Raw genomic sequence first — 57,671 nt, 5'->3', positions numbered from 1 at the left:
CGCCGGCCAGGAGTGCCGCGCAGCTCGCCACGGCGCAACCGGTACCGGCCGGCGCCGATGCGCTGGCGCGGGCGCTCGCCGCCGAGGATCGTCGCGATGTGGCGGCTGCCAGCGCGGCGTATCGGGAGGCGTTGCAGGGGGCGCTGACGCTCGGGTCCGCCGACGGCGATCGGGTGGCGCTCGCGCTGCTCGGCCTGGAGCGGGTGTGGGCCGACGCCGGCATGCTCGACTCCATCGTGCCGGTCGCGGCGCGGGTGCTGCAACTGCGCCCCACCGACCCCACGGCGCGTTCCGTGCAGCTGCGCACGCTGGTGACCATGGGGCGCGATGCCGAGGCGCGCGAGGCGTTCACCGCGTGGCGACGGGTCACCGGCAGCGAGGCCACGCCGTACCGCGAGTACGCCCGCCTGCTGCTGCAGCAGGGACGTGCCCGCGCTGCCGACAGCGTGCTCGCCGACGCAACGCGGCTCATGGGCGCTGCCGGGGCGCTCTCGGGGGAAACAGCACAATTGCACATCGCGCTGCAGCGCTGGGTGCCGGCGGCGCAGGCATTTCGCGATGCGCTCGCCGAGCAGCCCTGGCTGGAAACGGCGGCGCTGTTCGGGTTGCAGCGGGTCCCCGCAGCCACGCGTGACTCGGTCCGCACCGTGCTGCTGGCGCCGCCGGTCACGCTGCCGCCACGCCGGTTGCTTTCGTCGCTGGAGTTTGCGTGGGGCGAGCCGCGCCAGGCGTGGAGTGCCATAGCCACGCTGCCGGCCACCGACTCCACCACGGCGTCGTGGCGCAGCTTTGCCGAGCGGGCCGAGCTCAACGAGTCGTGGCTGATAGCGCGTGATGCCTGGCTGGCCGTGTTCGATCGCCTCGGCGACCTGGAATCGCAGCAGCGGGCCGCCGACGCGGCGTTGCGCGCCGGTGATGCCACGGGTGCCCTGGCGGTCGTTCGCCGCCGGTCGGTGGCGAATGGCAAGGCGGCCGACTCCGCACGGGTACACGCCCTGCTGGGACTCGAGATCGCGGCCCTGGGAGAATTGGGGCGCGGCGCCGAAGCCCAGCAGAAGCTGGCCGATGCCGCGAAGTCACTCGACCCCGATACGCGCGCGGCCCTCACACGCCCTCTCGTGGCCGCGTGGTTGCGCTCAGGCGATGTGGCGCGGGCGCGCACCGCCATGCAGGGCAGTGACCTGGCAGACGACGACGAAATGGCCGGTTGGCTCGCCCTCTACGACGGCGATGTGGTGAATGCCCGCAAGCGGCTCCTGCGCGCGGCGTCGAACCGACCGGAGCTGGTGGATGCCCTCGGCATTCTCGCGCGTACGCGGGTCGAGCAGCTCCCCGGGCTGGGCGAGGCCTTTGTGTTGCTCGCCCGGCGCGACTCGGCCGCCGCGGCCGCGCGGTTCGTGCGACTGGCCGATTCCGTGGGCGCCGCGGCGCCGGCGTTTCTGGCGCAGGGGGCGCGACTGAGCGCGCGCCCCGCCGCCCTCGCGTTGCACGAGCGCATCGTGCGGGACTTTCCCCGCAGTCCCGAAGCCCCCGAATCGCTGCTCGCCTGGGCACGCGCGTTGCGAGAGGGTGGAGACATGCCAGGTGCCGTGGCCCGGCTCGAACAGCTGCTGGTGGAGTACCCTACCAGTGCCCTGGCCCCGCAGGGGCGCCGGGAGCTGGAGCGGCTGCGCGGCACCATACCCCCGGCCTAGTCGGCGCCGCGCTCCCTGCCGCCTGCTCCCCGCCTCCTGCTACCTTCCGGAATGCCCGTCTGCCCCTTGGTCACTCGCGCCGTGCGCGCCACGCTGCTTCTCGTCGGGGCCGTGATCTCACTCGCGCGTCCCGTGGCCGCGCAGCATCTGCTGCTGCCCATGGACGACGCGCAGCGCAATCACCTCAAGGCGTACGGTGTCACGTACCAGGCGCTCAAGGCCGGGCAGAAGGCCGAGTGGTTGCTCAACTATCGGGGCGGTGCCTTCCTGCTTCCCGACGTGCCCGACCTGCGCAAGCGGGCCGCGCTGGAAGGGGTCAGTGTGGAGCCCATGACCGATGGAGCCGTCGCCGCGGTGCGGGCGGAGATCGCCGGCGGCAACATGGACGCCGTCGTGCTCGAACGGTCGCCCAAGATTGCCATCTACCGTCCCGTCGATCAGCCACCCTGGGACGACGCGGTCACCCTCGCCCTCACCTACGCCGGCATCGACTTCGCGTCCGTGTGGGACAACGAGGTGCTCAAGGGCGATCTGTCCAAGTACGACTGGGTGCATCTGCACCACGAGGACTTCACCGGGCAGTACAACAAGCTGTATCTCGCCTACCGTGACGCGCCCTGGTTCGTGGCGCAGCGCGAGCGCGACCTCAGCACCGGGCGGCTCTTCGGCAAGGACAACGTACCGGCGCTCAAGAAGGCCGTGGCCGACAACATCCGCGGCTTCGTCGATCGCGGGGGGTTCCTCTTCGCCATGTGCGGGGCCACCGAATCGCTCGACCTGTCCATTGCCTCGCTGGTGGTGGACATTGCCGGGCCGTTTTCCGATGGCACGCCGCCCGACCCGAACGCCGATGCGAAGCTCGACTGGACGCGCGCTCTGGCCTTCCAGGGCGCGCACGTGGAGCCGTCGCCCTATGTGAACGCGCTCAGCGACATTGATGGCCATCAGGTCAACGTGCCGTCGCGGCGGCAGCCGCTGGGCACCTTTTCGCTCTTCGGCTTCAGTGCCAAGCTCGATCCCGTGGCCACCATGCTGGTGCAGAATCATCGCACCGTAGTCGCCGACTTTTACGGGGTGACCACGAGCTTCAACAAGGCGGTGGTGAAGCGCAACGTGACCGTGCTGGCGCAGGAGGAAGGGGCGCCATGGTCCAAGTATCTGCACGGCGACTACGGCAAGGGCTCGTGGACCTTCCTCGGCGGACACGATCCCGAGGATCCGCAGCACGCGATCGGCAGTGCCCCCACCGATCTGTCGTTGCACCCCAATTCTCCGGGGTACCGTCTCATCCTCAACAACGTGCTGTTCCCGGCCGCCAAGAAGAAGCCGCGGAAGACGTGACGGGACCGTGATGGCGCAGGTGGCAGGAGAAGCGCGGCTGCTGCCCAAGGCGGCGGCCGCCATTCGTACGCAGATCCGGTTGCACGGCGGCAACGAAGTGTGCTTCGTGTGCACCGTGGACGACCAGGGCCAGGTGGCCACCGCGCGCAAGGTCGCGGCGGGCGACGTGCAGAGTGTGCTGGCCCTGCCCGGCGTGGCCGATCGCGGCGAACTGCTGGTGCACAACCACCCCTCGGGCGAACTCACCCCGAGCGACGCCGACATGGAGGTGGCGTACCGCCTCCACATGAACGGGGTGGGCTTCGCCATCGTGGACAACGACGCCACGCGCATCTACTTCGTGACGGAGATTCCCGAGGGGCGCACGCTGGTGCCCGTCGATCCGGACGACGTGGATGTGCAGCTTGGCCCCCACGGCCTCATTGCGCAGGCCATGCGCCGCGTGCACGGGGCGCGCGACTACGAAGACCGTCCGAGTCAGCGCGCCATGGCGGCCGAGGTGGTGACGGCGTTCAACGAAGGGGGCGTGGCGCTGCTCGAGGCCGGCACGGGCGTGGGCAAGTCGCTGGGGTACCTGGTGCCGGCACTGCGCTGGGCGGCTGCCAATGGCGAGCGCACCGTGGTGAGCACCAATACCATCACGCTGCAGGAGCAGCTGGTAGCCAAGGACCTCCCGTTCCTGCAGCGCGCGCTCACCGATCAACCGGTGCGCTTCGCACTGCTCAAGGGGTGGCGCAACTACCTGTGTCTGTACCGGCTGCAGCAGGCGCAGGGGGCGGGGGCGGCGCTCTTCGAGGACAATGCGTCCGGCGAAGTGGCGAAGATTGCCGAGTGGGCGCAGCGCACCAAGGATGGCTCGCTGAGCGATCTGGGGACGGCGCCGCGGGCGGACATCTGGGACGAGGTCTCGGCAGAGCCCGACCTGTGCGGACGGCTCAAGTGCGAGTTCTACGCCGACTGTTTCCTCTTCAAGGCGCGCAAGGAAGCGGCGAACGCCGACATCGTGGTGGTGAACCACCACCTGCTGTTGTCCGACGTGGCGGTGCGGCGGCAGGCACAGAACTGGGATGAGGCCGCCGTGCTGCCGGCATACAAGCGTCTGGTGATCGACGAGGGACATCATCTCGAGGATGCGGCGGCCTCGCATCTGGGCAGTTCCATCACCCGGCGCGCACTGGCGCGCATGTTCAACCGGCTCGAACGGCGTGGCAAGGGGCTGTTGCCCGCATTGGCCGCGCGCTTGGCCGGCGCCAAGGACCTGCTCAGCGTGGCGAGCCTCGATCTCGTGCAGGAGCGGCTGCTCTCCAGCACCCTCACGGCGCGCGACCGCGTGCAGCTGCTCTTCGAGCTGCTCGCTGCCGTGCTGGAAATGCAGGGTACGGCGGTCATGCGACTCACCGGGGAGTTCCAGCAGCATGATCTGTGGCGCAACGGCATCGAAGGCACGCTCAAGGAACTGCTCACGGAAATCGACGCGCTGGCCACCGGACTCAAGGTGGTGCGTGACCGTCTCGAGAGCGACCAGAAGCGCGCGGAGGAGCTCGCCCCGCTGCTCAACGAAGTGCGGGCGGTGCTGCGCCGACTGCAGAGTGCCGGCGACGCCTTGGCCAAGGGGCTCATGCCACCCGCCGACGGGCCGCCGGTGGTGCGCTGGATGGAGTTCCAGGGCAAGCCGACACCCAACGAGCGCAACGTGGCCGTGCATTGCGTACCGCTCGATCTGGCGCCGGTGCTGCGCGAGGATCTGTTCGAGCGCGTGGAAACGGCCGTGATCACCAGCGCCACGCTGGCCACGCACGGCGGGTTTGCGTTCCTCGAGGAACGGTTGGGCATTGCCGACGCGCGGCGAACGAAACGGGCGGCGATGTTCCCCTCACCCTTCGACTATCCCCGTCAGGCGGTGCTGGTGGTGCCCACCGATCTGCCGGCGCCCAACGAACAGCCGCGCGAGCATTTCGCCGCGGTGTGCCGTCAGCTGCGTGACCTCATGACGGCCAGCGATGGTGGACTGTTTGCGCTGTTCACGAGCCACCGCGATGTCCGTGAGGCGGCGGAATGGCTGCGCGGGCCGGGGCAGGGGGGCGCGTGGCCGCTGCTGGTGCATGGTGAGGAACCACGGGACGTGCTGTTGCAGCGTTTCCGCGACAGCGGGCGCGCGGTGCTGCTGGGGACCGCCACCTTCTGGGAAGGAGTGGACGTGCCGGGGGACGCCCTGCGCGGGCTGCTCATTGCCAAGCTGCCGTTTCGCGTGCCCACCGAACCCATGGTGGCCGCGCAATGCGAGGCCATCGAGGCGCGCGGCGGCAACAGCTTTGGCGAGTTCATGCTGCCGCACGCCTCGTTGCGGCTCAAGCAGGGATTCGGCCGACTCATTCGCACCGCCACCGACGCCGGCGTGGTGGTGCTCAGCGACCCGCGGGTGATCAGCAAACGCTATGGCCGCGAGTTGCTCGACGCGCTGCCGCCGGCCAGGCGACTGGTGGGCGCGTGGGGAGAGGTGCGCGGGGAAATGGCGAGGTTCTACCGGGGGGAACGGCAGCAGCGTAAAGAGTCATGAGTTGCCTCCCAACAGCACGTCGCGAACCGGGGCTTCTGCTGGCGCAGTGCGGTCAGGAGGTAACACTTTACCCTGTACGCTTCTGCTGTTCGCCCCCACCCCGATCTCCCCGATGACCATGCATCGCCCCTCCAAGATCGTCTGCGTCGGTCGCAATTATCTCCTGCACGCCAAGGAAATGGGCAACGACCTGCCGGCGGAACCGTTGCTGTTCCTCAAGCCGCCCTCGTCCATCATTCGCGAAGGCGAGGCCATCGTGCTTCACCCGGTGTCCACGCACATCGAGTACGAGGGGGAGATCGCCATCGTGATGGGCGCACGGCTCAGCCGGGCGGCCAGTGAAGCCGAGGCGGTGGCCGCCATGGGCGGCGTGGTGGCACTCAACGACGTGACCGCGCGTGACCTGCAGAAGAACGACGGGCAGTGGGCGCGGGCGAAGGGACTCGACACCTTCTGCCCCATTGGCGAACCGGTGCCGGCGCCGGCCGACCTCGACGCCATCGAGCTGGTCACGCGCCTCAACGGGGTGGAAGTGCAGCGGGCCCGGGGTGGGGACATGGCGTTCCGCATCCCGTTCCTGCTGCACTACATCTCGCAGTACCTCACCCTCGAACCCGGCGATGTGGTGGCCACGGGCACCCCGCACGGGGTGGGGCGGTTGTCCCCGGGTGACGTCGTCGAGGTGGAACTGGTTGGCTTGAGCCGGGTGTCAAATCCGGTAGTAGCCGCCAGCTGACCGCCCGCCCCCCTCCCACCGAGAAATCCGAGTATCTTTCTCGTATGACCCGTCCTCCCGCCCAGACGCCGCCGCCAGACGGCCGTCCTTCCGGCCCTGCCGAGCGGGGGGATGGCGTAGGTGCGGGAAGGCGCCGTGGTACAAAGGGGTCGCTGGGGGAGCGTCTGGCCGGGCTGCCGCGTGGCGAGCAGCGTTCCCCGCGGGCCGTGGCCGTGGCCGTGGCGCTGCACGTGCTGGTGGGTGCCGCGCTCATTCAGTCGCTGTCCCTGGGGTATGGCCTGCCGCAGTGGCTGCAGTTCGATGGGCGTGAGGCAAGCCGCGAGGAGCGCCTCACGTACATCGCCCCTGCGCCGCCCAAGACGGAGCCCCAGGCCGAGGTGCGTCGGCCGGTGACCGAACCGCCTGTGGTGCAGCGTCCGTCGGCACTCCCGTTCAATCAGCAGGCCGACAGCCGTCCCGCTGGCCCACCGCCCCCTGCGGCCCCGACGCCGCGCGACACCGGCAGTGGCGGGACCGTGGGCAACGGCATTGGCGCGCTCGACCCCAATGTGCGAGGCGTACGCCCCGGCTACACCGATGAGCGCGTCTGGCGTGGTCCCGTGGGGCAGGGCGGGGCTGGGGGCACCGGCATTGCGTCGGGTGACCGGGCCGACAAGCTGGATAGCATCATGGCCGGCATGCTCACCGCTGCGCGCGATTCGCTCGACTCGCTCAACCGGGCGCAGGGGCGCGGACAGTACGGGCGCGCCCCCGGCGACTGGACCAAGACCGACAAGAGCGGCAACAAGTGGGGATGGGACCAGCAGGGCATTCGCCTGGGGAAGGTCATGATTCCCAATGCGCTGCTCGCGTTGCTCCCCCTCAATGCCGCCACCGCCGCCGGGATGTCGGCCAATCCTGCGGGGATGGCCAATGCCGCGCGCATCAACGCGGGACGTGCGGACATTCAGCGCATGTCCGAACGCGGCATGGGCGAGGCCGAGTTCAAGCGCATCGTGAAGGAAATGGACAAGCGCCGCGACGCCGAACGACGCGAGCGACTGCGCGCGCCCAGCGCGAGTCTGGCGGCGCCCCTCAAGGCCGAGCCGAAGAGCGTCGACAAGCAGTAGCGCTGTGCTACTGCCGCAGGTACGCCACCGCCTCGGCGATGCGCGCCAGTGAGCGCTCGCGGCCCACATACAGCAGCACGTCGAAGATGCCGGGGCTCACCGTCAGGCCGGTAAGCGCCACACGCAGCGGCTGGAAGATCTTGCCACCCGAAATCCCACGCTCCTCGGCGAGCTTGCGCAGCCCTTCCTCCATGGCCGCCGGCTCCCACGTCTCGAGAGAAGCGAGCCGTTCCCGCGTGGCATCGAGAATGTCGGCGGTTGCCGCCGCATCGCGCCACTGCTTGCTCACCGCCTCGGGGTCGTACTCCACCGACTCCACGAAGAACGGGCGTGACTGGGCCACGATTTCGTCGGTCAGTCGCGCGCGAATGCGCAGCAGCTCCAGCACGCCGCAGAACCAGTCATGACGCGCCTGCAGGTCGGCCACCGAGCTCAATCCCGCGCGCTCCACGAGGGGGGCAACGATGGCGGCCAGCTGGTCGATGGGGATCTGCGCGAGATGCTGGCCGTTCATCCACTCCAGCTTCTTCGTGTCGAACACCGCCGCCTTGGCGTGCAGGCCATGCACGCTGAAGCGCTCGATGAGTTCAGGCACGGTCATCACTTCGGTGTCGTCGCCGGGCGACCAGCCAAGCAGCGCCAGGAAGTTGAGCATGGCCTGCGGCAACAGCCCCTGGTGCTGGTAGTCGCCCACCGCCGTGGCCCCGTGACGCTTCGACAGCTTCTTGCCATCGGTACCGTGAATCATGGGCACGTGGCCGAACTGCGGCACCTCGGCCCCGAGCGCCCGATAGAGCAGGATCTGCTTGGGGGTGTTGGAGATGTGGTCGTCGCCGCGCATGACCAGCGTGATGCCCATGGCGATGTCGTCGGACACGACCGCCATGTTGTACACGGGTGTGCCGTCGGACCGGAGGATGATGAAGTCCTCGATGTCCTTGTTGGGGAAGGCAATGCGGCCGTGCACCAGATCGGGCCACTCCGTCGTGCCCTCGGGGACGCGGAAGCGGATGGCATAGGGCTCGTTGTTGGCGAGCTTCTCGGCCAACGCCTCCGGGCTCAACTCCGCCATCGTGCGATCGAACTTGAACGCATCACCACGGGCCTCCGCCTCGGCGCGCAGTCGCTCGAGCTCGCTGGCTGGTGTGAAGTCGCGGTACGCGGCCCCCGCGTCGAGCAGGCGGTGCGCGTCGGCGTAGTGCCGGGCCACGTTGGCCCCCTGATAGACGACCTCCTCATCCCAGGAGAGGCCAAGCCACTCCAGGCCTTCGAAGATGGCGCGCGTGCTTTCGTCGGTGCTGCGCTGGCGGTCGGTATCCTCGATGCGCAGCAGGAAGTCGCCGTCGTACTTCCGGGCGTACAGCCAGTTGAAGAGCGCCGTACGCGCACCGCCCACGTGCAGGAAGCCCGTGGGCGAGGGGGCAAAGCGCACGCGCGGGCGCTTACCGGAAGACGCAGCCGTCATGAAGGATACAGACCGAAGAGGGTCGGAATTCGCCGAGAAGTCGGAACAAAAAAAGCGCGGGCCCGCCGGATACCCGGCGGACCCGCGGCACGGAGAGAGCGGGATTCGAACCCGCGATAGGGGTTGACCCCCTATGCCGGTTTAGCAAACCGGTGCCTTCAGCCTCTCGGCCATCTCTCCTCACCCCTCGAGGACGCCCTGAATCCGTTGCCGGACAACAGGTTGGGCGCCCTACGCCACCTTGGCTCCGAAGAACCACGACGGAGCGGAAATGTAGTCGGGGGCGCGTTGCAGAAGCAATGGCAACGGCGCGTGTCCTGTGGACCCGATGATGGCGGGTACGTGTGCCATGCGCCGCCATGACGGCTACGCGCGCTAGAAGTCTACGCGCCAGAGCTTGCCGTTGGCGCCACCGATCCACACCTGCCGTCCCACGGCGGACACCCCGGTGGTCACGTCGGTGGTAATCGTGGTCCAGCTGCGCCCTTCGTCGAGCGTGTAGAAGGCGCCGCCAAATCCCACCGCCACGGCTGCACCAGGCCCCGCGCCGGGCACCCAGGTCACGCCGGCGAGCGCTCCGGGGCGGGGCGGGCGTGATCGCATGGACCAGGTCCGACCGCTGTCCGTGGTGATGCCCACGACACTCTGTGCCGAATCGGTGCGCAGGCGGCTCATGTCGCCGGCCACCGCGATGCCGCGTTGTGCGTCGGCAAACGACAGCCCCGAGAGTCCGGCGGAGATGCCGCGGGCAAAGGGCGTGTTCTCGGTCGTCCATCGACGGCCGCCGTCACGGCTGCGGAAGATGCGCGCGCCGGGCGACCCCGTGGCGATGTACACCGTGTTGGCATCCCCGTGCACCACGCAGAGGCCACTGGCGGCGAACGCCCCTTCACCGGGGAGCGGCGCCGGGACGGCCGTGGGGGCAAGCAGTTTCCAGGTGCGTCCGGCGTCTTCGGTGCGCAGGATGTTGGTGCGCTGCGGCGACGCGTCGCCGTACGCCACTCCCGTGGTGGACGATCCGAACGAGAAGCAGTCGTAGAACGCCGCCGTGTCGGCGTTGAGGAATTGCAGGCGCCAGGTGGCACCACCGTTGGTCGTGCGATAGATGCGCGACTTGGGCCCGCTGCCGGCAGAGAGGATCCAGGCGGTGTCGGCATGCACGGCGTGAATGTCGCGAAACTCGAGCGAGTCACCGGCCGGCGTTTCGAGCCGTTCCCAGCTGCGTCCGCCGTCGCGCGAGCGCACGACGGTGCCCTTGTGTCCCGACGCCCACACCACCTGTGCGTTCACGGCATGCACGGCCTGCAGGAGCGCCGAGGCCGCGCTGGGCAACTCGGTGACCCGCGGAGCCGGTGGCTGCGCCCTGCCCACGGCGGCGACCGCGCACAGCACCAGCAACGAACCACGCGAGGGAGTGCTCATAACGGGGGGAGTGGGATTCGAACCCACGGTACCGTTGCCGGTACGCCGGTTTTCAAGACCGGAGCCATAAACCACTCGACCATCCCCCCTGTCCGGCCGGCGCGCGAACGCCACCGCCGTCTCGGCAAAATGGCCTGTCGTCAGCGCCCGGGCAACGCCGGCAAGGCATCCACGAACCGGATCATCTGTTCGCGATGGGCCGGGGTAGGCAGGCGCCCAATGCCGCCGCCAATGTTGTCGATCATGTTCTTCGCCTGGCTCGTGGCCGGCGTCACCGCCGTAATGGCCGGGTGAGACAGGCAGAACTTGAGAAAGAACTGCGCATAGGTGGTGGCGTCGAATTCCCGCGCCCACTCCGGCAACGGGGTATTGGCTGCCCGGCGGAAGAGGCTGGTGCGACCGAATGGGGCGTAGGCGAGCACGGCGATCTTCCGCTGCTGCGCGAGCGGCAGGATGACCTCCTCCACGTCGCGATTGTCGGCGGCGTAGTCCACGCCGATGAAGTCGAGCGGCTCGTTGCGCATCACGTCGATGAGCGACGCGTACTGGTTGGGGAACGTGGTGGTGATGCCCACGTAGCGCACCGTGCCGGCCTTCTTGAACTCGCGCGCCACCTTCAGCTGCGTTGGCGGGTCGCCCATGTTGTGCACCTGCAGGAGGTCGATCTTTGGCTGCGCGAAGCGCGCCAGACTCGTCTCGATCTGTGCGCGCGCCGCCGCGGGGTCGGCGGCGGCGCCCCCGCGGCCGGCCACGTTCACCTTGGTGGCCCAGAACAGCGTGCCGGCAATGCCCATCTGGTTCACGAGCGTGGCCGCGACAGCCTCCGACGCGCCATAGGACGGCGCCGTGTCGAAGACGCGTGCTCCGCGATCGACCATGGCCTGAAAGACCGCCCGCAGCGCGGTGACGTCCTCCGAGCGGGCCACGCTCGCAAACGTCGCCGAACTCCCCAGCCCGATGACGGGAATCGTTTCGCCGGTGGCAGGAATGGCGCGCTGCAGCAGCGTACCCTGAGGCAGCGCCGCCAGCGCCCGAAGCACATGCGGCGTGAGGCCGAGTGAGGCACCGACGCCGGCGGTGCCAACGAGGAAATCGCGACGGGAGATCATGCGGGAAATATGTTGCGCCCCCCTGACTTCCCGCATCCTGCGGGAGGTGCCAGACTCCATCCCATGCTCACGCTTCGCGCGCCCTATCTGCTGTTCCTCGGTGGTGCACAGCACCTCACCGACGCCAAGACCGCCTTTGGGCTGCGCGACTGGTGCCCGGACAAGGTGTGCGGCGAATGGAGCCTGCCCGAGTGCACGGTCTCGCTCGGCTTGCCACGCCGTTCTCCGGCCGCCGCGGCCGCCGCGGGGGCCGGAAGCCTGGTTATCGGGGTGGCGTCGGTAGGTGGCACGCTCCCGCCGGCCTGGCAGGGTGATCTGCTTGCCGCCATGGCCGCCGGACTCGATGTGGTGAGTGGCATGCACACGCGACTGACCGCCTTCCCCCAGCTGGTCGAGGCCGCCGCGCGCCACGGGGTACGACTGGTGGACGTGCGCCACGGTTCGCAGTCGTTCGCCGCCGGCACCGGACGCAAGCGCACCGGCCTGCGCATCGCCACGGTGGGTACCGACTGCGCCCTGGGGAAGAAATACACCGCGCTGGCGCTCACGCAGGCGCTCACGGCGCGTGGGGCCCGCGCCACCTTTCGGGCCACCGGGCAGACCGGCATCATGATTGCCGGCAGCGGCATTGCCATTGACGCCGTGGTGGCGGATTTCGTGGCGGGAGCGGCCGAGGCGCTTTCTCCCGACAACGACCCGGCGCACTTCGATGTCATTGAGGGGCAGGGGTCGCTGTTTCACCCGGCCTACGCGGGCGTCACGCTGGGACTGCTGCACGGCTCGCAGCCCGACTGGATCGTGCTCTGTCACGACGCCTCGCGCCTGCACATCGAGCACCGGCCCCAGTTCCGCATTCCGCCGCTCGCCAACGCCGCGGCCCAGTATCTCGAAGCGGCGCGGGTCACCAATCAGGCGGTGCAGCTTGCCGGGGTATCGGTCAATTCGTCGTCCCTGTCAACCGAGGCATGGCAGGCCTACCGGGAGCGGGTGGCCGAGGAAGTGGGGGTTCCCGTCTGCGATCCCCTGCGCGGTGGGCTCGAGCCGATCGTTTCGCGCGTTCTTGGTGTATAGTCCGGTGGTGCCCCGCACCGCGCCGCCCGTCCCTGGCAGGCGGAGCGGCGGCGGCCACACGGTAACACGTCCCTCAGCTTCCCGGTTCATGCGCACCAACAATCCCGTCCTTTCGCGCTTCGCGGATACCGCGCGCGAAACCTTCGGCCTCGTTTCTCCCGGCGCCATGACCGTGGCCGGGACGGCGGGCAAAGCCATGCTGCTGCTGGCCGTCGTGGTTTTTTCGGCCGCGATCACCTGGCAGCAGGTGGCTGGCGGCCGTCCCGAACTGGTCATGCCTGCCATGCTCGTTGGTGGTCTGGGCGGTTTCGTGTTCGCCCTCGTGACCAGCTTCCGCCCCCAGTGGGCGCCGTGGACCGCCCCCATCTACGCGTCGCTGGAAGGGATCTTCCTGGGCGCCATCTCGGCGCTCTACAACACGCGCTTCGCCGGGCTGCCGCAGCAGGCGGTGCTGCTCACCTTCGGGGTCGCGGCGGGCGTGCTCGTGCTCTATCGGCTGCGCGTGCTGCGCGCGACGGCCGGCTTCAAGCGCATGATGCTTGGCGCCGTCATCGGCATCGGCCTCTTCTACCTCGGTTCCTTCCTGCTGTCCCTCTTCGGGGTACAGGTGGGCTACTTCACCAGCACGAGCTGGCTGGCCATTGGCGTCAACGTGGCCATTGCCGGCGTCGCGGCCCTCAATCTGGTGCTCGACTTCGACCGCATCGAGGAAGGGGCGCGCATGGGGGCACCGAAGGCGATGGAGTGGTTTGCCGCCTTCGGCCTCATGGTCACCCTGATCTGGCTGTATCTCGAACTGCTGCGGCTGCTCTCGCGGTTGCAGGGGCGCCGCGACTGACGGCGCGGTCTGCCTCGCCCCGTATCTCGCGTCGCCATTGCCCGCTCACCGTCCATTCGGTGAGCGGGCACTGTGCATCTGCTCCCGCAACTCGCGCAGCACGGCTGCGGTGATGTCGGCCTTGTCGTCGGCATCGAAGATGACCTGATCATTCGACCGATCGAGCACGAGGTCGTACCCGGCACGCAGGCGCACGGCGCGTACGGCGGCCCGCACCCGCTCGCGCAACGGCTGCTGCAGTTCGGCCTGCCGCGTGAGAATCACATGGTCGAGGTTGGCGGCCATTTCCTCCACCAGCAGCTCGCGCGCGCGCAGGTGCATGGCCGTGGCCTCGCGCTGCCGCGGTGTCAGGCGTGCTTCGTGGCGTACGAATTCGTCGAGTGCCGCGCGCAGTGAATCGGTGGCGGCATTGAGCAGCGTGCGCGCCTTCGCCTGCTCGAGCGCGAATTCCGATTCGGCCGCAGAACGCTCGGGCATGGAGTCGAACACCACCCGCGCGTTGAATACGGCCACGCGAAGCGCAGGCACGGCGCCCTTGGCCCGCGCTGACGCTCCGGAGCCCTGTGCCTCGGCGGTGCCCGCCAAGGCGAGTGACGCGAGCGCCATGGCCGCCACGCCATGGCGCAGCAGTTCCAGCGCGCGGGAGCGGCGATTCCGGGACTGGTGATTCCGGGACGGGCGCATCAGCGCATCCCCACCGCGCGCGGCCCACTGCGACGCGGGGGCTCGCTGGCGGCCATGGCCGCCTTGGCCAGCGCCACGAAGCGCACGGAACTGTCCAGGTCCACGCCGTACAGCACGAACCGCCGCGAAATGGTCACGATGCGTACCAGCGGCAGCTCGGCGTCGGGGACCATGTCCACCCGTCGCAGGTGCTCGGCGGGCACCCAGTGCGCGCGCGCGCGCACGCGGTCGAACCCTTCATCGGTGAGGGTGGCAATGAGCACCCCCCGCGTGGTGACCACCCAGACCGGGCGCCCCTCGCGTGTCACGCGGCCGCGCGTATACGTGATGATGTGCGAGCCGTTGGTGAGCCACGCCTCGATGGCGTCACGCTCCTGTTCGGTAAGCGGCTCGTTGCGACGGGGCAGGTGACGATCGGCAGACAACAACCGCATACGCCCGCGCCACGGTGTTTCCAGCGCTTCGTGCATCGGCATCCCCTCCAGGGGGCGGTGCCGTGCGGGGAAATCGCCAGGGAAAGCGAGACGCCGCACGACACAGGGTGTGCGGTGGTCTCGCGCAATGCGGATGACTCCGCACGCGGCCGACCGGAGACTCGCGTCTCGTGATGACGGTCGACCGCTCCCGTGACCGGCACGGGCGGCTACTCCCCAACCAGGATGCGATCGCGATGGCGATCACACCGTCACGTTAGGGCGCCGCCACGGGGGCAACAAGCGGTGAACGATTCGGATTTTCGGGCCCGATACATTCACGCGGCGAATGCTTGGACGGTTACTTCGGCCAGCCCGTGGTGGGAATGCCCGTGATGCGGAGCGCGTTCTGGTAGTACACCTTCTTGAGTACCACGTCGGGCAGGTCGATGCCGTACAGCTTCCAGAACGCGTGGTAGTCCCGGTAATAGTCGAAGTAGTCGTCGCGCGTTTCGAGCACACGCCAGTAGTACGGATACTCCTCCGGCTGGTAGCTGTCCTTGCCGAAGAGAATGCGGTCCTGATACTTCACGAAGAAATCGTGGGCGGCGCGCGGCTGGCGGCCAATGTCGTAGAGCACCGCCCCCATCTCCCCCAGCACGTTCGGCATCGCGTCGAACATGCGCCCAAGCCGGCCCAGATCGTTGGCGTGCCATCCCAGATGCGCCGCCACGAACGTGGTTTGCGGATTGGCCTTGAAGAGGCTGTCCCGTTCGGCCATGAGCTGTTCGAAGCTTGGGTACCGATCCTGCGGGTAGCGCCGCTCCGGGAAGAGGGACTGCTCGAGCCACCGTTCGTTGGTGTAGTCAACGGGGCGGAAGAACTCCTGCGGGTCGGCCGTGTGGATGAACACCGGGAGCTTGAGGCGGGCGGCCGCGGCCCACACCGGCTTGAGCTCGGGATCGTTCAGCGTGAGGCGCGAGCCATCAGCCTTGCGTGTGGAGAGGCCGAAGCCCTTGCCCACCTCGCCAATGCCCACCGCCCCCGCCTTCTTGTCGGCTTCCATCTGGGCCACCGCCTTCTCCGCCCAGCCAGGGGTCCCCACGCCGGCGAAGTTGATGCCGGTGAGGAAACGCACGCGGTCCTTCATGGTGGGCGTGCTGTTCACGATGGCGATGCCGCGGGTGAGCGCCTCGCCACTCACGTTGTTGGCCACGAGCATGAGGCGCACGCCGATCGAATCGAGCTGCTTGCCCATACGCTCGATGGCGTCCACGCTCCCCAGCTGTCCGGACGGGTGCCCGTGGAAATCCACAACGGGAAACTTGGCCTTCATGCGCATCGTGGCCGGCACCTTGAGCGTGCTCCTGGGCCGATAGTCCACGATGCTTGGCACGGCGCCCTCGGGGGCCAGGCAGGTACGCGGGCGGATCTCCGTGGTGCCCGGGGGGCACTCCTCGCCCGGCTTGATCTGTGTGCCGCCGCGGAACCCCTGCGCCAAGGCCGTACCGGGCAGGGTGAGAAGAGCGAGGGCAGCCATCGGGCGGGCAACGCGGGACACGAACATGCCGGAAACTCCGTCGGTAGGAAAAACGACCGGGACACAGGAATGTACCTCCCGATCGTTGGAACGGACCATGGCGACGGACGCCGCCCTCCGCGCTTACGGTCGGCGGGTGCGTCGGAACAGCCGTGGGCCGCTACTGTCGAACCGCGTGGACCAGCTGCCCGTGATCGAGTCGCCCAGCAGGCGTCCGGTAAACAGCCCCGCCGTGTCCGCCCCCGACGTGCTGCGCAGCGTGGCCAGGCGTAGCGTCCCGTCGTCGCCGAGCGTCCCCACGGCGAACTGTTCCGGTGCCCGCACGCGCCCGCTGACCGCAGAGAATCGCGGCCCGGGATCTTCGGCCCACAGGTCAATCACCACCGTGGCGCCTGTGGTGCTCGTGCCGGTCCACGCCGCGTCGAGTGGCGCGCGATCGCGCTGCGTGACGGTCACCTCCTGCCGCCGCAGTTCGACCAGACTGCCGAAGAGGCCAAGGCCGCCCTGCACGCTGCTGATGAGTCCCGTCCCGCCGAACGGGTCGTTGCCGGACCGATTGTAGTCGTAGAAGTTGCGATCCACGGCCACCACGGTGGCAATCTGGCGGAAGCCCGGGAACCAGACGTTGGGCAGCCCGGGCGCGAGGAAGTTCCGCAGGGTACCGGTGAGCGAAAACCGTGTGCTGTCGGAAAAAAGCGCCCACGGACCATATGGCGTTTCGACGCGCACGGCATAGGTGCGCGCGCCGGTCACGGCGGGCCAGGTGAGCCGCAGGGTGTCGGTGTCGCGCGCGAACGACGAACGTTGCACCGGCAGCGCGCCGGCCATCCACCCCGGCGGCGCCCCCGGAACGAGCGTTTCTCCCGTCACGACCCGGCCATCGCTGGTGCGTACGCGCAGCCGGTATCGCTGCCCAGGCGTCACCGCGAGGGCACTGCGGGGAATCGCGTAGCGGCCGGTGCCGCGCGTCCCGATGCGGCTCTCGGTGGCGCGCACGCCCACGGTGTCGGCGCCCGCCAGCAACCGCACGTCGGCGCCGGCAATGGGTTCGCCGCCCGCAGTGCGAATGGGATCGAGCGGGTTGAAATCGCGGCTGTCGTTGATCCCCACGCGACCGGTGAGCGACGCCTCCACCAGAATCACCTGTTCCGCGGCGTCGGCGTTGAGCACGGCGTGGACCACCACCAGCGGGGCGGGCGGCGCCACGCTCACCTGGTCGAACTCGCAGGCGGTGAGCGCCAGCGCCAGCATCAGCGTGCGCGTCAGCGTGTGCGTCAGTGTGCGCGCCGTGACCAAGGCGCGGCGGCCACGGTGCCTCGCAGAAAACGGACGCATCACCAGGTCACCGTAACGCCCACCGTGGGCAACAGCGGGAACTGCGTGAACGCCGTGCGCGTGGGCGGATTGGCGGTGTAGTCGAAGATGTAGGTGAACACGTTGCGCGCATTGTAGGCGTTCACGAGCGACAGGTAGGGGGCCCACGTGCGCTTCCCCGGGCGGGTGAGCGTCACGCTCAGGTCGAGACGCTGCACCAGCGGAAAGCGTGCCCCGTTGCGACGGCCGCCAATGGGCTCGCGCGACACCGGGACATTCTGGGTGGCGAAGCTGTTCGACAACGGGTCGTAGCGACGCCGCACCAACTGCCCCACGACATCGGTGAAGGGGGTGCCGGTCCCCAGCCCCAGTCGCGCGCCGTACCCGAATCGCCCCCCCGGACGATACGAGGTCACCACGTTGAGGTTGTGCCGGCGGTCCTGCACGGGGGCGAAGCGTCCCTCCGGACCATCGCGCCAACTCACGCCGTACGAGTAGGCCAGCCACCCCGACAGCTTCTGCGATTCGAGCTGCCGCACCAGCAGGTCGACGCCATAAGAGCGCCCCTCGGTCTCGACGAACTCGTCACCCCGCACGTCCGGATCGTTGAAGAGGTTGGACACGGGCAAGCGGTCGTAATCCTTGAGCCACGTTTCGAGCCGCACGAAGCGTGACGCGCCGAACCAGCGCTCGCCGCCCACAATGCCCTGCCAGGCGGACGCCACCGGGGTGGAGCGGTTGGCCACGAGCCAGAAGTCGAATACCCGCACCGGCGCCTGCTCGTTGCGCAGCGCCGGCGTCCACTGCGTGGTGCGCCCGCCGCTGACGGTGAACGCGAGGTCGCGCGAGGCAAACCACTTCACCGAGGCCCGCGGCGAGAGCCCCTGCCACCCGGTGCCGGTCACGGTTTCGCCGCGCAGCCCCACCCGCGCCAGTACACGGCTGCCGCGCACGGTGTGATCCACATACAGGCTCGCCGCCGTGGGGCCGTTGTTCACGTCGAGAATGGCGTCGGAGCTGGCAGCGCTCGCCGTGGCGGAGAAGCCCAGCTGATAGCTCGACCATTCGTAGCCGGCGAGCGTTTCGTGCCGACCGCGCCACCGCGCCACCTCACCCCACGCGCGCCGGTCGGCCAGGGAGTTGTCGAAGCGCAAGGAGCCGTTGCCCAGGTCGAGCGTCGTGCCGAAGCCGGTGCTCGACAGGCGCTGCATGATGCGCGCCGAATCGGCGCCAAGCCAGCGGGTGCCGCGTGCCCCCAACGGTTGCGCGTACGCCACGCCGAGCAGCGAATTCCCCCAGTCGAAGGCGAGTCGCCCACCGCCCGCGGACGACGAATCACCGAAGAGCGCGAGCGACGCATCGATCACGTCGCTTCCCCAATACGCCGTGGCCGACAGCGTGCCCCCGTTGCTGAAGCGATGCCGGATGTGGCTCTGTACGTCGGTGAACCAGTACGGCAACTGGTTGTCGGTGAACACCGACACGAAGCGGTCGGCGTAGGTGCGCCGGGCGGCCACGTTCCAGCTGGTGCTGCCCCGCACGGTACCGCCCAGCGAGACGGTCGTGGCGAGCAGCGAGACCCCCACCGCGCCATGCACGCCGCTACGCGCCTCCGCTTTGGGCACCACGTTGAGCACGCTGGAAAGTCGAGTGCCGTAGCGCGCCGGAAACCCGCCGGGCATGAGTTCGAACTCGCCCACCGTTTCGTCGATGAAGGTGCCGAACAGGCCGCCCAGGTGAAATGGGTTGTAGATGGGGAAGCCGTCGAGCAGCACCAGATTCTGGTCGCTTTCCCCGCCGCGCACGTTGTAGCCGGCGGTGAAGTCGTTGGTGGCCACGACCCCGGGGAGCAGTTGCACGACGCGCAGCACATCGGGTTCACCAATCACCGGGACCCGCTTGAGCGTTTCGCCGCGAACGGTCATCACCCCCGGCGCGGCCGAAAGGCGGAATTGCTCCCGCTCGGTGGCCTCGGCCGCGACGCGCACCGTGGTCAGCTGCGTGCCGCCGGCGGTCAGCGCCACGTCCAGCGTGGTACGTTCGCCGGTGGCCACGGTGACCTCACGCGTGGCCGGCGTGTACCCCACCCGGGACACGACCAGCGTGGGGCGCCCGGCCGGAACGCCCGAAAGCACATAGCGCCCGTCGTCGCCGGTGAGGGTTCCGATGCGGGTGCCGCGCACGACCACGGCGGCCGCCGCCACCGGGGCGCGGCTCTCGGCATCAATGACCCGGCCGCGCACCTCACCGATGGAATCGGGGCGCGCGGCCGGTGGCTGGCCCATGGCCAGCAGGAACAGCAGGGCAGTCCAACTCATGCCCTCATGAACGCATCAACGGGGCGGCTGGTTCGATGCGATGGACTGCCGGCTACTTGCTGTCGGACGGTGGCAACAGCAGCGGTTGCGCCGCGGTGTCCGCACCCGGGGCGACGGGGAGGGTCGGCTGCCGGTCGAACCCGAAGATCTGCGCCCGCCGCATGGCGGTGGCGATCTGCTTCGACTGGTCATACACCGTGCGCGACTCCTCCGTGCGTCCGGTTTGCGCCAGAGCCTCGGCCAGTGTGATGCCGCTGATGACGTACAGGTCGGGGATGCCGACCGACGCGTCGTCCACCCAGCCGTTGCGGGCGGCCAGCGACTTGGTGGCCGTGAAGACATCCTTCCAGAGGGCCATCGATCGCGTCACATCCATGGCCCCTTCGCCGGGAATGAGCACGATGTCGTCGCTGGGGGCGACGGGCTTCGGCATCAGCTTCTTCACCATGCCCTGGGTCACGACATACCGCTCGAGCCCCAGCTCGTACGGGTAGCCGCCGGCCGTGCGGCTGAAGAACATGCCACGATCGGGGAAGGCATCGCGCAGCATGAAGTACACCATCTGGTCGGCCTTCATGATTTGCGGCAGGCGCGGCTGGGCAATGATGTCGTCCTTCTGGAAGGCGGCGTTCTCCGGGGTGGCGATGGCCAGTGGCAGCGCGTCGGCCTCGTCGAAGGTCATCTTCACCGGGGGCCCCGAGGGCTTCTTCCAGTTGCCGCCCTTGTAGAGGGCCGGTCCCTTGGCCTCATCGTACTCGTAGGTCGGACGGCGCAGCAGCTGGCGTACATACCAGTCGGTGTTGAGCAGCGACGTGTTCGCCACGATCACGTCGCGACGGATGCCTTCCACCTCCTGCGCATACCAGAGCGGGAAGGTGTCGTTGTCGCCCACGGTGATCAGAATGCCGTAGGGCTCGACGGAGTTGAGCAGGTCGCGGGCGAAGTCGGCGGTGTCGGTCTGACCGGCGCGTGAGGCCTGCGTCCAATTGCCGAAGAGCGGGATGAACGCCACGGCCAGGAGCGGCGACGCGAGCAGGAAGCTGCGCGTGCGCGGTTCGGTGACCGTCTGCTTGCCCAGCTTCACCTCGTCGGCGCCAAAGAGTGACGCCACCGTTTCCCACAGATAGAACAGCCCCAGTGCGGCCCACACGCTCAGCGCGGAGAAGCTCCAGAGATAGAAGTAGTCACGGTCGCGCACCTCGCGCGGCACGCTGTCTCCCAGTTCGGGCGCCTGCGAATGCCCGTACTTGAAGTTCAGGTAGAAGATGAGCCCCAACGTCATCGTGAACACGAGCGGCCCGAAGAACCAGAAGCTGCGTCGGTCCTTCTGCCAGTGCATCCATCCGCCGAGGATGACGAGGATGAAGTAGAACACGGCGAGTCCGTTCTGCAGCCCCGGGTTCTCGTTGTAGGCGTCGCGCAGCCACTGCCACTTGAAGTACAGCCAGTACATCCCCAGCTGTGCGGCGAAGGGGGCCTGGCGCTCGCCGAGTTCCGGCTTGCCGTACTGGCCGCGGTTGAAGTTGTACATGAAGCGCTCGTAGGTGAGCGCACTGAAGGTGCAATCGAACTTGATCTCGGTCACGCAGCCGGTGGGTTCCCCTTCGTTGATGGCGGGGAAATGCGCGGCGCGAATGGGCTGCGTGGCAAAGGGGGTGAGGCCGAAGACGAGCGCGGCGGCGCAGGCCACCAGCAGCTTCCAGCGCAGCACCGTCTGCGGCCGGCGGATGAGCACGGCCACGCCCACGGCGGGCGCCGCCAGCATGCCGGCCATGTGGTTGGTGTAGCCGAGCCCCAGCAGGTAGGCAATGAGAACGAGTACGCGGTCGGCCGTGGGGCCTTCCGGATCGTCGCACCAGCGCACGGTGAGCCAGCAGATGACGGCCAGCCCGACGAGCGAGACGGTGTAGACCTTCTCGTTCACGACCGACTGGTTCCACACGGTGAACGCGGTGGCCCCGATGAGGACGGCCAGTGACCCGCCCACGATGCGCTGCCAGCGACGCGGCATCCATTGCACGAGCACGCGTTCGGTGACCAGAAACCAGAACATCGCGCTGACGGCGCTGGAGAGCGCCGCCAGCACATTGATGCGCATGGCCACAGTGGGCGCGATGGGCAGGATGCCGGCCACTCGACCGATGAGGACGAAGAAGGGATTGCCCGGCGGATGCGGGAGTCCGAGCACGTAGGCGGCCGCGATGTACTCGCTGGTATCCCACATCGACGTGGTGGGGGCCAGCGTGACGATGTACAGCAGGAAGGTCACGAGCCCCGCGAGCGCGGCGGCGAGGTAGGACGGTCGGTAATCGAGTTCGGCCGCGTCGGCACGGTTGGTGCCGAAGCTGGTCGAGGTCGCGGAAGCGGTCGCGGCGACGGTCATGGACTGATCGGAGGGTGTGCGGCCGGCGGCCGGAGGGACGCCGGTGTACGGCCGGGTACTGCGGATCTGCTGGAATCACCAAAGCTCGCCCCCCAGCGGAGGGGGCACAACCCGTAGGCGGCCCCCGTCACGCCACCGGTCCCGATCGCTTACCTTGTTGGGACGGCGCTCCGGGGCACTTCCCAACCCGCGCCGGGGTGTTGCCGTCACATCTGACCCGTTGGGGCATGCACAAGCGCGACTTTCTTCGCACTCTGGGGGGGGCGGCAGCCGCCCTGGCCCTGTCCCCGTCACAGCAACGGCTCTTCGCCTTGCCGCCGGCCGAGCTGGCGCGCCGCGACGACTTCTGGAGCGCCCTGCGGGCGCAGTACGCCGTGCCCACCGGGTTCATTCATCTCGAGCATGGGTACTACTCCATGCAATCGCAGCCCGTGCTCGAGCGCTACCTGCAGCATGTGCGCGAGGTCAATGTGGTGAGCAGTCACTACATGCGCACGGTGCAAGGGGCCAACAAGGAGCGGATCCGTGCACGCGTGGCCGCGCTGGCCGGGTGCCGCCCCGATGACCTCATCATCACGCGCAATACCACCGAATCGCTCGACACGGTCGTCAGCGGCTTCGACTGGCGCGCCGGTGACGAGGCGGTCATGGCGGTGCACGACTACGGGGCCATGCTCGATCACTTCGCCCTCATGGCGCGCCGCTGGGGAAGCGTGAATACCCGCGTCACCGTGCCGCTCGATCCGCTGAGCGACGATGAGGTGGTGCAGGTGTATGCCAACGCCATCACGCCGCGCACGAAGCTGCTCATGGTCTGTCACATGATCAACATCACCGGCCACATCCTGCCGGTGCGCAAGATCTGTGACATGGCCCACGCACGCGGCGTCCCCGTCATGGTCGACGGCGCCCACACCCTTGCGCAGCTGGACTTCCGCGTCCCCGATCTCCACTGCGATTTCTTCGGCGCCTCCCTGCACAAGTGGCTCGGCGCCCCCCTCGGCGCCGGCATCCTGTACGTCAAGCCGGGCGCGGTCGAGACGCTGTGGCCGCTGTACGGCGATGAGGGCTATGCGGCCACCGACATCCGCAAGCTGAATCATACGGGCACCCACCCGGTGGCCACCGACCTCGCCATCGAGGACGCCATCGTTTTTCACGAGGCGATCGGCATCCAGCGCAAGCAGGAACGGCTGCGCTGGCTGCAGCAGTATTGGACGAGTCGGGTGCGCTCCATCCCGCGCATTCGCCTGTTCACCCCCCGCGACCCGGCGCGGTCCGGCGCCATTGCGAACGTGGGCATCACCGGCATGACGCCCGGCGATCTCGCCACGGCCCTGCTGGAGCGCTACCGCATCTTCACCGTGGCCATCGACAGCGCCGGCGTGACCGGGGTACGCGTCACACCGCAGCTGTTCACCACCACGCAGGAGCTCGACCAGCTGGTGCGGGCACTCACCGAACTCGCGGCCTGAGGGGCGCGCCGCCGATGATGCTGGGATTGAGAATCGTGCTGGCCATGATGGCGGGACTCGCCATCGGCCTGTTCGCCTGGAGCTTGCAGCAGGCCTACCGGCGCGCGGGGCGCACGGAAGCCATGGTGTACCTCATTGCCGGTACCGTCTTTCTGCTGCCGGTGAGCACGGTGCAGTACCTCATGCTGGAGCAGCCGTTGCTGGTGATCATCTCGGCGCTGGGCGCCTACCACGCCACCCGCTCGAGAGAGCTGGAGAGTTGAGGGGAAGTCGTGAGCGGCCAGCCTGGCCGCTCAGTGTCTGAACAGCCGCTCGCCGGTGAAGATCATCGTCATGCCGTGCTCGTTCGCGGCCGCGATCACTTCTTCGTCGCGCACGGAGCCCCCGGGCTGCACGATCGCCGTGACGCCCGCCGCCGCCGCCTGATCGATGCCGTCGCGGAAGGGGAAGAAGGCATCCGAGCCCAACGCGGCGCCTTGCGTGGTGTGCCCCAGCGCGGTGGCCTTGTGCACCGCCACGAAGCTGGCGTCCACGCGGCTCATCTGGCCCGCACCAATGCCGATGGTGGCGCCACCACGGGCGAGCACGATGGCGTTGCTCTTCACGCTCGCCACCGCCTTCCAGGCGAAGAGCAGGTCCCGCTGTTCGTCGCCCGTCGGCTGGCGCGTGGTCACGACGTTCCACTGCTGCGGATCGGTGGGGGCCGGCGCGCGGTCCTGCACCAGCAGGCCGCCACGCACGCGCTTGAGATCCATGGTGTTGGCCGGCCAGGTGGCGCGCCCCTCGAGCACCCGCAGATTCTTCTTGCGCCCGAGGATCTCCACCGCCTCGTCGGCGAAGTGCGGCGCCACGATGCACTCGACAAAGAGGCTGGAGATCGCTTCGGCGGCGGCCACGTCAATGGGTCCGGAGAACGCGATGACGCTGCCGAACGCGCTTACCGGATCACAGGCCAGCGCCTTGCGGTAGGCGTCGAGCGCATCGCTGCCGGTGGCGAGACCGCACGGCGTGGTGTGCTTGATGATCGCACACGCGGGCTGCTCGCCGAACGGCTCGAGGGCCAGCAGCGCCCCCTCGAGGTCGAGCAGGTTGTTGAACGACAGCTCCTTGCCCCCCTTCTGCACGAGCGCGCCCAGCCCGGTGCCCGGCTTCTCCACGTAGAACGCCGCGCGCTGCTGCGGATTCTCCCCGTAGCGCAGGCTCTGCTGCTTCTCGAAGGCCAACGGGTACCGGTCGGGGAACGGTTCGCCACGCTGCTGCGCAAACCACTGCGCAATGGCCGCGTCGTACGCGCTCGTGTGCGCATAGACCTTCTCCGCCAGGAGGCGGCGCAGCGCCGCGTCATCGCTGCCGGCGTCGACGTGTGCGAGCACACGGCCGTAGTCGCTCGGGTCGACGATGACCCAGACGCTTTCGAAATTCTTGGCCGCCGAGCGCAGCATGCTCGGGCCGCCAATATCGATGTTCTCGATCACTTCGTCCGGATGCACCCCGGGCTTCGCGGCCGTTTCGCGAAACGGATACAGATTCACGACCACCAGATCGATCGTGCCGATATTGTGTGCCTTGATCGCCTCCATGTGCTCCGGCAGGTCACGCCGCGCCAGCAGGCCGCCGTGCACCACCGGGTGCAACGTCTTCACGCGGCCGTCGAGCATTTCGGGGAAGCCGGTGAGCTCGCTGATGTCCCGCACCGCGAGCCCGGCCTCGCGCAGGGTGCGCGCCGTGCCGCCGGTGGAGACGAGTTCCACACCCGCGGCGGCCAACCCTTGGGCGAAGGGCACGAGGCCCGATTTGTCGGAGACGGAAAGGAGGGCGCGCATGTCCGGGGATCCTGAGAGGCAGGGCGTGAAGGGGAGGGCCGCGCGAGCGTCAGCGCGGAAAGAGTCGGGCCGCGTCCTGGGCGAACGGGGTACCATCGTACGGGGGACCGGCGTGTGCATCGGTCACCAGCCCGAAGCGCCAGGCCGGTGATGCGGGGCTCACGGCCACGTCGAGATGGCCATGCACGCGGCCATCGTGGCCAAGCACGATGGCGCCGGCGGCCACCGCGCCAACGCACAGTGGGAACAGCTGGTGCTCCACGCGCAGCACGCGCGCGGCCAGCAGTTCCGGCGTGTCGCCCGGGAGCACCGGCACCGGCCACTGCGCGATGATGGGGCCGCGATCGTATTGGGCGTCCACGAAGTGCACGGTGACGCCGGTCACCGTGGCGCCGTGCGCCAGCACGGCGGCGTGAATGTGGCGGCCATACATCCCCGGGCCACCGAACGCCGGCAGCAGCGCCGGGTGCACATTCACGAGCCGTCCGTGAAAGGCGTGCACCACCGGCTCGGGAATGAGCTTGAGATACCCTGCCAGCACCAGCAGGTCGGCGCGCGCGGCATCGAGCATGGCGATGAGCGCGCCGCCGTCGTGCGGATCGGTCACCACCGCGGTGGCAATGCCGGCGCCAGCTGCCCGAGGCAATGCACCGGCGGTGGCCTTGTCGGACCCCACCCACACGATGCTGCCCTGAGCGGCGCCGGCGCCGGCGAAGTGATCGAGCAGCGCCTGCAGATTGGAGCCGCCCCCGGACGCCAGCACGGCGATGCGGGAGGGGCCGGACGTTCCGGCGGGGGCCGTCATGCGAGGGGCCTCTGGGCAACCGGAGGGAAGCTCATGTGGGCACGCCCATACCGAGCCGCGTGATGGCCAGCGTCACCGCCTCGGTCAGCGTGCGGGCCACGGCGATGTGGGCATGCTGCTCGCCCGCCTCTTCGGCGCGCGCCTGATCAGCCGCCGGGGTTTCGCGTCCGGGCACGAGAATGCCCAGCCCTCCGGTGGCCAGCGCCGGCTGCACGTCTCGCCATCGGTCGCCGATATAGGCGCTGCGCGCCAGATCGAGCGGATACTCGCGCGCCGCCTGCTGGTACATGCCCAGTCCCGGTTTGCGGCACGCGCAGGGCCCCGTCACGTCGACGAAATGCGGGCAGTGATACGTGGCCAGCACCACACCGCCCGCCGCATGAATGAGCGCTTCGGTGCGCGCACGGGTGGCCTCGTACTGGGCCGCGGTGATGAGGCCGCGCGCAATGCCGGACTGGTTGGTGACGATCACGAGCGGCACGTCCGCCGTCCGCGCCAGTTGTACTGCTGTGCCCGTGTCCGGGAGCAGCCGCACTCCGGCCGGGTCCGACAGGTAATGGGCATCGGCGATGAGCGTACCATCGCGATCGATGAACAGGGCAGGGCGCAGCGGCTCCATGCCGTCAGCCACGCCCGCGGGGGCGCCCCGGGGGCGCGGCGGTCGTATCACGCCGCGCCGTGCTGTCGGCTTTGCTGTCGGCTTTGCTGCTGTCCACTTTCGCCCTGGGGATCGTGAAGTTGCGCGCCGGTGATTTCACGATCTCGTTGAGACTGCGCACCCCGTTCAGCTGCAGCCGGTAGCTCTTGCCGTCGGGAAGCGGCGCGTCGAGGGTGATGTACATCTCCTTGTACACCTTGGGGCGCTTGAGCTGCGGCGGGGGCACGGTATCGGCCGGGCTGTAGCGCCGCCCGGCGGCGCGCGCCGCCTCGCGTGCGGCCCGCTCGCGCTGGCGAGTGACCGCGAGCACGCTGTCGGCGCGCCGTACGGCCGCCACCGAGTCGCGGCGGGCGCGCTGGTCGGGGGTGAGCGAATCCTTCGCCGCCGCCGCCGCGGCCACGGAGTCGGCCTTGCGGCGCACGAGCAGCGAGTCCAGCTGCAGCTTCTGCTGCGCCGTCTGCACCAGCTTCACGCTCATGAGGGTGGAATCGGGCAGCTGCACCAGGCGCGCGCCCTCGCGGACGAAGAACTGGTCCACCGCGTACGGCTTGTCGAAGGTCACCTTGAGCACGCGGTTGCTGTCGGTCGGTTCGATCGTGGCAATGCGCAACCCCACCGTGTCGCGCCCCACGGCATAGAGCTCGGCGCTCGCCTCCCGCGTGAGCGTCACCCGCACCGAGTCCCAGATCTCGAGGGGGTCGAGATCCTTGTTGTTGTTGCGGTCCCCGTACGCGCGCAGGAAGTACGGCCCAATGGGAATGTTGCGCAATTCGAACCGGCCCACCGAGTCGGCCACCGCCTGGTACACGATGGTGGTATCCTGGCTCACGGCTTCCACCACGCCGCCGCTCAGCCCACGCCCTTCGGGCCAGTCGAACACCACGCCGGAAAGGCGCGTGTCGGGGATGGGCAGGCCGGTGGAAAAGACCACGCGGATGGACGAGTCGATCTTGTTCTGATACAGGTCCTGCAGTCCCGCCTTCACCTGCACGGTGTACACCGTGTTCAGCTTCCAGCCGCGGGCGGGGCGGATGCCAATGGAAGTGCGATCCCAGTCCACGCGCGGAGCACCGCTCTTGGGACTGATGAAAATGAGCTCTTCGAGATCGCGACCGCTGGCGGGGGTTTCGCTGATGACTTCGTCGAACTTGAGGACCACCTGACCGGGACGCGCGGAAACGGCGTTGTTCTCGGGGGTGATGCGCACGATTTGCGGCGCGGCGAAGTCTTCGGGGCCGCCCCGGGGAAGGGCCTGGTTGGCACAGGCCACCCCACCGGCAAGGGCCGCCCCCACGACCACCGACCGGCGCAGCGCCCGTGCGTGCCCCGCCATCATGCGTCCCAGGCTCACGCGCCGAGGGACGTACGCTTGTTGCGCAGCTGCGTCAGCCGCGCCCCCCACTCCGCGGCCTTGGTGCGCTCGGCCTCCACCACCGCCGGTGGGGCTTTCGCCACGAACCCCGCGTTGGCGAGACGCCCCTCCAGCGCCGTGAGCTGCTTGTCGAGCTGCGCGATTTCCGTGTCCAAGCGCTGCTTCTCCTTGTCGAGATCCACCATCCCGGCCAGTGGCACCACGAGCTCCACACCACCGGGCAGCAACAGCTGCGCGGCCGCTCCGCCCGGGTTGGTGTGCTCCACGCGCACCGTGGCCCGCGCGAGCGCCCCCACGGTGTCGGCCTGCCGCTGCATCACCGTCTGCGCCTCGCCGGTGGCCACCAGCACCGCATCCACCCACGCGCCCGGATTGACGTTGTACTCCGAACGGACCTGTCTGATGCCGGCCACCGCGGCGCGCACCAGTTCGAAGGCCTCCCCGGCGCCGGCCGGCTCGCCCGATGGCACCGGCCAGGCGGCCTGGGCGAGGAAGGTCCCGGGCGTCGTCTGCGGCAGCTTCTGCCACAGCTCTTCGGTGATGAACGGCACCACGGGGTGCAGCAGCCGCAGGGCGCCATCGAAGGCGTGCGCCAGCACGGCCCGCGCCACTTCCCGGTCGGCGCTGCCTTCCGCCGCCAGACGCGGCTTGATGCTCTCGAGGTACCAGTCGGCCAGCTCGTTCCAGACGAAGCGGCGCGCCGCCTCGGCATACTCGCTGAGACGCAGCCCGCGCCCCCGCTCGCTGTCGCTCCACGTGGCGCCGTTGCCCGGACGCGCCGGCCCCAGCGCGGCATCGCAGTCGGCAATGGCCACGTCGAGGCGCTCGAGAATCCACCGATCGGCGGGGGCGAGCTGGGCGCGGTCGAGTTGCGCCACCGGAGCCACCGGTTCGCTGCCCACGCGTGAGAGCAGGAAGCGGCCGATGTTCCAGAGCTTGGTGCAGAAGTTGCGCCCCGGCGAGAACGACTTGTCGAGGTCGCTCGGGTCAAGCATCACGTCCACCCCGAGGCCGAGTCCCGACACCATGGTCCAGCGCAGCGCATCGGCGCCGTACAGCTGCACCACGTCGAGCGGATCAATGCCGTTGCCCAACGACTTGGACATCTTGCGGTGCTGCATGTCGCGCACGGTGCCGTGCAGGTACACCGTATGGAACGGCGCCTTGCCCATGAACCAGCAGCCGCTCATGACCATGCGCGCCACCCAGAAGAACAGGATTTCGGGGGCGGTTACGAGCACGTCACCGGGATAGAACGCCTTCAGGTCGGGCGTGTCGTCGGGCCAGCCGAGCGTGCTGAAGGGCCAGAGCCAACTGGAGAACCAGGTGTCGAGCACGTCGTCGTCCTGACGCACGGTGCCGCCGCAGCCGGGGCATGCCGTCACGTCCGTGCGCGACACGATGGGCGCGTGGCCGCACGACATGGTGCAGTACCACACGGGCACGCGGTGGCCCCACCAGATCTGGCGGGAGATGTTCCAGTCGCGAATGCCCTCGAGCCAGTTGACGTACACGGCTTCCCACCGCTCGGGCAGGATGCGCAGCTCGCCGGTGCGCAGCGCGGCCAGCGCCTTGTCGGCGAGCGGCTGCATGCGCACGAACCACTGGTCGGACAGGCGCGGCTCCACGACGGTGTCACAGCGATAGCAGTGGCGCACACTGTGGGCATGGGGCTCGATCTTCTGCAGCGCGCCCGCCTCCTCGAGCAGCGTCACGATGGCCTTGCGCGCCGCAAAGCGATCGAGGCCGGCCAGCGCGGCGGGGACGCGGCCTGCCGCCCCCTCCACCTCCCGCACGATCCCTTCGGCGTCGATGATGACGGGCATCGCGAGGGCGTGGCGCCTGGCCACTTCGAAGTCGTTCGCGTCGTGCGCCGGCGTGATCTTCACGGCGCCCGACCCGAAGGCCGGGTCGGTGTAACTGTCGCCCACGACGGGAATGCGCACCCCGTTGAGCGGCAGCACGACGTCCTTGCCGATCAACGCCTGGTAGCGTTCGTCGTCGGGGTTCACCGCCACCGCCACGTCACCCAGCATCGTCTCCGGCCGGGTCGTCGCCACCGTGATCCCCTGCGAGGGATCGTCCGCCAGCGGGTAGCGCAGGTGATACAGCTTGCCGTTGGTGTCGGTGAACTCCGCCTCTTCGTCCGACAGGCTGGTGCCGCAGCGCGGGCACCAGTGAATGACGCGGTGCCCCTTGTACACGAGGCCATCCTCGTGCAGGCGCACGAACGTCTCCCGCACCGCGCGCGACAGTTCGGGAGAGAAGGTGTACGCGGTGCGCGTCCAGTCGGCGCTCGACCCGATGGACTTGAGCTGATTGAGGATTTCGCCGCCCGTCTTGTCCACGAACTCGGCCACCCGCTGCACGAACGGGTCGCGGCCGAGATCGAAGCGCGTCTGGCCGTGGGCGGCGAGCTGCTTCTCCACCACGTTCTGCGTCGCGATGCCGGCGTGATCGGTGCCGGGCACCCAGAGGGCCTCATCGCCCGCCATACGCCGCCAGCGGATGAGCACGTCCTGCACGGTGTTGTTGAGCCCGTGCCCCATGTGCAAGACCGCCGTCACATTGGGCGGCGGGATGACAATGACGAACGGCTCGCGCGTGGCCCCGCGCACCGGATCGGCGGTGAAGACCCCATGCTCGGTCCACCGGGCATACCAGGAGGGCTCGGTGGCGGCGGCGTCGTACGTCGTGGGCAGGGAGGTATCGGGCGCAGTCATAGCCCGGAAAGATAACCGCCCCGGGTGCCCGAGTGGGCCGGAGGGCGCGTGCCCAGAGCGCCGCCCCCGCGCCCCCCGCCGCCGCCGCTGGTCAGCCGGCGGCGCGCCGCCGGATCATGAGGTTGCTCATCACCCCGGTCACATCCGGCACGCCTCGCACCAGCGTGAGGGCGTAATCCACCTCGCGGCGCTCCTCCACCCACCCGGTGAGTTCCACGCGGCCGTGATGGTCGGCGCCGATATCCACGTTGCGGGTCGCCAGCAGGGGATCGTTGCGGAACACCTCGAGCACCCGCTGCTCCAGCTCTTCAGCCGACGGCCGGGACGGGGCGGCGGTTGGCGCCGCCGCCGTGGCGGCCGGCATGACGGCCCCCGTGGCCGTGGCCGCATCGGTCTCGTTGCCAGCCGCAGGCGCGTCCGTCGCATCGAGCGTGTCGTCGTCCATCGGCGCGTCAAGCCCGTCCCATCCCGCGTCCCACCCTTCGTCCCATCCTGCGTCCTGCTGCGACCGCACACGCCGGCGGTTGGTGCGCCGCAGCATGCCGCCCACGCCGCCCACACGGTCGGCCACGGCCATGCCGATGGCCAGGCCGGCCACGGCGCCCAGCGCCACCAGCAGCAGCGTACTGGTCCGTGAGCTGCTCGTTCCTCGTCGCGCGCGTCCCATCTTCCATCCCTCGCAGTGAACCAGCCGCCTCGCCGGAGCGGCGGTCTCGTGGCGTACGTCCTCATTCAAGGATAACTTGCCCCATCTTGTCGAGCGAGGTCGACTGCCACGGACCGTAGCCGTGCGTCCTCGTGCCGGGTGCCTGGTGGGCACGCGGCAGATGTCGCTCGCGTCCTTCTGCTGTCCCGTCCGATGATTGCCGCAACGCCCGCTGCTGGTGAAGGTCCGATCGTGCTCACGCTCCCCGATGGCAACACGCGCGAAGTGGCGCCGGGGACTCTTGCCCGCGATGTGGTGGGTTCCATTGGCGCGCGGCTGTTGCAGGCGGCGCTCGCGGTGGCGGTGGATGGCGAAGTGCAGGATCTCATGACGCCGCTGCGCCGCTCCGGCGCGTTCGTGGTCATCACGGACAAGGATCCGCGGGCGCTGGGCGTGTTGCGGCACTCGGGCGCGCACATCCTGGCCACCGCCGTGCGCCGCCTGCGCCCCGACGCCAAGATCGGCTTCGGTCCCGCCATCGACGACGGCTTCTACTACGACTTCGAGGTGGAGTCGCCGTTCACCCCCGAGGATCTCGCCGCCTTCGAGGCGGAGATGCGCAAGGTGGTGGCCGAGAAGTACCCGTTCGTGCGCGCCGAGGTTTCGGTAGACGAGGCGAAGCAGCTCTTTGCCGACGACCCGCTCAAGCTCGAGCGTCTGGCCGACTTCGACGGCACCGACGAGATCATCAGCACGTACACGGACGGTCCCTTCATCGACCTGTGCCGCGGCCCCCACGTGCCCGACACGTCGTATCTCAAGCACTTCAAGCTGCTGCACACGGCCGGCGCCTATTGGCGCGGTGACGTGAAACGGCAGATGCTGCAGCGCATCTACGCCACGGCGTTCTTCAAGAAGGACGAACTCGAGACGCACCTGCACAACCTCGAGGAGGCGAAGAAGCGCGATCACCGCGTGCTGGGCAAGGCGCTCGGTCTGTTCCAGCTGTTCCCGCAGGCCCCGGGCGCCGCGTTCTGGACCCCCAAGGGCACCACGCTCTACAACACGCTCGAAGGGTTCGTGCGCGAGCGGCAGCAGGAGGCGTTCCAGGAAATCAAGACGCCGCTGCTGTACAACAAGAAGCTGTGGGAGCAGTCGGGGCATTGGGGCAAGTACAAGGAGAACATGTTCCTCGTGCTCGACAACGAGACGGGGGAGCACGACATGTCGCTCAAGCCCATGAACTGCCCCTCGCACCACGTGCTGTTTGCCTCGCACAAGCACAGCTATCGTGAGCTGCCGGTGCGCTACGTGACCTTCGACGTGCTGCACCGCAACGAGCTGTCGGGGGCGCTCTCCGGACTCACGCGCGTGCGGCAGTTCTCGCAGGACGACTGCCACGTGTATCTGCGCGAGGACCAGATCGAGAGTGAGGTGAAGTTCCTCATGGACTTCATCCTGTCGTACTACGACACGTTCGGGCTCAAGGCCACGCTCAAGTTCGCCACGCGTCCCGAGCAGCGCATCGGCAGCGATGAGCTGTGGGATCGCGCCGAAGCGGCGCTGCGGGCCGCGCTCGACGGCACGGGGCGTCCCTACGAGATGAAGGAGGGCGACGGCGCCTTCTACGGCCCCAAGATCGACTTCGACGTGACCGACAGCATCGGGCGGGCGTGGCAGCTGGGCACCATCCAGCTCGACTACAACGCGCCGGAGCGGTTCGACCTCAGCTACACCGGCGAGGACAATGCGCCGCACCGCCCGGTGGTCATCCACCGCGCCGTGAGCGGGTCGTTCGAACGGTTCATTGCCATCCTCATCGAACACTTCGGCGGCGCGTTCCCGCTCTGGCTGGCGCCCGAGCAGGTGCGCGTGATTCCCATCGCGATCGACTACAACGATCACGCGCAGCAGCTGGTGGCGCGCATGAAGGCGCATGGCATTCGCGCCACGCTCGACGCCCGCAACGAGACGCTCAACTACCGCGTGCGTGAGGGCGAGGTGGAGAAGGTGCCGTACATGTGCGTCCTCGGGCGCCGCGAGGCGGAGGAGCACACGGTGGCGTTGCGGGCCCGCGGGGCCGGCAAGAAGCAGGAGATCCTGTCGCAGGATGCCTTCGTCGCGCGGGTGCTCGAGGAGATCCGTACCCGCGCCCTCGCCGTGGCCGCCGCGCCGGCGGCCGACACCGGCGCCAGCGGGGAGGGAGAGGCGTGACGCCGGAGGCGCTGCTCGATCTCTTCCTGCTGTCGCCGGTCGGCCTCGTTGATGTCGACGAACACGGCCGGGTCGAAGTCGCCAACCTCGCGGCGCGGCGCCTCCTCACGCCTTTCACCAAGACGGGGTCGCTCGACGATCTGTTCAACACCCTCGCCGACGTCGCGCCCGAGCTCCCGGCACGGGTGCGCAGCTTCAACGGGCCGCGCGGCATCATCGTGGACAACCTCGAACTGCTCGCGCCCGGCCAGCACAGCGGCGTCTTTCTTTCGCTGATGCGGGTGTCCACGGGACGCAACGTGGCCGTGATCACCGACGCATCGTCGCTGGCGTCGGCACGTGGCCTGGTGTCGCGTCTCGAACAGCGGTTCAACGCCGTGCTGGGCGCGGTGCGGGAGTACGCCATCTACACCCTCGACTCCGAGGGCAGGGTGGACAGCTGGAGCAGCGCCGCCGAGCGGGTGCACCAGTTCGGCGGCGGCGCCATCATCGGGCAGAGCATGTCGGCGCTGCTGCCGCCGGAGCATGGCGGAGCGGGATACGTTACCGAAACCCTCGCCCTCGCGGCCCGCAACGGCTGGTGCGAGGAGGAGGGCTACCGGCAGCGCGAGGATGGCACGACCTTCTGGGCGACCACGGTGGTGACCGCACTGCGCGACGCGTCGGGCGCGGCGGTGGGATACTCGGTGGTGTCCCACGATGCCTCGGAGCGTCGGCGGCTCGAGGAGCAGCTGCGTGACGATGCCACCAGCACCACCGACTACCTCACGGGGGTCTCGGCCCGGCGCGCATTCTTCGATGTGGCGCAGAGCGAAGTGGCCCGGGCCCGTCGGTACGGCCAGCCGCTCACGCTGCTGCTCGTGGATCCCGACCGCTTCCGCGATCTGGCGGACCAGCACGGCGACGCGTTCGCCAACGAATGGCTGCGGGCCATCGCGTGGGTGTGCCGCCAGGAGTCCCGCACCACCGACGTGGTGGGGCGTATCGGCGGCGAAGCCTTCGGCGTGCTGCTGCCCAGCACCGAACTCTCCGGCGGCCTCGTGCTGGCCGAGCGCATTCGCGAGCGCATGGCCCGCTATGTGTTCGCGGGGGACTTCACCGCCGTGCGCACCACGCTGTCCGTCGGGGTGGCCGAAGTCACCGAAGGGATCACGGGCGTGGACGCCCTGCTGGCGACTGCCAACACGGCGGTGAGCCGCGCACGGCAGGCCGGCATGAACCTGGTCGTCGGCTACGACGACTGACGGCGGGCGCCGGGAAACGGCGTCATGTCCGGCGGCACGTTGAGGTAGGGCGTCATGCTTGACGGCGTCATGGGAACGGCGTCATGGGAAGAGCGTCATGGCAACGGCGCACACCGCCGTTCCCATACCGCATTCAACATCACGCTTTCTTCCATGACGCCGTCAAACATGACGCCGTCAAACATGACGCCGTCTTTCATGACGCCGTCTCCCCTGACGCCGTCTCCCCTGACGCCGTCTCCCGTGACGCTGTCACGCGCGGCATCGACCGTGCTCCGCGGCTTCCTTACCGGTCGTTCGGCCGCCGCCGCTGCCCGGTCCAGATGACGATGCTGCCGCAGCCGTTGCGGCTCATGAACTCGGGCGGAGTGGAGCCGGTGCGGCTGTATACTTCCACGGCGCGAATGTCGTTCGTGGAGACCACGTTCTCGATCACTCCGTCGGGAATCGGGGTGTTCATGCCGTTCACGAACACCGCCGGGATGCAGGTGCCGGCCCCCGCGTTTCCGCGCATCGTGACGCGGTCGCGACCAGCGCTCGCCCCGGGCTGGATCGTGACGCCGGGGGTGCCGCGCAGGATGTCGGCCGCGAACAGCGCGTTGCGCCGCTCGAGCTGCTGGTCATCGATGAAGTAGCCGCCCCCCATCTTCTTGCGCTCCTCGAACGCGGCCATCTCACGGCTCCAGCGATCGGCGGTCACCTTCACCGTATCCATGCGCGGCGCGAGCCCGGCGAGGTTGATCTCCGCCACGGCCTCGGCGTTCTCGATGAAGTCCACGGCCACCCGCCTCGGCTCGAAGCCCACCGCGCGGGCTTCCACCATCCACGAGCCGCCGGGGAGCGCGTCGAAGGAAAACGCACCGCCACCCGTGGACACCCCTTCGGCGCCCGTGCCCGGGACCGACACCCGCGCACCCACCAGCGGCTTGCCAACGCTGTCCCGCACCACGCCCCGCACGCGGCTGGTGCCCTTGAGCAGCGTGCGCGGCCGTTCGGCCGCGGACGTGGGAGCCACCGCCACGCGCTGCGGACTGGCAATGATGAGATCGCGAACCAGCAATCCGTTGCGCGGCACCACCAGCTCCACCACCCCGCTCGAGTCGGGACCGGCATACGCGCGCGTGGTCACGCTGGCCTCGGGGGGCACGCCGCAGAGCACGAACGCCCCCGTGGGTTGCGCGTCGGCAAACCGCGACGGGAAGCGGCGCGACATACCGCTCGGCCCGATCACCGTTTCGAGGTACTGTACCCGCACGCGTGCGTTCCCTTCGAGCGGCGTGCCGCGGGCGGTACGGACCATCCCCATGAACGCGCCGCGGTCGTTTCCCTCGCCAGCGGCGGCGCACTTGGCCTTGAGGAGGGAAGCCGCCGACGGAAGCCCCAGCGACAGCGACACGTCGCCGCTGCCGGCGATGTTCACCTGCACAATGCGGTTCTCGAGCCCGAGCCGGTCCACCTGCTCGTGGATGATCCCCACGAGATACGACCCCACGCGCATCGAGTCGAGGAAGAACTGCCCCACCGAGTCGGTGCGGATGCTGCGGACATTCTGCGGATTGTCCGCCTGCACGAACTGCACCGTGGCGTTGGCGAGCGGCGCCACCGCCACGCTGTCGAACACCTCGCCGGTGATCTTGGCCAGCGGGATCTGCAGCGCCGGGCCCGCGGCGGCGGGCTTGGGCGCCGGTGCCGTGGCGGGCTTGGGAGGCGGAGCGGGTCGCCGCACAGGTTGACGAACCTGAGCTCCGGCCACCGCCGGAAAGAGAAGGGCAGGGAGCAGTCGAATCACGCGCATCCTGCAACTTCGAAGCGCGCCCCTCACGCGTCCAGTGGGGGCGCGGGGGGGCGGTCTCTCTCCACGCGCCGCGCCGGTACGCCCAGCAGCGCCGACAGTTGCGTCGTGAGCAGCGTCTCGTGGTCTCCCAGCCAGCCATCCGCCCCCGCGACGTCCCAGAGCAGGTCGGAGAGCACATGCCGCTGGTCCTCGTCGTACTCGGCCAGCAACTGGTTCGTGAACGCCGAGCGATCGACGCGCTCGCTCCACTGCCGTTCCGCTTCGGCGATCAGCTCCAGGGCGCCGCGGTCGTCGACGCCGAAGTAAGTGGTGAGCGAGCGCAGGATCACGGCACGTTCGTCCCGTGACAGGCGCCGGTCGGCGTGTGCGATTTCGAGCAGCAGGGCACAGGCGGCGACGCGGATGTCCGCCTCGTGAATCGGCGGATCCAACTCGGTGACCGTCGGCAGGCTGTCGGCGATGAGCATACGCAGCGTATCAAGCATACCCCGTGGTACTGCAGGGGGCGGGCCATCGTTCCGGAGCCTCCCGTGCTCCAGCAGGCGGCCCCTCGGGGCCTCCGTCCGTCCCCGCGCCCCGGCAGTTTTCAGTAACAAGCCCCACTCTTGCCCGCCCATTAACTTCCGGTGTCATCCCGCAGGCGCTCCCCAGCGTCGTCTTCCGCCCGTTTTCCAACTCATGTCCGACATGACTCGCCAGCCGGTGATCGTGGGTGCCGCGCGCACGCCGATCGGCCGGTATCTCGGAGGCCTGGCCTCCCTTTCCGCGCCGGAACTCGGTGCCATTGCCATCCGTGCCGCCCTGCAGCGCAGCGGCGTCGACCCTGCCGCGGTGCAGGAAGTCATCATGGGGCACGTGCTGCAGGGGGGCACCGGGCAGGCCCCTGCCCGGCAGGCCATGCTCAAGGCCGGTGTGCCCAGCACGGCGTCGGCCCTCACCGTGAACAAGGTGTGCGGTTCCGGGCTCAAGGCGGTGATGCTGGCGGCGCAGGCCATCAAGGCCGGCGATGCGCAGGTCATCGTGGCCGGTGGTCAGGAAAGCATGAGCAATGCGCCCCACTACGTGTACGGCATGCGCGGCGGCGTGAAGATCGGCGACCAGACCATGGTCGACGGCATGATCAAGGACGGGCTCTGGTGCGGCACCTGTGACGTGCACATGGGCTCGCATGCGGAGTACACGGCCAGCAAGGCGGGCGTGTCGCGCGAGGCGCAGGATGCCTTTGCTGCCGCGTCGCACGCCAAGGCCGTGGCGGCGCAGCAGGCGGGCAAGTTCACCGCCGAGATCGTGCCGGTGGAGATTCCCGGCCGCAAGGGCCCCACGGTGGTGAGCGCCGACGAAGGGCCGCGCGCCGACACCACGGCCGAGTCCCTCGCCAAGCTGCGTCCCGCCTTCCCGGGCAAGGGCGACCCCGGCACCCTGTCGGTGACGGCCGGCAATGCCTCCTCGCTCAACGACGGGGCCGCGGCAGTGGTGGTGACGAGTGAGGCGTATGCGCGTACGCACGGCCTCACCATCCTGGCGCGCATCACTGGCTACGCCACCGGCGCGGGCGACCCGCAGGAGCTGTTCTTCGCCCCCATTACCGCCGTGAAGAACCTCATGGCCAAGGCGGGTACCACCATTGGCGATTACGACCTCATCGAGGCCAACGAAGCCTTCGCCAGCCAGGCGCTGGCCGACGGGGCCGGGCTGGAGTGGGACGCCGATCGCGTGAACGTGCACGGCGGTGCCATTGCGCTGGGGCACCCCATTGGCGCGAGCGGCACGCGCGTGCTGGTCACGCTGCTGCACGCGCTCATCGACCGCAACCTGCGCACGGGCGTGGCCACGCTGTGCCTGGGGGGAGGTGATGCGGTGGCCCTCTCGGTGGAACGCGTTTCCTGACGGTCTTCGCGCGCGTTCTCTGGCGGCTCGTCGCCTTCGGGGTGGCGTGGATCCTCGCCCAGGGAATCTTCGAGTCGCTGGCGGCACCGCTCTTCGGCCTGCTCTCGCGGGCGATGGGCGAGCCGGTCCCCATGTACCCCTTCAGCATGCTGGTGGGGGTGCTGGCCGGGTGCTGGACCGGCTTCCGCTTCCTCGACGAGGTGCCCTGGGCGGTGCTGGGCGTGCAGGAAGGCAGTTGGCGCGCCCGGCCGCTGCTGGTGGGGGCCGCTGTGGGCACCGGTGCCATCCTGCTCACGACGCTGGCGCTGTGGGGCTCCGGCCAGCTCCGCTTCGACGCCGTACCGGCGCAAGCATTTGCCGGGGAAAGCTGGAGCGGAACGGCGCTGCGGCTGCTGGTGGTGTTGGCCCCGGCGGCCCTGTGGGAGGAATACGCCTTTCGCGGTTATCTCTACGCCACGGCCGCCGAGGCCACCCCGGCCGGGCAGGGGCCGCTGTTGGCACGAGCGGCCAGCAGTGTGGCGTTCGGCATGGTGCATCTGCTCAACCCGGGGGCCGGTGCGCGCACCACCGGCATCGTGATGCTGGCCGGGTGGTGCCTGTGCGTCGTGCGTGAACGCGCGGGGTTGCCGGCGGCGTTCACGGCGCATCTGGCGTGGAACTGGGTCATGGCGGCCGTGATGCACGTGCCGGTGAGCGGGTTGCCGTTCGCCACTCCGGGCTACAAGGCGGTCGTGATGGGACCGGCGTGGCTCACCGGCGGCTCCTGGGGGCCGGAAGGGGGTGCGGTGGCCGCGTTGGTGTTGGGTGGTGGACTCCTCACTTTTTCCAAGTACACGAGGCATTGAAGCGACATGTCCGATACGGTGGGTGGCATGCAGCGCGCGGCAGTCATCGGCGCGGGACAGATGGGCAACGGCATTGCGCACGTGTTCGCGGTGAGCGGCCACGAGGTCACCATGATCGACGTGAGCGCCGACGCCCTGGCCCGCGGGCGTGACACGATTGCCAGGAATCTCGAGCGCCAGGTGAAGAAGGGCGCGCTTGACGCCGAGGCTGCGGGCGCGGCGCTCGCGCGCATTCAGACGGCCACCGCGCTCGATGCCGTGGGCACGGCGCAGATCGTCGTGGAAGCCGCCACCGAGCGCACGGACCTCAAGTTCCGCATCTTCGAGGATCTGGATCGGCTGGCGCCCGAGGGGGCCATCCTCGCCAGCAACACGAGCTCCATTTCCATCACCGAAATCGCGGCGCGCACCACGCGCCCGGAGCTCGTCATCGGCATGCACTTCATGAACCCGGTGCCGGTCATGCAGCTGGTGGAGGTCATTCGCGGCCTCGCGACCAGCGATGCCACGACCGCGCAGTTCATGGCGCTCTCCCGGGCGCTCGGCAAGACGCCGGTGGAAGTGAACGATTTCCCCGGCTTCGTGGCCAACCGCATCCTCATGCCCATGATCAACGAGGCCATCTACTGCGTGATGGAGGGGGTGGGCACGCCGGAGGCCATCGACACGGTCATGAAGCTCGGCATGAACCACCCCATGGGGCCGCTCACGCTCGCCGACTTCATCGGGCTCGATACCTGCCTCGCCATTCTCGAGGTACTGCACGACGGCCTCGGCGATCCGAAGTACCGTCCCTGCCCGCTGCTGCGGAAGTACGTCGCGGCGGGGTGGCTTGGCCGCAAGAGCGGTCGCGGCTTCTACCAGTACTGACCCGACATGTCGCTCCTGCCCCTCACCGAGACCCAGCGCGAAATCCAGCGACTGGCGCGCGAGTACACCGCGCGTGAACTCACGCCGCTCGCCGGCGAGCGCGACCGCGCGCAGCGCTTCGATCGCGTCATGGTCGAACAGATGGCCGAGCTGGGGTTCCTCGGCATGCTCATTCCCGAGCAGTACGACGGCCTGGGACTCGACGCGCAGAGCTACCTGCTGGCGCTCGAGGAGATCGCCGTGGGTGACGCCACCGCGGCGGTCACGCTGAGTGTGCACAATTCGCTGCCCACGCAGATGATCCTGGGCTTCGGCAACGAGGCGCAGCGGGCCCACTACCTGCCGCCCATGGCGCGCGGGGAATGGCTGGGGGCCTTCGCGCTCTCCGAGCCCGAAGCCGGCTCCGACGCCGCGAGCCTGCGCACCCAGGCGGTGCGTGACGGTGACGACTGGCTGCTGAGCGGCACCAAGGCATGGGTGAGCCACGGCAACGAAGCGCAGGTCATTCTCTGCATGGCGCGCACCGACACGCCCGATGCCCGCCGGGGGAGCAAGGGCATCAGCACCTTCATCCTCACTCCCGACCTGCCCGGCTTCCACCTCACGAAGAAGGAGAACAAGCTGGGCATGCGTGCCTCGCCCACCCTCCAGATCGTGCTCGACAACTGCCGCGTGCCGAGCGACCGGCTGCTGGGCGACGAGGGCAAGGGACTCATCTACGCACTCGGGTCGCTCGACCATGGGCGGCTTGGCATTGCGGCGCAGGCCATCGGCATTGCCCGCGCCGCGCTCGAGGCCAGCGTGCGCTACGTGGGAGAGCGCAAGCAGTTCGGCAAGCCCATTGCCGAGTTCCAGGCCATCCAGTTCAAGATCGCCGACATGGCCACCCGCATCACGGCGGCCCGCACCCTGCTGCATGCCGCGGCGGCGGCCAAGGCGCGTGGGGAGAAGATCACGCGCTACAGCAGCATGGCGAAGCTCTTTGCCTCCGAGACCGCCATGTGGGTCACGAACGAGGCGCTGCAGATCCACGGCGGCTACGGCTACGTGACCGACTACCCCGTCGAGCGCCACCTGCGCGACGCCAAGGTCACCGAGATCTACGAAGGCACCTCGGAGATCCAGCGCATCGTGATTGCGCGCGAAACGCTGGCCGCCGCCGCGGCCGCCGACGGCATCCTCCCCGACTGACGACCGCGGCATGCACTACTTCGACACCATCGCCGAGATGGGCCACGAGCAGGTCGTGTTCTGTCACGACAAGGCGAGTGGCTACCGCGGCATCATCGCCATTCACGACACCACGTTGGGGCCGGCGCTTGGCGGTTGCCGCTTCTGGAACTACGCCAGCGACGAGGAGGCGGTCGTGGACGCGCTGCGCCTCTCCCGCGGCATGACGTACAAGAACGCCGTGGCCGGCCTCAATCTGGGCGGCGGCAAGTCGGTGATCATCGGCAACAACAAGACCCCGCACCGCGAGATGCTGTTCCGCGCGCACGGGCGCTTCGTGGACTCCTTGGGCGGCCGCTATGTGACGGCCGAGGATGTGGGCACGACCGTCGAGGACATGGACTTCGTGCACATGGAAACCACGCACGTGGCCGGCATCGGCTCCAAGTCGGGGGATCCGTCGAGTGTCACGGCCCGCGGGGTGTTCCGCGCCATCCAGGCGTCGGCGTTTCAGCGCTGGGGGAGCAAGGAGCTCACGGGTCGTACCGTGGCCATTCAGGGGCTCGGCGCGGTGGGCAGCCACCTGGCGCGGGAGCTGCACCGGGCCGGCGCCGATCTTGTCGTGACCGATATCGACGCCACGCGGGTCGATCGCGTGGTGAAGGAATTCGGCGCCACCGCGGTGCCGCTCGACGACATCTACGCGGCCCGGGCCGACATTTTCGCGCCGTGCGCACTGGGGGGGATCCTCAACGACGATACCATCCCGCGGCTGCAGGTGGCGATCGTGTCGGGCGCCGCCAACAACCAGCTGCTCGACGACCGGCATGGCGACGAACTCGAGGCGCGCGGGGTGCTCTATGCACCCGACTACGTGGCCAACGCCGGCGGCGTGATCAATGTGTACAGTGAACTCACCGGCTGGAGCCGCGATCGCTCGCTGCGCAAGGCCGACGAGATCTACGAAACGGTGCTGAGCGTCTTCGCCCTGGCCAGGAGCACGGGCATTCCCACGTACCGGGCGGCCGATCGGGTAGCCGAGCAGCGTATCGCGGCCGTTCGCGGTATGATGAGGACGTGGCCGCAGTACCCCAACAAGGAATCCTGATGACCAAAGAGCGCATTCCCATCGCTTCCGATCACGCCGGCTTCGAACTCAAGGAACGGCTGCGCCTCGTGCTCGACTCGCTCGGGTACGAGGTGGACGACATCGGCACGCACAGCACGGCGAGCACCGACTACCCCGATTACGCCCACCCGCTTTCGCAGCAGGTCAGCGACGGCGCTGCCGACCGCGGCATCCTGCTGTGCGGCACGGGGCTGGGAATGAGCTACGTGGCCAACCGGTATCCGGGGGTGCGCGCCGCCGTGGTGTGGAACCCCGAAATTGCCGGACTGGCCCGCAAGCACAACGACGCGAACGTGCTGGTGCTCCCCGCGCGGTTCGTGTCCGACGAAGACGCGGTGGCCATTCTCAAGACGTGGCTCGACACCCCCTTCGAGGGCGGGCGCCACGAAACACGCGTGCACAAGATCGAGCAGACGAACGAACAGAACGGGGCGGAAGCTCCGGGGAGCGGGACATGAGTGCCGGTGCGAGTGCCGATTGGTCGCAGTGGGATCGTTTGCCCCCCGGCGGCGCGCTGAGCGCCACCGATCCGGAGATCGCCCATCTGCTCGACGAGGAGATCGAACGGCAGAGTGACGGGCTCGAACTCATTGCCAGCGAGAACTTCGTGTCGCCGGCCGTGATGGAGGCCATGGGGTCGCCGCTCACCAACAAGTATGCCGAGGGGCTGCCGGGGAAGCGGTACTACGGCGGCTGCGAGGTGGTGGACAAGATCGAACAGCTGGCCATCGATCGCGCCAAGCAGCTCTTCCAGGCCGACCACGCCAACGTGCAGCCGCACAGCGGCGCGAGCGCCAACGCCGCGGTGTTTCTCGCCTTCATGAAGCCGGGAGAGACCTTCCTCGGCATGGACCTGTCGCAGGGCGGGCACCTCACGCACGGCTCGCCGGTGAACTTCTCCGGTCTGCTGTACAAGGCGGTGTCGTACGGCGTCACCGGTGACGGCATCATCGATTACGACCACATGCGCGCCCAGGCGCGCGAGCATCGCCCCAAGATCATCATTGCCGGCTACAGCGCCTACTCGCGCGTCATCGACTGGCAGGCGTTCGCCGACATCGCGAAGGAAGTGGGGGCGCTGTTCTGGGTCGACATGGCGCACTTCGCCGGGCTGGCCGCTACCGGCGCCTACCCGTCGCCGGTGCCCTTCGCCGACGTGGTGACCAGCACCACGCACAAGACGCTGCGGGGGCCGCGCGGCGGCATCATCCTGTGCAAGGCGGAGCACGCCAAGGCCATCGACAAGGCCATGTTCCCCGGCATGCAGGGCGGACCGTTGGAGCATGTCATTGCTGCCAAGGCCGTGGCGTTCCACGAGGCGCTGCAGCCGTCGTTCACGGCGTACTGCCGCCAGGTGGTGGAGAACGCGCAGGTGCTGGCGGCGGCGCTGGTGGCCCGCGGTTATCACATCGTGTCGGGCGGCACCGACAACCACCTCATGCTGGTGGATCTGCGCAGCAAGGGGCTCACCGGCAAGGTGGCCGAAAAGGTGCTCGACCAGGCGGGGATCACGGTGAACAAGAACACCGTGCCCAACGAAACGCAGTCGCCGTTCATCACGAGCGGCATTCGCATCGGCACGCCGGCGGTGACCACGCGCGGCATGGATGGTGACGCCATGCAGCAGATTGCCGCGCTCATCGACCGCGTGTTGTCGGATCATGAGAACGCCGACACCGTGGCCGCTGTCAAGGCCGATGTGAAGGCGCTCGCCGATCGCTTCCCGTTGTACCGCGCCGTCGCTCGGGTGTAACTCCCGCGCACCACGGCGTTTCCGTGGTGTGCGCATCACAAAGCTGTGCGGCAGTGCCGGATCGGGCGTCCACGGGAGTTGTGGCCGCCCGATCTCGTCTTCAGTATTCACCCTGTCTGCGGCGCCGTTGCCGCAGCCCGTGGGTCGCAGGCGGCCGTCATTCGCGTCGAATTCGTCGAGGAGCAGGGAAGCGTGTCCGAGCTGGCCTTCCGTGAAGGCATCATGGATCAGATCCGTCTGCGCGAGCAGCGGTTCGACGAACGTGCATACCTGTTCGTCCTGGCCGCGCTCGAGCACAGCCAGACGCGGCTCGTGGAGCGGCGGCATATCACCGGCCCCGAGCTGGCCCAGGCGTGCCGTGATCTCGCCTTGCATCGCTACGGCGTCATGGCGCGCGTGGTGCTGGAGCACTGGGGGGTACGCTCCACCATGGACATCGGCGACATCGTGTTCACGCTCGTCGACCTCGGGTTGCTCATCAGCCAGCCGCAGGACAGTCGCGACGACTTCTACGGCGTCTTCGAGTTCGAGGACGCCTTCGGGCGCGAGTATCCATGGAGCACGGCGCACGTCTGAGCGCCCTCCGCATCACGACGGCGGTTGAAGCGGCGGCACGCGACCGCGCCGTCATCAACGGCGGTGTGCCGTCGTTCGATCTCATGGTGCAGGCCGGTTCCGCGGCCGCGGCGTTGCTGTTGCGGGAGTTGGGCGACCGGCTGGCGCATGGGGTGTGCCTGCTGGCGGGGAGCGGCAACAACGGCGGCGACGCGTACGTGATGGCCGCGCAGCTGGCGCGCCAGGGAGTCACGGTCCGGGTGCACGCGCGCATGCCCCCGCGCACCCCCGACGCGCACCGTGCCGCGCAGCTCGCGGCGCCCTATCTGGTGCATGGCCTGCCCACCGGCCACGAGCAGATCGTGGTGGACGGGCTGTTGGGCACCGGGCATCGCGGGGCGTTGCGCGACGGCCTGTGGGCCGACTGCGCGCGACTCTCGCTCGCGCGCGATCGCGGTGCCACCATCGTGGCGCTCGACGTGCCCAGCGGACTCGATGCCACGACCGGTGAAATCGCCGATGGCAGTGCCGCCGCCCACGTGACCGTGTCGTTCGGCACGATCAAGCGCGGCGCGCTGCTGCAGCGGGCCCACGTGGGTCGCGTGGTGCTGCTCGACATCGGGCTCGGGGCCGGTGCCGACCGCCCCGGGGAGACCGATGACGGCGCGTGGCGCTGGGCCGACCTGGTCGGCGCCGGCGCGCTGCTGCAGCAGGTAGCCGCGGCCGATGCGTGGAGTGCGCACAAGGGCACGCGCGGACGCGTGGCGCTCGCCGGCGGCGACGAGGGGATGGCTGGTGCCATTGCCCTGGCCGCACGGGCGGCGCTGCAGGCGGGGGCCGGGCTGGTGCACGCGGTGGTCGCCAACGAAAGCGTGGCCGCCGTACAGGCGCAGGTGCCGCAGGCCCTCGCGCACCGCTGGCCCGAGGCGGCGGGCGGTCGGCACGCCGACGCCGACGCCGATGCCAACGCCAACGGTTCGGCCGCGGCCGTGGCACCGCGCGTCGATGCGCTGGCCGTGGGGCCGGGGCTTGGTCGCAACCCGCGGTCGGCCACCGTACTGCAGCGACTGCTCGACCAGTATCGCGGCCTGCCGTTGCTGCTCGATGCCGACGCGTTGTGGCACGCCGCCGAGGCGGCGGCGGCCCTCGGTACGGATACGGCGTCGCTGCTGCAGCACTGGACACGCGATGCGCGCGCGGTGGTGTGCACGCCGCATCCGGGTGAGTTTGGCCGGCTGCTGGGGACCCACCTGCCCCCGGCGTGGAGCGAGCGTGCCGCCCTGCTTCAGCAATTCGCCACGCGCGCACAGTGCACCGTCCTGCTCAAGGGCACGCCAACGCTGGTGGCACCACCGGACGGCGCGCCGTTGTGGGTGGTGCCGCACGGCACCCCGCTATTGGCAACCGGCGGCAGCGGTGACTGCCTCAGCGGCATCGTGGCCGCGCTGCTGGCGCAGGGGGCGTCGGGCGAGGCGGCGGCGGTGCTTGGCGCCACCGTGCACGGACGGGCGGCCGAGCAGGTGCACGGCGCGGCACGCGCCACGGCACGAGGCACCACGCTGGACGACGTGCTGGCGGCCACCCGCAGCGTGTGGGGCGCGCTGGCCGCGCCGCCTCCGCTCCCTCCGGCCGTCCTCGCCGAACTCCCCGCGGTCTAGCGGCGCCGGCATGCCCCGCGCCGCGCATCGCCAACACCCCCTGGCGAACATCGCCGCCCTCACCCGGGCGTTCACCATGGCATGCACCACGGCGATCGCGGCTGGCGGTGGCGTGGCCTGTGCACCGCTGCCACCGGGAGCCACGGCCCCCACGGGGCTGGTGAGCCCGGGCGAGGAACGCGTCCTCGTGGGAAGCTTCGCCACCGTGAACGCCGTGGCCGCCTCGCGGCGCTTCGTTTACGCCGCAGGGCCCGGTGGCGTGGCCATCTTCGACCGCTTCACCGAGCGCTGGACGCAGCCCCCCACCGACGACCTGCAACGGGAACTCGGTCTGTCACCGGCGTTTGATGCGCGCACGGCAGGCCCGGGCATTGCACTGCTCGTTGGCGACCCGGTGGAGGATGCGCTGTGGATTGGGGTGCCGGGGGCCGTGATCGTGTACCGCCCGCTCACGGGGCAGGCGCAACGCGTGCTCGTGACCGGCGTGCCGCAACGCATCGTCTTCGAGCGGGCGCCCACCGCCAGCGGCGAGGCGCTGGTGCAGAGTGGCGGACAATGGCTGCGCGTTTCGCGGGTGGGTATCGCCACCCCGCTCACCGGGTCACCGGCGCTGGCGGCCGTGGTCGTGCCGCCGTCGCTTGCCGATCTCGAAGGCCGCTACCCGGCGCTGCGGTCGCAGCTGCAGCAGGCGGTTGCGCAGCTACGGCGCAACGCCGCCGGCAACCGGCCCCTGCGTTCGGTGGTCATGCGCGCGGCCGCCGCCTCGCCCGATCGCGCCGGCGAGCTGTGGGTGGGCACCGATGGCGAGGGACTGCTGCGCGTGGACCCGTTGGTGGGTACGGCCACGGCGTTCCCTTATGGGCTGCGCGAAGGCGGTGCGGGAGCGCTCGCGCCCGCTGCCGACGGCGTGTGGATTGCCGGGCTCGGTCTCTCGAATCGCGATGGCGGCATCACCTTCGCCACCACCGATCTGCAGCGCTGGCGCTGGATCGAAGGCACCATCACCATGCCGCTGGCCGGAGTACGTGCCTTCGCCATGGTCACGCGCGGCGCGCAGGCGTGGGTGGGTACGGCCAGCGGGCTGCTGCGGGTGCAACTGCGTGGTACCGAAGCGATGCAGCGGTACGGCCGGCTCACGGGACTCCCCGATGACCGCGTGTTCGCGGTGGCCGCACGTGACGACGGCGCCTGGGCGGGCACAGCGCAGGGGCTGGCGTTCGTGCGCGACGCGTTGCCTGACACGGTGCGTGACGCGATGCGTGATCCGATGCGCGATACGATGCGCGACGCGATGCGCGAAACCGCCGTGGCGCCGGGCGCGGTACCCGAAAACACGGTCGCGCTCCGCGGCGTGGCCGTGTACGCGCTGCAGACGGCCGGCGAAGTGCTCTGGGCCGGTACCGAAGCCGGGCTCGTGCTCCGGCCTGCCGACCCCGCGGCTCCCGCCAGCGTGCGCCGCCCCGGCGGCACGGGCTCCGCGCTTCGGCGTCCCGTCCGTGCGCTGGCGCTGCACGACAGCGTGGCGCTGGTGGCCACCGACGACGCCGTGTACCTGCTGAACGCCCGGGCCGCGTGGAGCCCGGACAACGACGCCGCGGCCGTGCCCCTGCCGTTGATGGAGCCCCAGCGCGTGGGGCCGGTTACTCGCGTGGCGCTGGATGCGCGCACGATGGCGCTCGCCGGTCGTGACGGCCTCGTGCTGCGCGACCGGGCGCAAGGAGCCGTGCGCGTGTTGCGCACCCCGGCGGAGCTGCCGGGACCGGTGCTCGATCTGCTGTTCACGCGCGACTGGCTCTTTCTCGCCACCCCGCAGGGGCTCGTGCGGTTGCGGCGCGGCGCCGACGGGCTCGTGCCGTGAGCCGGCGTGTGCGGTGCCGGCCTCCGCAACGCTGACGTTGCGTCGTCGCCGTCTCTAGCTTTCTCGTATGTCCACCACGCACGGCTTGGCGCCGACGGCGGCCTTTCGCGACCATCAGGCCATGGGCCCGGGGGTGGAGTTCGACACCATCCGCATGCTCATGGCGCGGTGGGGGGAGCTGGCCGTGGATATTGGCGATGACGCCGCGGTGCTCCCGCCGCTCACCTCCGGGGTGCGTGTGGTGAGCACCGATGCCTGCGTGGAGGATGTGCACTTCCGCCGGGAGTGGCTCACGGCAACGGAGGTCGGGCACCGCGCAGCGGCCGCGGCGCTCTCCGACCTGGCGGCCATGGGGGCTCGTGCCGAGCGCGTGCTGGTGGCGCTGGTGGTGCCCCCCGCGTGGCAGGCTGCACTGGCCGAGGTAGCCGACGGGATTGGCCGCGTCGTGGGGGCGGCGGGCGCGCGCATTGTGGGGGGTAACCTGAGTCGCGGGTCCACCTTCGCCATCACCCTCACCGTGATCGGCGTTGCCCACCACCCCGTGTCGCGTGCCGGTGCGCAGGTGGGCGACCTCGTGCTGGTGACCGGCACGCTGGGTGGCCCCGGGGCGGCGCTCGCGGCGTGGCAGCGGGGCGACACGCCCCCGGCGTGGGCGCGCGACCGTTTTGCCTCGCCCACCCCCCGTCTGGCGGAAGGCGAGTGGCTGGCCCGCATGGGGGCCACGGCCATGCTGGACATCTCCGACGGTCTGGCCGCCGACGCCCGGCATCTGGGCGCGGCCAGCGGGGTGGCGGTGGCCCTCGACCTCGCACGCCTTCCGGTGGGCCCCGGCCTCACGCCCGCACAGGCCCTCAGGAGCGGCGAGGAGTACGAGTTGCTGGTCACGGTCCCCCCTGACCGTTTGGCGGCCGTGATGGGGGGAGGGGTCGCACTCAGCGACGTGCCGCTCACCGTCGTTGGCGAGGTGCGTCCGGCCGGAACGGCACCGGCGGCGCAGTCCGCGCCCGACGCCGGCCACGATCATTTCGCGAAGTAACCCGCTCGTGGCGGCGCAGTTGTATGCGGCGCCAGCCGCGCTAAACTTGGAAGGATGTTCCGAACTGCCCTCACCTTCGTCGCCCTGCTGATCGGGACACTCGTCTTCGGGTCGACCGTGCTCATCGCGCAGCTGTTCGGGGTGAAACAGCGCCCGGGGAGCATCTACGAGAAGTGTCCGCGCTGGTGGGCGTGGTGGTTGCTGCGCGCGGCGGGCGTGAAGGTGGTGCTGCACGGCAGCGATGGGCTCGTGGCAGGAGCGCCGCGGGTGTACATCGCCAATCATGTCAGCTGGTTCGACATTCCCAGCATGATCGAGGTGCTGCCGCATTACGGCTTCGTGGCCAAGCGGGAGCTCGAGAAGATCCCCATCTTTGGTGCCGCGGCGCGCGGGGTGGGGGTCATCTACATCGACCGCGAGAATCGCAAGGCCGCGTTCGGCGCCTACGAAGATGCGGCGAAGACGATCCAGCAGGGCAATCCCGTGCTTGTGTATCCGGAGGGGACGCGCGGCAGCAGCTATGCGCTGCGCCCCTTCAAGAAGGGGCCGTTCGTGCTGGCCATTGCCTCGCAGGCCCCGGTGGTGCCGGTGGTCATTCACGGCACCATCGAGGTGAATCCGCGCGACGAGTTCCGGGCCAGTCCGGGTACCGTGCACGTGCACCTGCTGGAGCCCATCGCCACGACCGGGCTCACCTACGACGATCGCAATGTGCTGGCCGATCGCGTGCGGGAACGCATGGCCGCGTGTTTGCGCGAGGTGTACGGCGTGGAGCCGGCGCTGGTGAGTGGTGAGCGCGAACGCCGCGCCGAGCCCCTGCCGGCGCCGACATCGTCGTAGATTTAGGTCACGTTAGGGAAGCAGGTCGCAGGAAGCAGGTCGCAGGGAGCAGGGGGCAGGACCCTCCGTCGTTCCTGCCCACTGCCGTCTGTAGTTCCTGCCGTCTGCCGTCTGTTGTTGCCGAATGCCGTCCGCCGTCTGTTGTTGCCGTTCACCAAACTCGCCCAACACAAAACCCCAGCACATATGGCTCCCATCGTCTCCGTTTCCGCGCGTGAAATCCTCGACTCCCGCGGCAATCCCACCGTCGAAGTCGACGTCATTCTCGAGACCGGGGCGGCGGGACGCGCGGCGGTGCCGAGCGGCGCCAGCACGGGGGAGCGCGAAGCGGTGGAGCTGCGCGACGGGGACCCGGAGCGCTATGGCGGCAAGGGGGTGCAGCAGGCGGTGAACAACGTGAACACCGAGATCGCCGAGGCGCTCGAGGGGATGGACGCCACGGACCAGATCGCGGTGGATCGGGCGCTGCTGGATCTCGACGGCACCGAGAACAAGGGGCGGTTGGGCGCCAACGCCATGCTGGGCGTCTCCATGGCCGTGGCGCGTGCGGCGGCGCTGGAAGTGGGGCTGCCGCTGTATCGCTATCTGGGTGGCCCCATGGCGCGCACGTTGCCGGTGCCCATGATGAACATCCTCAATGGTGGTGCGCATGCCACCAACACGGTGGACTTCCAGGAGTTCATGGTCATCCCCGTGGGCGCCGATTCCTTTGCCGAAGGGCTGCGCATGGGCACGCAGGTGTTCCATCAGCTCAAGAAGGTGCTGGTGGCGCGCAAGCTCTCCACCGGGGTGGGCGACGAAGGCGGCTTTGCGCCGAACCTCGCGAGCGATGAGGACGCGCTCAAGGTGATCATCGAAGCCATCGAGGCGGCCGGGTTCCGTCCGGGGCAGGATATCGCGCTCGCACTGGACGTGGCGGCCAGCGAGCTGTTCCGCGACGGCCAGTATCAGTTCAGGAAGAGCGGCGCGGCGGCGCGCAGCCCGCAGGCGATGGCCGAGCTGTACGCCGGCTGGCTCGAGCAGTATCCCATCGTGTCCATCGAAGACGGCATGGCGGAGAACGACTGGGACGGTTGGAAGTATCTCACCGAACTCGTGGGCGACCGCTGCCAACTGGTGGGCGACGATCTCTTCTGCACGAACAGCGAGATCCTGGCCAAGGGAATCGAGGCCGAAGTGGCCAACGCGATCCTCATCAAGGTGAACCAGATCGGCACGCTCACCGAAACGCTCGAGGCCATCGAGCTGGCCAAGAGCGCCGGCTACAACAGCATCATTTCGCACCGCTCGGGTGAAACCGAGGACACCTTCATTGCCGACCTCGCGGTGGCGACGCAGGCGGGGCAGATCAAGACGGGGGCGCCGTCGCGCAGCGATCGCGTGGCCAAGTACAACCAGCTGTTGCGCATCGAGGAGCAGCTGGAGGGGTACGCCGAGTATCCCGGCGGCGCGCTCTTCGGCATCTGAGGGCGGCGGCGTGGCGGGGCGCAGCAAGCGCGTAATGCCGGGCGGCGCCCTGATCCGCCGGTTGGCGTGGGTGGGCGGGGCGGTGGCGGTGCTGTCCTTCGCCGTGGAAGGTGGCGAGTATGGCACCACCGATCTGCTGGCGCTGCGCGACAGTGTCGCGGACATCGAGTCGGAGCTGGCGTTGTTGCGTGATACGGTGGCGGCGCTCGATTCCACGCTCAAGCTGGTGAGCAGCGACGACTTCACGCTCGAGCGCATCGCACGCGAGGAGCACGGGTTGGTGAAGGGGCCGAAGGAGCTGCTCTACTGGGTGGACGACGCCTCGGCGCGCGATTCGGTGGCGCGTGATGCGGCGGCGCGCGATTCGGTGAAAAAGCGGGCGACGGACGACACGACCGGGGTTGACTCCGGCGCTTGACCGGCTAATATCCCAAGACTGCCGCGGGGTGGAGCAGCCTGGTAGCTCGTCGGGCTCATAACCCGAAGGTCGCGGGTTCAAATCCCGCCCCCGCCATAGCATTCGGCCGGTCCGAAAGGGCCGGCCGTTTGCGTCCCGGAAGTGCCGCGTCTGCTCCAATCGCGGGTCACGCTTCAGGGGCTGGGTAGCTCAGCCGGTTAGAGCGCACGACTCATAATCGTGAGGTCGGGAGTTCGAGTCTCCCCCCAGCTATTCGCCATACTCGCTAACGCAGATACGAAAGTCGCCGACTCACAACGAGTTAGCGACTTTTGTGTTTCTGCCGGTTCCCCCCCAATTAGGTCTCGCGCACCCGGGTGGCGGTCAGCGTGTCGGTGCGGGTACGCTCGGTTCATGACTTCGGCACCGACTCGCCGCCGTCGCGCTGCCGTGTTTCCCCCGGGCCGCATGACCCTCCGGGAAATCAACGACAAGCTGGGGAAATCGGTGATCACCCTCCGCCGCCGCGTGCGCCCGGTTGGCGATTAGGTAACGCGCAGGATCTGGGCTCAGCGATTCGATCTCAAGCGTCGACAACGCGGGGACTCAATGCCGGTGTATCACGCCTGCTGCCGACGGGTCGAGGAACGAGGGCCGGAGATCGCCGGCACGGACGTGCCCGTCAGGGACTAGCCCAACGAACCGATGCGGGGCCTTCCATGGGCGGATTCCCGAGGCTTCGCCGGCCGCTCAGGGAAGGCCCATATTCATGGGCAGCGGGGCGGGTGGAAGACTTTCTGGCCTTCTTTCGCGAGCTCGCCGCGTCGCCTGCGCGTCCCGCCATCGACGACGCGTTCCTTCGGTCCAAGCGGGACGAGATCCTGCAGGAACGGCAGCGCGTGGCCGCGGAGCGTCGTACGCAGCGTGAGGGTGGCGGCCAGGGGGCTGGCCCTGCTGGGTGAGTTCGGTAAACGGCCGGCACCCTTGGTCGTCCGGGTGTAGTACCCCGTTGGCTCGCCGCCGGCGTCGTTGACGAGGTTTACAGTCCGGGGCTAGGCTTAGGATCGATAGGCATCCATCGTGAGGCGATATGGCTGGGGACGCGAAGATGCACGCTGAGCGGGACATGGCGCTGCTCCGAGAACGGGCGGCGCGGGTCGCGGCGTTCAAGGCGCGAGTCCAGGTCGCTGGTATGACGCGCCCCAGTCGTACCCCGGAAGAACGCGCCTTCCTTGAGCGGCAGGGGGTCGCGTTGCCGTTCAAGGAAGTCGGAACACCGGCGAAGCGCCGACGCGGGCCGTTGGCCCCCTGACGGCGCGGGGCGTCCGCGGGGCCGGACTCGGCCAGCCCCGCTGGTCTCCCGCTCACGTCGCCGCGGATAGCCTCACGCGGCCGACCTGTCCGCATTCGGCAGCATGTACGCCTCGCGCCGGCGGCTGGCCCAGTCGATCTTCTCGCCGAGCCACCAGGTCAGGTCCATCTCGCGATCGTACGCGCTCGGATGATCAAAGTGGTTGGCAGGATGCTGAGAAAGCCGGTGTTTCGAGCGAATCAGTGCTGCAGCACAAGGGCGCGCAGCAACTGCTCCGGCGGGATCGACGGCCGTCCCGTCTGGCTGTACAGCGCCTCGAACTGCGGCGACAGCTCGCCCAGGATCGGATCGACCAGGCAACGCATGGCTCGGAGCGGGTGATCGGCCGGCACCCGATCCTCATCGCTGGCGTCACACCAGAGGGGACGCCAGCTTCTTCAGCATCCTGTGAGGAACGCGCGGTGGTGTGGAGTGGCGGGCGTTCAGGCGAGGCCCCATCCGCCCGATGCTTGCTATACGGATCGTTTACTGGTACGCTTTGTGGTACCTTTTGCAGGAGCCTATGCTCATTATCGACGCACCCGGCGCGGCCGTGGTCACGACGTCCGAAGTCAAGAAAGACCTGTCAGGGACGTTCAAATTGGCGAAAGAGCGGCGCATTTATGTCACCTCCGACGGCCAACCCATTGGCGGAATCGTCGGGATGGCGACCATGCAGCTGCTGGAAGAGTTTCTGCCGGACCTCGAGCTCTTCGCCTTGGCGTCGTCGCGTCTGGCCGCCATCCGGGCCGGTGAGGATGCGCTCCTCGAGGAAGACGACTTCCGCGCGCGGGCCGAGGCGCGCTTCGCCGCGAACGAGAGCGGCCGCTGACATCGATGGGGCCACGTGGTGGTGACCGACGCAGTGGTGCGGGCCAACTGAAAGGAGGGAGCCGCGCCACCCGGCCTGGCACCGCGAAGCCGCCGAGCCCTGCGCCCAGCGGCGGACGGGCGCCGAAGGCCGCCACCACGCCGACGCCGTGGAGGCTCCGCTACAGCGAGCGGATCATTGACGAGGATCTCGACGACATCGGCCGGGCGGCATACGACGTAGCGATGGCGGCCATCGACAGGAAGCTCAAAGTCGACCCGCACCAGTATGGCGACGGCCTGGGGCCGCTGTTGGCTGGGTTGATGAAGCTGAAGGCGTCGCACGTGCGCATCGCCTATCACATCGAAGACGACGCGCACGAAGTGTGGGTGCTCATGTTGGGCGACCGGCAGGACATCTGGAAACGGCGTGAAGGCGACATTCTCGAGCGGCTGGCCACGGTGAAGACGCGCATTGCCGATGAGGCGACGCGTCGAAGCGCCGCGGTCGAGCAGAAGGCGCCGCGCCCGCGCCACGGGGGCGGCGGGAAGGGAGCAAGGTAGGCAAATGCGATGCTGCCTCGGCTGCTTCCCCCTTGTCAGTACATGGTTCCACATTACGAGACCGGAATGTCCGCCGGCCCCTCCCCAGTCTGCATCCCCGCTGTGATGACCAATGTTCCGACCGCCGTGGCGTCTGCCGCCACCGCGCGTGCCTCGGCGCCGCCCACCCCGAATCTCTCCGCCTTCATCTGGTCCGTCGCCGACCTGTTGCGCGGCGACTACCGCCAGAGCGAGTACGGGAAAGTCATCCTCCCGTTCACGGTGCTCCGGCGACTCGACTGCGTGCTGGAGCCCACCAAGGCGGCGGTGCTGGCCGAGCTGGAGAAGCGCACGAAGGCGGGGCTCAACCCCGAGCCGTTTCTGCTCAAGGCGGCCGACCAATCGTTCTACAACACCTCCAAGCTCGACCTGCGCACACTGCTGGGCGATCAGGACCATATCGCCGAAAACCTGCGCAGCTACCTGCAGGCCTTCTCGCCGGCGGTGCGCGACATCTTCGAGCGCTTCGACTTCCACACGCAGATCGACCGGCTCGACAAGGCCGGGCTGCTGTACCTGGTGACGGAGAAGTTCGCGACCATCGACTTGCACCCGGATGTGGTCTCGAACGCGCAGATGGGCACGGTGTTCGAGGAGCTCATTCGGCGCTTTGCGGAACTGAGTAACGAAACGGCCGGTGAACATTTCACGCCGCGTGAAGTGATCCGCCTCATGGTGAACCTGCTGTTCATCGAAGACGATGAGGCCCTTACCAAGCCCGGCGTGGTGCGAAGCATCTACGACCCCACCGCCGGCACCGGCGGCATGCTGAGCGTCGCCGGTGAGCACTTGGCCGAGATCAATCCCGAAGCGCGGCTGGTGATGCTCGGGCAGGAGCTCAATGACGAGTCGTACGCCATCTGCAAGGCGGACATGCTCATCAAGGGGCAGGATGTGTCGAACATCTTCGCGGGCAATACGCTGTCGAACGACGGCCTACCGGCGACGAAGTTCGACTACATGCTTTCCAACCCGCCCTTTGGCGTGGAATGGAAGAAGATCGAGAAGGAAGTCCGCCGCGAGCATGAGCAGAAGGGCTTCGACGGCCGCTTCGGCCCGGGGCTTCCGCGCGTCTCCGACGGGTCGCTGCTGTTCCTCATGCACCTGCTGAGCAAGATGCGCCCCGCGAAAGACGGTGGCAGCCGCTTCGGTATCGTACTGAACGGCAGCCCACTGTTCACGGGTGGCGCCGGCAGCGGTGAAAGCGAGATCCGACGGTACGTGCTGGAGAACGATCTGCTGGAGGCGATCATCGCGCTGCCCACGGACTTGTTCTACAACACGGGGATCGCGACGTACGTGTGGATTGTAAGCAACCGCAAACCGGCGCCACGAAAGGGGAAGGTGCAGCTCATCGATGCCAGCGCCATGTGGCAGAAAATGCGCAAGAGCCTCGGCAGCAAGCGCAAGGAGATCAGCGCGGCGCACATCGACGAGATCACGCGCCTGTTCGGGGCCTTCGAGGAAGCCACGTGTGATGGCAAGCCCATCTCCAAGATCTTCCGCAACGAACACTTCGGCTATCGCACCATCACCGTGGAGCGCCCCGAGCGCGACGAACAGGGGAACGTGGTGCTGGCCGCCAAGGGCAAGGCCAAGGGGAAGCCGGTGCCCGACAGCGCGCTGCGCGACACGGAGAACGTGCCCCTCACGGAAAGCGTGGAGGCGTACTTCGAGCGCGAGGTAAAGCCGCATGCACCCGATGCGTGGATCGACCACGAGAAGACAAAAGTGGGCTACGAAATCCCGTTCAATCGCCACTTCTACGTGTTCACGCCGCCTAGGCCGCTCGCGGAGATCGACGCGGAGCTCAAGGTGGTGACCGACCGGATTGTGAAGATGATCGGGGAGTTGAGCCAGTGAGCGGGGACCTGGTGCCGCCCGCGCCGGGCGAGTTCCTGCTGTACCAGAGCGAGGACGGTCGCTCGCGGCTGGAGATCCGTTTCGATGGGGAGACGCTGTGGCTCACCCAGGCGCAGATGGCGGAGCTTTTCCAGAGCACCGTGCCGAACATCAACGCCCATCTCCGGGCGGTCATTAGGGCTGCCGAAGTCGACCATGCGGCAACTATTAAGCCGTACTTAATAGTTCGAAGTGAAGGCGGCAGAACGACTTCCCGCACCGTGCTGCATTACGCCCTCCCCGCGATTCTGGCCGTGGGTATGCGGGTACGGAGCGCACGGGGCACGCAGTTCCGACAGTGGGCCATTGCCCGGCTCGACGAGTACCTGCGGAAGGGCTTCGTCATGGACGACGAGCGCCTGCGTAACCCGCCGGGCGCCGGTGTGCCCGACTATTTCGACGAGCTGCTCGAACGCATCCGGGATATCCGGGCGAGCGAGCGCCGCATGTACTTGCGCGTGCGCGACATCCTGGCGCTCGCGGCCGACTACGCGCCCAGTGCGGACGACACGGCACGGGTGTTTCAGACGGTGCAGAACAAGCTGCACTTCGCCGTCACGAAGCTCACGGCACCCGAGATCATTGCGCAACGGGTGAATGCCGAGGCACCCAACATGGGCCTCACCGCGTGGAAGGGCGCGCAGGTGCGTCGCGGTGACGTGACCGTGGCGAAAAACTACCTGCTGGAGCCGGAGATTACCGAGCTCAATCGCATCGTGACCATGTTCCTCGATTTCGCCGAGGATCAAGCCTCGCGTCGGAAGCAGATCTTCCTGCGCGATTGGGAGCAG

General features: G+C 68.8%; 47 protein-coding genes, 4 tRNA genes and 1 pseudogene (1 of these 52 running past the window's edge). 32 read left to right on the top strand and 20 right to left on the bottom strand.

Annotated elements, in window-relative coordinates:
* The 5 genes from LW840_RS12425 to LW840_RS12405 form a co-directional block, all read left to right on the top strand.
* Positions 1–1,694: the 3' portion of a hypothetical protein gene (locus LW840_RS12425; RefSeq protein WP_291277078.1), read on the top strand. It extends 94 nt beyond the left edge of the window; only the last 1,694 of its 1,788 coding nucleotides appear in the window; its start codon lies off the left edge, out of view; its stop codon occupies positions 1,692–1,694.
* Positions 1,695–1,745: 51 nt separating this feature from the next.
* Positions 1,746–3,035 (top strand): hypothetical protein, encoded by a 1,290-nt coding sequence (locus LW840_RS12420; RefSeq protein WP_291277077.1) that lies wholly within the window; start codon positions 1,746–1,748, stop codon positions 3,033–3,035.
* Between the two features lie 10 nt (positions 3,036–3,045).
* The gene (locus tag LW840_RS12415) at positions 3,046–5,592 is read left to right on the top strand and encodes a helicase C-terminal domain-containing protein (protein WP_291262353.1); all 2,547 of its coding nucleotides are present in this window, start codon (positions 3,046–3,048) and stop codon (positions 5,590–5,592) included.
* Between the two features lie 112 nt (positions 5,593–5,704).
* On the top strand, positions 5,705–6,328 hold the full coding sequence (locus tag LW840_RS12410) for a fumarylacetoacetate hydrolase family protein (RefSeq protein WP_291277076.1): 624 nt from the start codon (positions 5,705–5,707) through the stop codon (positions 6,326–6,328).
* A gap of 44 nt (positions 6,329–6,372) precedes the next feature.
* Entirely contained in the window at positions 6,373–7,437 is a 1,065-nt protein-coding gene (locus LW840_RS12405) for a hypothetical protein (protein ID WP_291266917.1), read from the top strand.
* Positions 7,438–7,444: 7 nt separating this feature from the next.
* Here the strand turns inward: LW840_RS12405 and gltX are convergent, their stop codons facing one another.
* From gltX to LW840_RS12380, 5 genes are all read right to left on the bottom strand, one after another.
* Positions 7,445–8,902 (bottom strand): glutamate--tRNA ligase, encoded by a 1,458-nt coding sequence (gene gltX / locus LW840_RS12400; protein WP_291266916.1) that lies wholly within the window; start codon positions 8,900–8,902, stop codon positions 7,445–7,447.
* 90 nt (positions 8,903–8,992) lie between these two features.
* Positions 8,993–9,082 (bottom strand) — tRNA-Ser (locus LW840_RS12395).
* 195 nt (positions 9,083–9,277) lie between these two features.
* Positions 9,278–10,324: a hypothetical protein gene (locus tag LW840_RS12390; RefSeq protein WP_291277075.1), complete on the bottom strand. Its 1,047-nt coding sequence runs from the start codon at positions 10,322–10,324 to the stop codon at positions 9,278–9,280.
* Positions 10,325–10,326: 2 nt separating this feature from the next.
* Positions 10,327–10,413: transfer RNA gene (locus LW840_RS12385), tRNA-Ser, on the bottom strand.
* A gap of 51 nt (positions 10,414–10,464) precedes the next feature.
* Positions 10,465–11,433, bottom strand: a complete 969-nt coding sequence (locus LW840_RS12380) for an aldo/keto reductase (RefSeq protein WP_291262317.1) — start codon at positions 11,431–11,433, stop codon at positions 10,465–10,467.
* Between the two features lie 63 nt (positions 11,434–11,496).
* On the opposite strand from LW840_RS12380, the gene LW840_RS12375 reads away from it, so the two are divergent.
* Positions 11,497–12,504 carry a DUF1611 domain-containing protein gene (locus tag LW840_RS12375; protein ID WP_291266913.1) on the top strand — a complete coding sequence of 336 codons (1,008 nt, stop codon included), beginning with the start codon at positions 11,497–11,499 and terminating at the stop codon, positions 12,502–12,504.
* Between the two features lie 88 nt (positions 12,505–12,592).
* On the top strand, positions 12,593–13,342 hold the full coding sequence (locus tag LW840_RS12370) for a Bax inhibitor-1/YccA family protein (RefSeq protein ID WP_291262315.1): 750 nt from the start codon (positions 12,593–12,595) through the stop codon (positions 13,340–13,342).
* Positions 13,343–13,387: 45 nt separating this feature from the next.
* On the opposite strand, the gene LW840_RS12365 is transcribed toward LW840_RS12370, so the two are convergent.
* The 6 genes from LW840_RS12365 to LW840_RS12340 form a co-directional block, all read right to left on the bottom strand.
* Positions 13,388–14,026, bottom strand: coding sequence for an OmpH family outer membrane protein (locus tag LW840_RS12365; protein ID WP_291262314.1), 639 nt, complete (start codon positions 14,024–14,026; stop codon positions 13,388–13,390).
* Entirely contained in the window at positions 14,026–14,502 is a 477-nt protein-coding gene (locus LW840_RS12360; RefSeq protein WP_291266911.1) for a hypothetical protein, read from the bottom strand. The genes LW840_RS12365 and LW840_RS12360 overlap by 1 nt, the downstream gene beginning before the upstream one ends.
* A 298-nt stretch (positions 14,503–14,800) precedes the next feature.
* On the bottom strand, positions 14,801–16,006 hold the full coding sequence (locus tag LW840_RS12355) for an amidohydrolase family protein (protein ID WP_291262312.1): 1,206 nt from the start codon (positions 16,004–16,006) through the stop codon (positions 14,801–14,803).
* A 96-nt stretch (positions 16,007–16,102) separates the two neighbouring features.
* A complete protein-coding gene (locus LW840_RS12350) occupies positions 16,103–17,314 on the bottom strand; it encodes a DUF4249 family protein (protein WP_291266909.1) in 1,212 nt (403 codons plus the stop codon).
* Entirely contained in the window at positions 17,314–19,611 is a 2,298-nt protein-coding gene (locus LW840_RS12345; protein ID WP_291277074.1) for a TonB-dependent receptor, read from the bottom strand. Before LW840_RS12345 ends, LW840_RS12350 begins: the two co-directional genes overlap by 1 nt.
* 52 nt (positions 19,612–19,663) lie before the next feature.
* Entirely contained in the window at positions 19,664–21,994 is a 2,331-nt protein-coding gene (locus LW840_RS12340; protein ID WP_291266907.1) for a DUF2723 domain-containing protein, read from the bottom strand.
* Positions 21,995–22,221: 227 nt separating this feature from the next.
* On the opposite strand from LW840_RS12340, the gene LW840_RS12335 reads away from it, so the two are divergent.
* Positions 22,222–23,469 carry an aminotransferase class V-fold PLP-dependent enzyme gene (locus LW840_RS12335; protein ID WP_291262308.1) on the top strand — a complete coding sequence of 416 codons (1,248 nt, stop codon included), beginning with the start codon at positions 22,222–22,224 and terminating at the stop codon, positions 23,467–23,469.
* A gap of 14 nt (positions 23,470–23,483) precedes the next feature.
* Positions 23,484–23,732 (top strand): hypothetical protein, encoded by a 249-nt coding sequence (locus LW840_RS12330; protein ID WP_291262307.1) that lies wholly within the window; start codon positions 23,484–23,486, stop codon positions 23,730–23,732.
* 30 nt (positions 23,733–23,762) lie between these two features.
* On the opposite strand, the gene purH is transcribed toward LW840_RS12330, so the two are convergent.
* The 6 genes from purH to LW840_RS12300 form a co-directional block, all read right to left on the bottom strand.
* Positions 23,763–25,292 carry a bifunctional phosphoribosylaminoimidazolecarboxamide formyltransferase/IMP cyclohydrolase gene (gene purH, locus LW840_RS12325; protein ID WP_291266905.1) on the bottom strand — a complete coding sequence of 510 codons (1,530 nt, stop codon included), beginning with the start codon at positions 25,290–25,292 and terminating at the stop codon, positions 23,763–23,765.
* 49 nt (positions 25,293–25,341) lie between these two features.
* Positions 25,342–26,097, bottom strand: coding sequence for a phosphoribosylglycinamide formyltransferase (gene purN / locus LW840_RS12320; RefSeq protein ID WP_291269046.1), 756 nt, complete (start codon positions 26,095–26,097; stop codon positions 25,342–25,344).
* Between the two features lie 31 nt (positions 26,098–26,128).
* On the bottom strand, positions 26,129–26,728 hold the full coding sequence (locus LW840_RS12315; protein WP_291266903.1) for an HAD family hydrolase: 600 nt from the start codon (positions 26,726–26,728) through the stop codon (positions 26,129–26,131).
* Positions 26,721–28,106 carry an Ig-like domain-containing protein gene (locus tag LW840_RS12310; protein ID WP_291266902.1) on the bottom strand — a complete coding sequence of 462 codons (1,386 nt, stop codon included), beginning with the start codon at positions 28,104–28,106 and terminating at the stop codon, positions 26,721–26,723. Before LW840_RS12310 ends, LW840_RS12315 begins: the two co-directional genes overlap by 8 nt.
* Entirely contained in the window at positions 28,103–30,850 is a 2,748-nt protein-coding gene (locus LW840_RS12305) for a valine--tRNA ligase (protein ID WP_291269813.1), read from the bottom strand. Before LW840_RS12305 ends, LW840_RS12310 begins: the two co-directional genes overlap by 4 nt.
* Positions 30,851–30,941: 91 nt before the next feature.
* Positions 30,942–31,517, bottom strand: a complete 576-nt coding sequence (locus LW840_RS12300; RefSeq protein ID WP_291277073.1) for a BON domain-containing protein — start codon at positions 31,515–31,517, stop codon at positions 30,942–30,944.
* Positions 31,518–31,748: 231 nt separating this feature from the next.
* Between LW840_RS12300 and thrS the strand changes: the two genes are divergently transcribed.
* Both thrS and LW840_RS12290 read left to right on the top strand, forming a co-directional pair.
* On the top strand, positions 31,749–33,710 hold the full coding sequence (thrS, locus tag LW840_RS12295; protein ID WP_291277072.1) for a threonine--tRNA ligase: 1,962 nt from the start codon (positions 31,749–31,751) through the stop codon (positions 33,708–33,710).
* Positions 33,707–34,954 carry a sensor domain-containing diguanylate cyclase gene (locus tag LW840_RS12290; protein ID WP_291266898.1) on the top strand — a complete coding sequence of 416 codons (1,248 nt, stop codon included), beginning with the start codon at positions 33,707–33,709 and terminating at the stop codon, positions 34,952–34,954. Before thrS ends, LW840_RS12290 begins: the two co-directional genes overlap by 4 nt.
* A 286-nt stretch (positions 34,955–35,240) precedes the next feature.
* On the opposite strand, the gene LW840_RS12285 is transcribed toward LW840_RS12290, so the two are convergent.
* Both LW840_RS12285 and LW840_RS12280 read right to left on the bottom strand, forming a co-directional pair.
* Positions 35,241–36,680 carry a carboxypeptidase regulatory-like domain-containing protein gene (locus LW840_RS12285; RefSeq protein WP_291266460.1) on the bottom strand — a complete coding sequence of 480 codons (1,440 nt, stop codon included), beginning with the start codon at positions 36,678–36,680 and terminating at the stop codon, positions 35,241–35,243.
* A 92-nt stretch (positions 36,681–36,772) separates the two neighbouring features.
* Positions 36,773–37,234, bottom strand: coding sequence for a TerB family tellurite resistance protein (locus tag LW840_RS12280; protein ID WP_291266461.1), 462 nt, complete (start codon positions 37,232–37,234; stop codon positions 36,773–36,775).
* A gap of 193 nt (positions 37,235–37,427) precedes the next feature.
* Here LW840_RS12280 and LW840_RS12275 point away from each other — a divergent pair, with 193 nt between their 5' ends.
* The 17 genes from LW840_RS12275 to LW840_RS12195 all read left to right on the top strand — a co-directional run bounded on the left by LW840_RS12275 (position 37,428) and on the right by LW840_RS12195 (position 53,176).
* Entirely contained in the window at positions 37,428–38,636 is a 1,209-nt protein-coding gene (locus tag LW840_RS12275; protein ID WP_291266462.1) for an acetyl-CoA C-acetyltransferase, read from the top strand.
* Between the two features lie 41 nt (positions 38,637–38,677).
* A complete protein-coding gene (locus tag LW840_RS12270) occupies positions 38,678–39,481 on the top strand; it encodes a CPBP family intramembrane glutamic endopeptidase (RefSeq protein ID WP_291277071.1) in 804 nt (267 codons plus the stop codon).
* A 6-nt stretch (positions 39,482–39,487) separates the two neighbouring features.
* Positions 39,488–40,351, top strand: a complete 864-nt coding sequence (locus tag LW840_RS12265; protein ID WP_291277070.1) for a 3-hydroxybutyryl-CoA dehydrogenase — start codon at positions 39,488–39,490, stop codon at positions 40,349–40,351.
* Between the two features lie 6 nt (positions 40,352–40,357).
* Positions 40,358–41,542, top strand: coding sequence for an acyl-CoA dehydrogenase family protein (locus LW840_RS12260; RefSeq protein ID WP_291262292.1), 1,185 nt, complete (start codon positions 40,358–40,360; stop codon positions 41,540–41,542).
* Between the two features lie 10 nt (positions 41,543–41,552).
* Positions 41,553–42,629 (top strand): Glu/Leu/Phe/Val dehydrogenase dimerization domain-containing protein, encoded by a 1,077-nt coding sequence (locus LW840_RS12255; protein WP_291266463.1) that lies wholly within the window; start codon positions 41,553–41,555, stop codon positions 42,627–42,629.
* Positions 42,629–43,108 (top strand): ribose 5-phosphate isomerase B, encoded by a 480-nt coding sequence (gene rpiB / locus LW840_RS12250; protein ID WP_291262290.1) that lies wholly within the window; start codon positions 42,629–42,631, stop codon positions 43,106–43,108. The genes LW840_RS12255 and rpiB overlap by 1 nt, the downstream gene beginning before the upstream one ends.
* The gene (glyA, locus tag LW840_RS12245; protein ID WP_291262289.1) at positions 43,105–44,403 is read left to right on the top strand and encodes a serine hydroxymethyltransferase; all 1,299 of its coding nucleotides are present in this window, start codon (positions 43,105–43,107) and stop codon (positions 44,401–44,403) included. The genes rpiB and glyA overlap by 4 nt, the downstream gene beginning before the upstream one ends.
* Positions 44,404–44,595: 192 nt before the next feature.
* A complete protein-coding gene (locus LW840_RS12240) occupies positions 44,596–44,979 on the top strand; it encodes a Minf_1886 family protein (RefSeq protein WP_291266464.1) in 384 nt (127 codons plus the stop codon).
* Positions 44,958–46,616, top strand: a complete 1,659-nt coding sequence (locus LW840_RS12235; RefSeq protein WP_291277069.1) for an NAD(P)H-hydrate dehydratase — start codon at positions 44,958–44,960, stop codon at positions 46,614–46,616. The genes LW840_RS12240 and LW840_RS12235 overlap by 22 nt, the downstream gene beginning before the upstream one ends.
* A 10-nt stretch (positions 46,617–46,626) precedes the next feature.
* Positions 46,627–48,474, top strand: a complete 1,848-nt coding sequence (locus LW840_RS12230; RefSeq protein ID WP_291277068.1) for a hypothetical protein — start codon at positions 46,627–46,629, stop codon at positions 48,472–48,474.
* 67 nt (positions 48,475–48,541) lie between these two features.
* Positions 48,542–49,510, top strand: coding sequence for a thiamine-phosphate kinase (thiL, locus tag LW840_RS12225; RefSeq protein ID WP_291277067.1), 969 nt, complete (start codon positions 48,542–48,544; stop codon positions 49,508–49,510).
* 54 nt (positions 49,511–49,564) lie between these two features.
* Entirely contained in the window at positions 49,565–50,350 is a 786-nt protein-coding gene (locus LW840_RS12220; protein WP_291262284.1) for a lysophospholipid acyltransferase family protein, read from the top strand.
* 186 nt (positions 50,351–50,536) lie between these two features.
* Positions 50,537–51,817, top strand: a complete 1,281-nt coding sequence (gene eno / locus LW840_RS12215; RefSeq protein WP_291262283.1) for a phosphopyruvate hydratase — start codon at positions 50,537–50,539, stop codon at positions 51,815–51,817.
* A gap of 34 nt (positions 51,818–51,851) precedes the next feature.
* Positions 51,852–52,235, top strand: a complete 384-nt coding sequence (locus tag LW840_RS12210; RefSeq protein ID WP_291277066.1) for a septum formation initiator family protein — start codon at positions 51,852–51,854, stop codon at positions 52,233–52,235.
* A 22-nt stretch (positions 52,236–52,257) separates the two neighbouring features.
* Positions 52,258–52,331: transfer RNA gene (locus tag LW840_RS12205), tRNA-Met, on the top strand.
* A gap of 82 nt (positions 52,332–52,413) precedes the next feature.
* Positions 52,414–52,487 (top strand) — tRNA-Met (locus tag LW840_RS12200).
* 512 nt (positions 52,488–52,999) lie between these two features.
* Complete coding sequence (locus LW840_RS12195; protein WP_291277065.1) at positions 53,000–53,176, top strand: hypothetical protein; 177 nt, start codon at positions 53,000–53,002, stop codon at positions 53,174–53,176.
* 595 nt (positions 53,177–53,771) lie between these two features.
* Here LW840_RS12195 and LW840_RS12190 read toward each other — a convergent pair.
* Positions 53,772–53,891: pseudogene (locus LW840_RS12190) on the bottom strand (IS5/IS1182 family transposase); the annotation flags it as partial.
* Positions 53,892–54,088: 197 nt separating this feature from the next.
* Between LW840_RS12190 and LW840_RS12185 the strand changes: the two are divergent.
* From LW840_RS12185 to rhuM, 4 genes are all read left to right on the top strand, one after another.
* On the top strand, positions 54,089–54,397 hold the full coding sequence (locus LW840_RS12185; RefSeq protein ID WP_291270217.1) for a hypothetical protein: 309 nt from the start codon (positions 54,089–54,091) through the stop codon (positions 54,395–54,397).
* 224 nt (positions 54,398–54,621) lie between these two features.
* Positions 54,622–54,939, top strand: a complete 318-nt coding sequence (locus LW840_RS12180; protein WP_291270218.1) for a hypothetical protein — start codon at positions 54,622–54,624, stop codon at positions 54,937–54,939.
* Between the two features lie 105 nt (positions 54,940–55,044).
* The gene (locus tag LW840_RS12175; protein WP_291270219.1) at positions 55,045–56,841 is read left to right on the top strand and encodes a class I SAM-dependent DNA methyltransferase; all 1,797 of its coding nucleotides are present in this window, start codon (positions 55,045–55,047) and stop codon (positions 56,839–56,841) included.
* A partial coding sequence (rhuM, locus tag LW840_RS12170) for a RhuM family protein (RefSeq protein ID WP_291277064.1) occupies positions 56,838–57,671 on the top strand: 834 nt, incomplete at its 3' end. The genes LW840_RS12175 and rhuM, both read left to right, overlap by 4 nt.

The organism is Gemmatimonas sp. (assembly GCF_021298855.1).
Lineage (GTDB): Bacteria > Gemmatimonadota > Gemmatimonadetes > Gemmatimonadales > Gemmatimonadaceae > Gemmatimonas.
This window is presented reverse-complemented; position numbering and strand designations above follow the sequence as displayed.

Coding starts and splice junctions, on each gene's coding strand:
- LW840_RS12420 (WP_291277077.1), top strand. CDS start 1,746: ATGCCCGTCTGCCCCTTGGTCACTCGCGCCGTGCGCGCCACGCTGCTT.
- LW840_RS12415 (WP_291262353.1), top strand. CDS start 3,046: ATGGCGCAGGTGGCAGGAGAAGCGCGGCTGCTGCCCAAGGCGGCGGCC.
- LW840_RS12410 (WP_291277076.1), top strand. CDS start 5,705: ATGACCATGCATCGCCCCTCCAAGATCGTCTGCGTCGGTCGCAATTAT.
- LW840_RS12405 (WP_291266917.1), top strand. CDS start 6,373: ATGACCCGTCCTCCCGCCCAGACGCCGCCGCCAGACGGCCGTCCTTCC.
- gltX (WP_291266916.1), bottom strand. CDS start 8,902: ATGACGGCTGCGTCTTCCGGTAAGCGCCCGCGCGTGCGCTTTGCCCCC.
- LW840_RS12390 (WP_291277075.1), bottom strand. CDS start 10,324: ATGAGCACTCCCTCGCGTGGTTCGTTGCTGGTGCTGTGCGCGGTCGCC.
- LW840_RS12380 (WP_291262317.1), bottom strand. CDS start 11,433: ATGATCTCCCGTCGCGATTTCCTCGTTGGCACCGCCGGCGTCGGTGCC.
- LW840_RS12375 (WP_291266913.1), top strand. CDS start 11,497: ATGCTCACGCTTCGCGCGCCCTATCTGCTGTTCCTCGGTGGTGCACAG.
- LW840_RS12370 (WP_291262315.1), top strand. CDS start 12,593: ATGCGCACCAACAATCCCGTCCTTTCGCGCTTCGCGGATACCGCGCGC.
- LW840_RS12365 (WP_291262314.1), bottom strand. CDS start 14,026: ATGCGCCCGTCCCGGAATCACCAGTCCCGGAATCGCCGCTCCCGCGCG.
- LW840_RS12360 (WP_291266911.1), bottom strand. CDS start 14,502: ATGCCGATGCACGAAGCGCTGGAAACACCGTGGCGCGGGCGTATGCGG.
- LW840_RS12355 (WP_291262312.1), bottom strand. CDS start 16,006: ATGTTCGTGTCCCGCGTTGCCCGCCCGATGGCTGCCCTCGCTCTTCTC.
- LW840_RS12350 (WP_291266909.1), bottom strand. CDS start 17,314: ATGCGTCCGTTTTCTGCGAGGCACCGTGGCCGCCGCGCCTTGGTCACG.
- LW840_RS12345 (WP_291277074.1), bottom strand. CDS start 19,611: ATGAGTTGGACTGCCCTGCTGTTCCTGCTGGCCATGGGCCAGCCACCG.
- LW840_RS12340 (WP_291266907.1), bottom strand. CDS start 21,994: ATGACCGTCGCCGCGACCGCTTCCGCGACCTCGACCAGCTTCGGCACC.
- LW840_RS12335 (WP_291262308.1), top strand. CDS start 22,222: ATGCACAAGCGCGACTTTCTTCGCACTCTGGGGGGGGCGGCAGCCGCC.
- LW840_RS12330 (WP_291262307.1), top strand. CDS start 23,484: ATGATGCTGGGATTGAGAATCGTGCTGGCCATGATGGCGGGACTCGCC.
- purH (WP_291266905.1), bottom strand. CDS start 25,292: ATGCGCGCCCTCCTTTCCGTCTCCGACAAATCGGGCCTCGTGCCCTTC.
- purN (WP_291269046.1), bottom strand. CDS start 26,097: ATGACGGCCCCCGCCGGAACGTCCGGCCCCTCCCGCATCGCCGTGCTG.
- LW840_RS12305 (WP_291269813.1), bottom strand. CDS start 30,850: ATGACTGCGCCCGATACCTCCCTGCCCACGACGTACGACGCCGCCGCC.
- LW840_RS12300 (WP_291277073.1), bottom strand. CDS start 31,517: ATGGGACGCGCGCGACGAGGAACGAGCAGCTCACGGACCAGTACGCTG.
- LW840_RS12280 (WP_291266461.1), bottom strand. CDS start 37,234: ATGCTTGATACGCTGCGTATGCTCATCGCCGACAGCCTGCCGACGGTC.
- LW840_RS12275 (WP_291266462.1), top strand. CDS start 37,428: ATGTCCGACATGACTCGCCAGCCGGTGATCGTGGGTGCCGCGCGCACG.
- LW840_RS12265 (WP_291277070.1), top strand. CDS start 39,488: ATGTCCGATACGGTGGGTGGCATGCAGCGCGCGGCAGTCATCGGCGCG.
- LW840_RS12260 (WP_291262292.1), top strand. CDS start 40,358: ATGTCGCTCCTGCCCCTCACCGAGACCCAGCGCGAAATCCAGCGACTG.
- LW840_RS12255 (WP_291266463.1), top strand. CDS start 41,553: ATGCACTACTTCGACACCATCGCCGAGATGGGCCACGAGCAGGTCGTG.
- rpiB (WP_291262290.1), top strand. CDS start 42,629: ATGACCAAAGAGCGCATTCCCATCGCTTCCGATCACGCCGGCTTCGAA.
- glyA (WP_291262289.1), top strand. CDS start 43,105: ATGAGTGCCGGTGCGAGTGCCGATTGGTCGCAGTGGGATCGTTTGCCC.
- LW840_RS12235 (WP_291277069.1), top strand. CDS start 44,958: ATGGAGCACGGCGCACGTCTGAGCGCCCTCCGCATCACGACGGCGGTT.
- LW840_RS12230 (WP_291277068.1), top strand. CDS start 46,627: ATGCCCCGCGCCGCGCATCGCCAACACCCCCTGGCGAACATCGCCGCC.
- thiL (WP_291277067.1), top strand. CDS start 48,542: ATGTCCACCACGCACGGCTTGGCGCCGACGGCGGCCTTTCGCGACCAT.
- LW840_RS12220 (WP_291262284.1), top strand. CDS start 49,565: ATGTTCCGAACTGCCCTCACCTTCGTCGCCCTGCTGATCGGGACACTC.
- eno (WP_291262283.1), top strand. CDS start 50,537: ATGGCTCCCATCGTCTCCGTTTCCGCGCGTGAAATCCTCGACTCCCGC.
- LW840_RS12210 (WP_291277066.1), top strand. CDS start 51,852: ATGCCGGGCGGCGCCCTGATCCGCCGGTTGGCGTGGGTGGGCGGGGCG.
- LW840_RS12185 (WP_291270217.1), top strand. CDS start 54,089: ATGCTCATTATCGACGCACCCGGCGCGGCCGTGGTCACGACGTCCGAA.
- LW840_RS12180 (WP_291270218.1), top strand. CDS start 54,622: ATGGCGGCCATCGACAGGAAGCTCAAAGTCGACCCGCACCAGTATGGC.
- LW840_RS12175 (WP_291270219.1), top strand. CDS start 55,045: ATGACCAATGTTCCGACCGCCGTGGCGTCTGCCGCCACCGCGCGTGCC.